At 70.1% G+C, this 57,671-nt stretch carries 46 protein-coding genes and 1 pseudogene (1 of these 47 running past the window's edge); 32 read left to right on the forward strand and 15 right to left on the reverse strand.

The window, feature by feature from the left end:
- The 5 genes from D9R02_RS01060 to holA all read left to right on the forward strand — a co-directional run.
- On the forward strand, positions 1 to 736 hold a 736-nt coding region (locus D9R02_RS01060; RefSeq protein WP_121566178.1), incomplete at its 5' end, for a DegV family protein.
- A 77-nt stretch (positions 737 to 813) separates the two neighbouring features.
- Entirely contained in the window at positions 814 to 2,139 is a 1,326-nt protein-coding gene (locus D9R02_RS12315) for a ComEA family DNA-binding protein (RefSeq protein WP_121566179.1), read from the forward strand.
- 401 nt (positions 2,140 to 2,540) lie between these two features.
- Positions 2,541 to 4,922 (forward strand): ComEC/Rec2 family competence protein, encoded by a 2,382-nt coding sequence (locus D9R02_RS01070; RefSeq protein ID WP_183085928.1) that lies wholly within the window; start codon positions 2,541 to 2,543, stop codon positions 4,920 to 4,922.
- Positions 4,923 to 5,074: 152 nt separating this feature from the next.
- Positions 5,075 to 6,172 (forward strand): NADH:flavin oxidoreductase/NADH oxidase, encoded by a 1,098-nt coding sequence (locus D9R02_RS01075; protein ID WP_121566181.1) that lies wholly within the window; start codon positions 5,075 to 5,077, stop codon positions 6,170 to 6,172.
- Positions 6,173 to 6,523: 351 nt separating this feature from the next.
- Positions 6,524 to 7,537: a DNA polymerase III subunit delta gene (gene holA / locus D9R02_RS01080; RefSeq protein WP_121240692.1), complete on the forward strand. Its 1,014-nt coding sequence runs from the start codon at positions 6,524 to 6,526 to the stop codon at positions 7,535 to 7,537.
- Between the two features lie 84 nt (positions 7,538 to 7,621).
- Here holA and rpsT read toward each other — a convergent pair whose 3' ends face one another.
- Both rpsT and D9R02_RS01090 read right to left on the reverse strand, forming a co-directional pair.
- Positions 7,622 to 7,891 (reverse strand): 30S ribosomal protein S20, encoded by a 270-nt coding sequence (gene rpsT / locus D9R02_RS01085; RefSeq protein ID WP_019309243.1) that lies wholly within the window; start codon positions 7,889 to 7,891, stop codon positions 7,622 to 7,624.
- 309 nt (positions 7,892 to 8,200) lie between these two features.
- Positions 8,201 to 8,800, reverse strand: a complete 600-nt coding sequence (locus D9R02_RS01090; protein ID WP_121240695.1) for a type II toxin-antitoxin system PemK/MazF family toxin — start codon at positions 8,798 to 8,800, stop codon at positions 8,201 to 8,203.
- 84 nt (positions 8,801 to 8,884) lie between these two features.
- On the opposite strand from D9R02_RS01090, the gene lepA reads away from it, so the two are divergent.
- Entirely contained in the window at positions 8,885 to 10,741 is a 1,857-nt protein-coding gene (lepA, locus tag D9R02_RS01095) for a translation elongation factor 4 (protein WP_121240697.1), read from the forward strand.
- A complete protein-coding gene (hemW, locus tag D9R02_RS01100; protein ID WP_121240699.1) occupies positions 10,741 to 11,985 on the forward strand; it encodes a radical SAM family heme chaperone HemW in 1,245 nt (414 codons plus the stop codon). Before lepA ends, hemW begins: the two co-directional genes overlap by 1 nt.
- A 70-nt stretch (positions 11,986 to 12,055) precedes the next feature.
- On the opposite strand, the gene D9R02_RS01105 is transcribed toward hemW, so the two are convergent.
- Complete coding sequence (locus D9R02_RS01105) at positions 12,056 to 12,493, reverse strand: DUF4870 domain-containing protein (protein WP_019309239.1); 438 nt, start codon at positions 12,491 to 12,493, stop codon at positions 12,056 to 12,058.
- Between the two features lie 147 nt (positions 12,494 to 12,640).
- Positions 12,641 to 13,519 carry a DUF3097 family protein gene (locus D9R02_RS01110; protein WP_239358065.1) on the reverse strand — a complete coding sequence of 293 codons (879 nt, stop codon included), beginning with the start codon at positions 13,517 to 13,519 and terminating at the stop codon, positions 12,641 to 12,643.
- Between the two features lie 173 nt (positions 13,520 to 13,692).
- Between D9R02_RS01110 and hrcA the strand changes: the two genes are divergently transcribed.
- The 3 genes from hrcA to D9R02_RS01125 all read left to right on the forward strand — a co-directional run bounded on the left by hrcA (position 13,693) and on the right by D9R02_RS01125 (position 16,665).
- Positions 13,693 to 14,703 carry a heat-inducible transcriptional repressor HrcA gene (gene hrcA, locus D9R02_RS01115; protein WP_102613304.1) on the forward strand — a complete coding sequence of 337 codons (1,011 nt, stop codon included), beginning with the start codon at positions 13,693 to 13,695 and terminating at the stop codon, positions 14,701 to 14,703.
- 61 nt (positions 14,704 to 14,764) lie between these two features.
- Positions 14,765 to 15,907: a molecular chaperone DnaJ gene (gene dnaJ / locus D9R02_RS01120; RefSeq protein ID WP_059281551.1), complete on the forward strand. Its 1,143-nt coding sequence runs from the start codon at positions 14,765 to 14,767 to the stop codon at positions 15,905 to 15,907.
- Positions 15,904 to 16,665 carry a 16S rRNA (uracil(1498)-N(3))-methyltransferase gene (locus D9R02_RS01125; protein ID WP_059281552.1) on the forward strand — a complete coding sequence of 254 codons (762 nt, stop codon included), beginning with the start codon at positions 15,904 to 15,906 and terminating at the stop codon, positions 16,663 to 16,665. The genes dnaJ and D9R02_RS01125 overlap by 4 nt, the downstream gene beginning before the upstream one ends.
- A gap of 22 nt (positions 16,666 to 16,687) precedes the next feature.
- Here D9R02_RS01125 and D9R02_RS01130 read toward each other — a convergent pair whose 3' ends face one another.
- A complete protein-coding gene (locus tag D9R02_RS01130) occupies positions 16,688 to 17,599 on the reverse strand; it encodes a GerMN domain-containing protein (protein ID WP_121240701.1) in 912 nt (303 codons plus the stop codon).
- 257 nt (positions 17,600 to 17,856) lie between these two features.
- Between D9R02_RS01130 and D9R02_RS01135 the strand changes: the two genes are divergently transcribed.
- From D9R02_RS01135 to D9R02_RS01170, 8 genes and pseudogenes are all read left to right on the forward strand, one after another.
- A complete protein-coding gene (locus D9R02_RS01135) occupies positions 17,857 to 18,972 on the forward strand; it encodes a PhoH family protein (protein ID WP_121566182.1) in 1,116 nt (371 codons plus the stop codon).
- Between the two features lie 47 nt (positions 18,973 to 19,019).
- Positions 19,020 to 19,469, forward strand: a pseudogene (ybeY, locus tag D9R02_RS01140) (rRNA maturation RNase YbeY); the annotation flags it as partial.
- A 55-nt stretch (positions 19,470 to 19,524) separates the two neighbouring features.
- Positions 19,525 to 20,574, forward strand: coding sequence for a GTPase Era (locus D9R02_RS01145; protein WP_121566183.1), 1,050 nt, complete (start codon positions 19,525 to 19,527; stop codon positions 20,572 to 20,574).
- A 90-nt stretch (positions 20,575 to 20,664) separates the two neighbouring features.
- Positions 20,665 to 22,269, forward strand: a complete 1,605-nt coding sequence (locus tag D9R02_RS01150) for an LCP family protein (RefSeq protein WP_039101163.1) — start codon at positions 20,665 to 20,667, stop codon at positions 22,267 to 22,269.
- Between the two features lie 170 nt (positions 22,270 to 22,439).
- On the forward strand, positions 22,440 to 24,191 hold the full coding sequence (gene leuA, locus D9R02_RS01155) for a 2-isopropylmalate synthase (protein WP_039101164.1): 1,752 nt from the start codon (positions 22,440 to 22,442) through the stop codon (positions 24,189 to 24,191).
- 273 nt (positions 24,192 to 24,464) lie between these two features.
- Positions 24,465 to 25,256: a DNA repair protein RecO gene (gene recO / locus D9R02_RS01160; protein ID WP_102613325.1), complete on the forward strand. Its 792-nt coding sequence runs from the start codon at positions 24,465 to 24,467 to the stop codon at positions 25,254 to 25,256.
- A 71-nt stretch (positions 25,257 to 25,327) separates the two neighbouring features.
- The gene (locus D9R02_RS01165; RefSeq protein WP_121566184.1) at positions 25,328 to 26,119 is read left to right on the forward strand and encodes an isoprenyl transferase; all 792 of its coding nucleotides are present in this window, start codon (positions 25,328 to 25,330) and stop codon (positions 26,117 to 26,119) included.
- Between the two features lie 164 nt (positions 26,120 to 26,283).
- Positions 26,284 to 27,378: a quinone-dependent dihydroorotate dehydrogenase gene (locus tag D9R02_RS01170; protein WP_121566185.1), complete on the forward strand. Its 1,095-nt coding sequence runs from the start codon at positions 26,284 to 26,286 to the stop codon at positions 27,376 to 27,378.
- Between the two features lie 75 nt (positions 27,379 to 27,453).
- Here D9R02_RS01170 and D9R02_RS01175 read toward each other — a convergent pair whose 3' ends face one another.
- Entirely contained in the window at positions 27,454 to 28,071 is a 618-nt protein-coding gene (locus D9R02_RS01175; RefSeq protein ID WP_235005062.1) for a DUF3043 domain-containing protein, read from the reverse strand.
- A gap of 80 nt (positions 28,072 to 28,151) precedes the next feature.
- Here D9R02_RS01175 and D9R02_RS01180 point away from each other — a divergent pair, with 80 nt between their 5' ends.
- The 5 genes from D9R02_RS01180 to D9R02_RS01200 all read left to right on the forward strand — a co-directional run bounded on the left by D9R02_RS01180 (position 28,152) and on the right by D9R02_RS01200 (position 33,352).
- Positions 28,152 to 29,564: a dipeptidase gene (locus D9R02_RS01180; protein ID WP_102613298.1), complete on the forward strand. Its 1,413-nt coding sequence runs from the start codon at positions 28,152 to 28,154 to the stop codon at positions 29,562 to 29,564.
- A gap of 84 nt (positions 29,565 to 29,648) precedes the next feature.
- Positions 29,649 to 30,017, forward strand: coding sequence for a HesB/IscA family protein (locus D9R02_RS01185; protein ID WP_019309223.1), 369 nt, complete (start codon positions 29,649 to 29,651; stop codon positions 30,015 to 30,017).
- 395 nt (positions 30,018 to 30,412) lie between these two features.
- A complete protein-coding gene (ctaC, locus tag D9R02_RS01190) occupies positions 30,413 to 31,219 on the forward strand; it encodes an aa3-type cytochrome oxidase subunit II (RefSeq protein WP_121566187.1) in 807 nt (268 codons plus the stop codon).
- A gap of 10 nt (positions 31,220 to 31,229) precedes the next feature.
- Positions 31,230 to 32,951, forward strand: a complete 1,722-nt coding sequence (gene ctaD, locus D9R02_RS01195; protein WP_121566188.1) for an aa3-type cytochrome oxidase subunit I — start codon at positions 31,230 to 31,232, stop codon at positions 32,949 to 32,951.
- Positions 32,948 to 33,352, forward strand: coding sequence for a cytochrome c oxidase subunit 4 (locus D9R02_RS01200; protein ID WP_121566189.1), 405 nt, complete (start codon positions 32,948 to 32,950; stop codon positions 33,350 to 33,352). The genes ctaD and D9R02_RS01200 overlap by 4 nt, the downstream gene beginning before the upstream one ends.
- A 1,490-nt stretch (positions 33,353 to 34,842) precedes the next feature.
- Here D9R02_RS01200 and qcrB read toward each other — a convergent pair.
- From qcrB to ctaE, 4 genes are all read right to left on the reverse strand, one after another.
- A complete protein-coding gene (qcrB, locus tag D9R02_RS01210) occupies positions 34,843 to 36,510 on the reverse strand; it encodes a cytochrome bc1 complex cytochrome b subunit (RefSeq protein ID WP_102613294.1) in 1,668 nt (555 codons plus the stop codon).
- Positions 36,510 to 37,604 (reverse strand): cytochrome bc1 complex Rieske iron-sulfur subunit, encoded by a 1,095-nt coding sequence (gene qcrA / locus D9R02_RS01215; RefSeq protein WP_039101167.1) that lies wholly within the window; start codon positions 37,602 to 37,604, stop codon positions 36,510 to 36,512. Before qcrA ends, qcrB begins: the two co-directional genes overlap by 1 nt.
- A gap of 70 nt (positions 37,605 to 37,674) precedes the next feature.
- Positions 37,675 to 38,466 carry a cytochrome bc1 complex diheme cytochrome c subunit gene (qcrC, locus tag D9R02_RS01220; RefSeq protein ID WP_039101168.1) on the reverse strand — a complete coding sequence of 264 codons (792 nt, stop codon included), beginning with the start codon at positions 38,464 to 38,466 and terminating at the stop codon, positions 37,675 to 37,677.
- 59 nt (positions 38,467 to 38,525) lie between these two features.
- Positions 38,526 to 39,164, reverse strand: a complete 639-nt coding sequence (ctaE, locus tag D9R02_RS01225) for an aa3-type cytochrome oxidase subunit III (RefSeq protein ID WP_019309216.1) — start codon at positions 39,162 to 39,164, stop codon at positions 38,526 to 38,528.
- A 236-nt stretch (positions 39,165 to 39,400) separates the two neighbouring features.
- Here ctaE and trpD point away from each other — a divergent pair, with 236 nt between their 5' ends.
- Entirely contained in the window at positions 39,401 to 40,402 is a 1,002-nt protein-coding gene (trpD, locus tag D9R02_RS01230; RefSeq protein ID WP_183085931.1) for an anthranilate phosphoribosyltransferase, read from the forward strand.
- 85 nt (positions 40,403 to 40,487) lie between these two features.
- Here the strand turns inward: trpD and D9R02_RS01235 are convergent, their stop codons facing one another.
- The 3 genes from D9R02_RS01235 to D9R02_RS01245 form a co-directional block, all read right to left on the reverse strand.
- Positions 40,488 to 40,769, reverse strand: coding sequence for an Lrp/AsnC family transcriptional regulator (locus D9R02_RS01235; protein ID WP_029603117.1), 282 nt, complete (start codon positions 40,767 to 40,769; stop codon positions 40,488 to 40,490).
- A gap of 102 nt (positions 40,770 to 40,871) precedes the next feature.
- Positions 40,872 to 41,312: a DUF3054 domain-containing protein gene (locus D9R02_RS01240; protein ID WP_019309213.1), complete on the reverse strand. Its 441-nt coding sequence runs from the start codon at positions 41,310 to 41,312 to the stop codon at positions 40,872 to 40,874.
- A gap of 968 nt (positions 41,313 to 42,280) precedes the next feature.
- Positions 42,281 to 43,411 (reverse strand): YhgE/Pip domain-containing protein, encoded by a 1,131-nt coding sequence (locus D9R02_RS01245; RefSeq protein WP_019309212.1) that lies wholly within the window; start codon positions 43,409 to 43,411, stop codon positions 42,281 to 42,283.
- Positions 43,412 to 43,499: 88 nt separating this feature from the next.
- On the opposite strand from D9R02_RS01245, the gene D9R02_RS01250 reads away from it, so the two are divergent.
- Positions 43,500 to 44,147, forward strand: coding sequence for a TetR/AcrR family transcriptional regulator (locus tag D9R02_RS01250; protein WP_223246076.1), 648 nt, complete (start codon positions 43,500 to 43,502; stop codon positions 44,145 to 44,147).
- A 201-nt stretch (positions 44,148 to 44,348) separates the two neighbouring features.
- On the opposite strand, the gene glgA is transcribed toward D9R02_RS01250, so the two are convergent.
- The gene (gene glgA / locus D9R02_RS01255) at positions 44,349 to 45,542 is read right to left on the reverse strand and encodes a glycogen synthase (RefSeq protein ID WP_029603115.1); all 1,194 of its coding nucleotides are present in this window, start codon (positions 45,540 to 45,542) and stop codon (positions 44,349 to 44,351) included.
- Positions 45,543 to 46,015: 473 nt separating this feature from the next.
- Between glgA and glgC the strand changes: the two genes are divergently transcribed.
- The 4 genes from glgC to D9R02_RS01275 all read left to right on the forward strand — a co-directional run bounded on the left by glgC (position 46,016) and on the right by D9R02_RS01275 (position 53,193).
- A complete protein-coding gene (glgC, locus tag D9R02_RS01260; protein WP_121566190.1) occupies positions 46,016 to 47,260 on the forward strand; it encodes a glucose-1-phosphate adenylyltransferase in 1,245 nt (414 codons plus the stop codon).
- A gap of 63 nt (positions 47,261 to 47,323) precedes the next feature.
- A complete protein-coding gene (gene pepN / locus D9R02_RS01265; protein WP_102613292.1) occupies positions 47,324 to 50,077 on the forward strand; it encodes an aminopeptidase N in 2,754 nt (917 codons plus the stop codon).
- 114 nt (positions 50,078 to 50,191) lie between these two features.
- Entirely contained in the window at positions 50,192 to 51,478 is a 1,287-nt protein-coding gene (locus D9R02_RS01270) for a hypothetical protein (RefSeq protein WP_019309207.1), read from the forward strand.
- Positions 51,479 to 51,495: 17 nt separating this feature from the next.
- On the forward strand, positions 51,496 to 53,193 hold the full coding sequence (locus D9R02_RS01275; RefSeq protein WP_019309206.1) for an ABC1 kinase family protein: 1,698 nt from the start codon (positions 51,496 to 51,498) through the stop codon (positions 53,191 to 53,193).
- A gap of 191 nt (positions 53,194 to 53,384) precedes the next feature.
- Here the strand turns inward: D9R02_RS01275 and D9R02_RS01280 are convergent, their stop codons facing one another.
- On the reverse strand, positions 53,385 to 54,152 hold the full coding sequence (locus tag D9R02_RS01280) for a hypothetical protein (RefSeq protein ID WP_019309205.1): 768 nt from the start codon (positions 54,150 to 54,152) through the stop codon (positions 53,385 to 53,387).
- A 337-nt stretch (positions 54,153 to 54,489) separates the two neighbouring features.
- Here D9R02_RS01280 and wecB point away from each other — a divergent pair, with 337 nt between their 5' ends.
- The 3 genes in view from wecB to D9R02_RS11980 are tightly spaced (at most 29 nt apart) and all read left to right on the forward strand, a layout consistent with a single transcriptional unit that may run on beyond the window.
- Positions 54,490 to 55,647: a non-hydrolyzing UDP-N-acetylglucosamine 2-epimerase gene (gene wecB / locus D9R02_RS01285; RefSeq protein ID WP_059281222.1), complete on the forward strand. Its 1,158-nt coding sequence runs from the start codon at positions 54,490 to 54,492 to the stop codon at positions 55,645 to 55,647.
- 29 nt (positions 55,648 to 55,676) lie between these two features.
- The gene (locus D9R02_RS01290; RefSeq protein WP_102613290.1) at positions 55,677 to 57,023 is read left to right on the forward strand and encodes a UDP-glucose dehydrogenase family protein; all 1,347 of its coding nucleotides are present in this window, start codon (positions 55,677 to 55,679) and stop codon (positions 57,021 to 57,023) included.
- A 28-nt stretch (positions 57,024 to 57,051) separates the two neighbouring features.
- Positions 57,052 to 57,671 carry the 5' portion of an alpha/beta hydrolase gene (locus tag D9R02_RS11980; protein WP_147435316.1) on the forward strand. The gene runs 226 nt beyond the window's last position, so 620 of the gene's 846 nt are visible here — the first part of the coding sequence; the start codon lies at positions 57,052 to 57,054; its stop codon lies off the right edge, out of view.

Here is a 57,671-nt window from a genome sequence, read left to right on the forward strand (position 1 = left end):
GGGCCGCCCGGTCACCACCTCCCGCCCCGCCCCGGGGCGGCTGCGCGCGGCCTATCGGAGCTTCGAGGAGGCAGGCTTCGAGGCCGTCGTGTCCGTGCACCTCTCGGGTGAGCTCTCCGGCACGGTGGGGGCGGCGAGGATCGCGCGGCAGGACATCGGGATCCCGGTGCGCATCGTGGACACCCGCAGCGCCGGTCTGGCGCAGGGACTGGGCGTGCGCGCGGCCCTGGGGGCGGCGGCGTCGGGAGCGGGGATCGAGGACGTCGCCCGCGCGGCCACCGAGGCGGCCGAACGGGCGCAGGTGCTGATCCAGGTGCGCTCCCTGGACACCCTGCGCCGCGGCGGGCGGGTGAACCCGACCACGGCGATGGTGGGCACCATGCTGCAGATCAAGCCGCTGCTGAGCCTGGCCGAGGGGAAGATCGTGACCGTGGAGCGCCCGGTGTCCCTGCCGCGGGCGAAGCAGCGGTTCATGACGCTCGTGGGGGAGGCGCTGGAGCACTCCGAGGCGCAGCACCCGGTGCTGTGCGTGCACCACGTGGCGGATCCGCACCGGGCGCGGGAGATCGGGGAGGTGCTCGTGGACCGCTACCGCCCGGACGCGGAGCTCGTGGTCAGCGAGCTGCCCCCGGTGCTGAGCGCGCACGTGGGGCTGGGGACGAAGGCGGCGATCGTGGAGGGGCCCACCTCCAGCCCGGTCGCGCACGGTGTGAGGGCTCCCCAGCCGGGCGTCTGACTCCCGCGTGCCGCACCGGGTCCACATCGGCGCGGTGACGCCCCTGGTGGGGGAGCGCGGCGCGGTGGAGTGGGGGCATGAGTGGCATCGAGTTCAGAGGGCGGCGCAGATTCCGTGACAGTGACGCGACCGAGCGGCTGAGCGCGCTGCTGCGCGAGGAGCGCACGGGCGGGGGATCCCACGCGGCCACCGGGCGTCCCGTGAGCGGGCCCGCGCAGAACGGGTCCGGAGTGCGGGGCGCGGCGGTGTTTCCGGGCGGCCGGGTGACCGACGGGCACGAGGAACGGGCCGATTCCGAGTTCGGCCGCTCGGATCTGCGTGCTGCGGACCTCTACGCCCCGGATTCGCACGCCTCGGACTCGTACGTCTCCGATCCGCCCGGCGACGTTCCGGGCGTCCCTGTTCCGGGCGTCCCCCATGCGGGCGCGCCCGAGGCGAGCATCCCGGCCATCCCGGAGACCGGGTCCGTGGACGATCCTGCGCTCTGGCCGGAACCGGGCGGCTCGCGGCACCGTGAGGACGTGACCGTGCGCCGTCGGCTGAGTCGCCCCGCGCTCGTGCTGCTGTGCGTCGTGCTGCTGGTGGCCCTCGGAGCGGGGTGCGTAAGTCTGCTGAACGGCGCGCCCGAGGACGACGAGGTCGTGACCACGGCCGGGGCGTCCCCGGACGGTGGATCCTCCGGGGACGGCTCACTGGACGGCGAGGGACGCCTTCGCCCGGCGGGGGCCGGAGCGTCACCCCGTGCCTCCTCGGAACCGTCGGGACGGCCGGGTTCCGGGCCGGGCGGTGCTTCCGGCGCCGCGGGGGCCGCCTCGGGCGCGCCCGGTGGTGTGGTGACCGTCCACGTGGTGGGAGAGGTCAAAGACCCCTCGGTGGTCACCCTGTCTCCCGGAGCCCGGGTCATGGACGCGGTCCAGGCCGCCGGAGGGTTTGCGCCCGGGGCCGTGAAGGACCGGATCAACCTGGCAGAGCCCGTGGTGGACGGCGCCCAGATCGTGATTCCCAACCGGTCCAACGTGGACGAGGTGCTCGCCGCCGGTGCCGCGCCGGGTGCCGGGGCACGGTCTGCCGGGCCCACTGCCGGTGGATCCGCCGCGGGCGGGACCTCTCCGGGCGGGTCCGCGGGGGCCGGAGCGCCCGGGCAAGGTGGGTCGGCCTCGGAACGGACATCCGGTACAGGGGATCAGCGCGCACCGGGCACCGGCTCCGGGGCCCTGGTGGACCTTAACACCGCCAGCCAGGCCGAGCTGGAGGAGCTGCCCAAGGTGGGGCCCGTGCTCGCGCAGCGCATCGTGGAGTTCCGCACCCAGCACGGTCCCTTCACTGCCCCGCAGCAGCTGGACGACGTCAGCGGAGTGGGCCCCGCCATGCTGGAGGCACTGCTGCCGCTGGTCACGGTGTGAGCGTGACGTGGGACCTGCGGCTGCTGCCCGTGGCGCTCGCGGTGTGGGCCTCGGCCGCCGCGACCATGGCCGCCGGGTGGGCCGGGGGCGCGGCGTGCGCGCTGATCGCCACGGTGCTGGTCCCGGTGGTGGACCGGGTGCCACAGTGGGCCCGGATGACGCGGGGGTGGGCACAGGGCGTGCGCCGGGTCGGTACCCCCGGGATCCTCGGCCGCGCGATCCGCGGCGGGACTGCACCGAGCCGTGCTCGTCGGCCCCACCGCAGCGATCGGTCCCACCTCAATGCTCAGCCCCCTCACACCGTGCGGTCCCCGCGTTCTGTTCTGTCCCGGGGGAGTGGTGGGGCGTCACGACGCGCTCACCCCGCCCCGAACGGACGTCCCACGCCTCCACGTCCCGTCATGGCCGCCCTCGTGCTCCTCGCGGGGGCGGCGGCAGTCGTGAGCGCGCTCGCCGCCACGGCACCGGCCCGGGCGTTTCTGGACGAGCACCCGCAGGGCTCGGTCGTGCGGGTGGAGGCGAGCGTGTCCGGGACACCGTCCCCCTACACGTCCCGCTCGCTGCACGGGGAGCAGGAGGCCTCCCACGGGGTCGCGGTCACCCTGGACGTGGCAACGGCGGACGGCGCTGCCACAGCCACCGGGCTCACCGTGTTCGCAACCCACCCCGGCTGGGAGGCCCTGGACGACGGGCAGCGCGTGAGCGCCGTCGTGACCGTGGCGAGCACCGCGACCCCCGCCCGGCTGCTTGCCCGGGCCACGTCCCCGCCCGTGACGGACGCACAGGCCGGACCCGAGCCCGGGCCGGTGGAGGCCGTCCGCGCGGACCTCACCCGCATCGCCGGGGGCTTCGGCGCCGTAAGTGCGGGCCTGGTGCCCGGCATGACCGTGGGGGACACCTCCCAGCTGCCGGACGCACTCGCCCAGAGCATGAAGGATACCGGGCTCACCCACCTCATCGCGGTGTCCGGGTCCAACTGCGCCCTGGTGATGACCCTCAGCGGGTTCACCGCACTGTCCCTCGGGGCGGGCCGGCGCACGTGCGTGGGGGTGGGTCTCGTGGCTCTCGCGGGCTTCGTGGTGCTCGTGGGCCCGGACCCGTCCGTGCTGCGCGCCGGGGTCATGGGGGCCCTGGGCGGGCTCGCCATGCTCAGCGGGCGCGCCGGGGTGAGCCTCAACGCCCTGTGCGCGGCGGTGACCGGACTGGTGCTCGCGCGCCCGGACCTGGCCACGGACATGGGCTTCGTGCTCTCCGTGCTGGCCACCGCGGGCATCGTGGTCAGCGCCCGACCCGTCACCCGTGTGCTCAGCACCCGCCTGCCCACAGTGCTCGCCGTGTGCATCGCGGTGCCGCTCGTGGCCCAGCTGTGGTGCGGGCCCGCACTGCTGCTGCTCAACCCCGACCTGCCGCTGTACTCCCTGCCCGCGAACATGGTCGCCGCACCCCTGGTGCCGGTGGTCACCGTGGCCGGACTGCTCGCGGTGTGCGTCCTGCTGACCGGGCTCCTGCTGAACCCCGTGCTGTCCTGGGCGCTGCCGGGTGCGGCGGACCCCGCCTCGTTCGCGGGCTGGGACCGCGCCGCGAGCCTGCCCGTGGGCATCGCCTCCTACCCGGCGCGCACCATCGGGTGGATCGCCGACACCTTCGCCTCCCTGCCCGGCGCGCACGTCCCCTGGCCACCCGATGTGCCGGGGTTCCTGCTGCTCACGGTCCTGACCGTCCTCGCGCTCGCCGTGCTGCACACGGTGGACGCGCGCATGCGCTGGCCGCAACCAACCGCCGGAACCGCGGATCCCACATCCGCCGAACGCCCGGTGCCGGACGCCGTGTGGCGCGCCCGCGCACACCGCCTCCGGGCACGACGCCGCCTGCTCGCCGCCACGGCATCCCTCGCCCTGGTCATGCTCCTGGTCACCGCCGTGATGTGGTGGTTTCGCCCGCCCCCGGAGTGGGAGTCGGTGGTGTGCGACGTGGGGCAGGGGGACGCCGTGCTGCACCGCACGGGGGAGCACAGTGCCGTACTCGTGGACGGTGGCCCCGACCCCCGCGCACTGACCCGGTGTCTCCGGGACGCCGACGTCACCCGCCTGGACGCGGTGATCGCCACCCACGACCACGCCGACCATGTCGCCGGGCTCGAGGGGCTCGCCGAGATCGTGGACGTGGACCGCGTCTGGTACTCCGCCGCCGGGGACACCCTGCCGGACGAGCTCACCCAGTGGGCGGACATCGCCACACGCCCCGCTCCCGGTGAGCAGCTGCACGTGGGGCCGCTCACCGTGGAGGTTCTCGCTCCCGCACCTCCGCCCACCACCCCCGATGGCACCCCGACGGCAGGCACGGCGCCGTCCGGCTCCAGTGGCAGCACGTCACCACGCCCCGCGCACCGCAAGGTCACCTCCGAGGACGAGAACAACGCCTCCCTCGTCCTGCTCCTGACCCTCGACGGCCCTGACGGCACCACCACCTGGCTCAGTGCAGGAGACCTCGAAGCGGACGGCTACCGCCGCGACCTGCGCACGTTCCCCGGAGCGCACCCACCCACCGTGGACGTCCTCAAGGTCTCCCACCACGGCGCCCGCAACGGCGGCACCGACATCATCCACGACACCCACCCGGCGCTCGCGGTGATCTCCGTGGGGGAGGACAACAGCTACGGCCACCCGCACCCCCAGACGGTTGCCGCGCTGCAGGAGGTGGGCGCGGCAGTGGCCCGCACGGACCAGAACGGCGCCCTGTGGGTGCACCGCGAAGGAGAGCGCATGGTCGTGTCCCGACGCTGAGCGGGGCAGCACCAGCAGAAATATCGCGGGGGGAAGATCTGTTGTGCACCACGAAACACCGGGCATCCGCGCCGGTCACCCCGGGGCCGTACGTCGTCAGGACACCGCTCCGGTGCGGCACGTGCGTGGCGCCCCTCGACGGAAGGACTCCCATGCGCTCCACCCTGTTCGAACCCATCACCCTCCGCGGCCTCACGGTCCGCAACCGGCTGTGGATCCCGCCCATGTGCCAGTACTCCGCGTTCGGGGAGGACGGCGTGCCCACCGACTGGCACCTCGTGCACTACGGATCGCTCACCGCCGGTGGGGCGGGGGCCGTGATGGTGGAGGCGAGCGCCGTCGTGCCCGAGGGCCGCATCAGCCACCGGGACCTGGGACTGTGGAACGACGAGCAGCGGGACGCCCTCGTGCGGATCGTGGACTTCGCCCACCAGCAGGGCGCGGCCATTGGCGTGCAGCTCGCCCACGCGGGACGCAAGGCCAGCACGGAGGCCGCCTGGGGCTCCGAGAACCCCGGCCGGTCCATCGCGCCGCAGGACGGGGGCTGGCAGACCGTGGGCCCCTCCGCTGTCGCCTTCCCTGGCCTCGCCGAGCCCGTCGCACTGGACGAGCAGGGCATCGACGACGTCGTGGCCGCGTTCGCCGCCTCGGCCCGCCGTGCCGTGGAGGCCGGCATGGACTTCGTGGAGCTCCACGGCGCCCACGGGTACCTCCTCCACGAGTTCCTCTCCCCGCTGAGCAACGAGCGCACGGACGAATACGGCGGCACCCTGGAGAACCGCGCCCGGCTGCTGCTGCGCGTCACCGACGCCGTCCGCGACGTGATCCCCAAGGACATGCCCCTGCTCGTGCGCCTCTCCGCCACCGACTGGACCGAGGGCGGGCTCACCGTCGCCGACACCTCCCGCGTCTCCGGGTGGCTCGCCGAGCACGGTGCAGACCTCATCGACGTCTCCTCCGCCGCCAACGTGCCCGCCGAGATCCCCGTGGGACCCGGCTACCAGGTGCCCCTCGCCACCGAGATCAAGACCACCGCCGGGGTGCCCGTGGCCGCGGTCGGCATGATCGACACCGCCTGGCAGGCCGAGCAGATCGTCGCCACCGGACTCGCGGACGTGGTGCTCATGGGCCGCGAAGCGCTGCGTGACCCCCACGTGGCGCTCACCGCCGCCCGTGCCCTGGGCGTGCAGGAGTTCCCGGTCCCGGGCCAGTACGAACGCGCCTACCGCCGCCCGCCCCGCACCCGCTGAGCCCGGGCGCTCGCCGGACAGCGACTTGAGCGTGATTCGGCGGTGGCCGCCGAGCACGAGAGCCAGGGCGCTCGAGGGACACGACCGGATCCGGGATGCGGAGTTGAGCGAGGAGTCCGGGGGATGCGACGTTCGAAGGACGACGGCGCGCTGCCGGGCCCCGTCCGCACCGTCCCGCGGTGTCCCGGCGTCGCCCGCCCTGCACAGGCTCTCCGGGGTGTCTGCGCCCACGGTTAGCATGGGGAGGCAGCGTCGGCGTCCCGACCCCGCACATGCCGGTGCAACGGCGCGCACGTACCCGGCCCCGGGCGGCGACGTCACCCGAGCAGTCGGCCACGATCGAGGAGCACCATGACCCCGGCACGCACGTCTTCCCGCCGCCAGGCGCCCTCGGCCCCGCAGACCTCGTGGCGTGAGGCCACACCTCAACCCCTTGTGCTGGCCTCCGGCTCGGACGAGTACATCCTGCAGCGCATCAAGGAGACGCTCCGGGACACCATCCGCGTGGACCGGGGTGCGTGCGAGGTCACGGACATCGCGGCCGGGGACTACGAGCCGGGCCAGCTCGCCGTGGTCACCAGCCCGTCCCTCTTCGACGACCCCAAGCTCGTGTGCGTCCAAGAACTTGCGGGCATGAACGAGCACCTGCTGGCGGACGCCCTGGCCTACGTGGCCAACCCGGACCCGGACGTCACCGTGCTGTGGCAGCACTCCGGGGGCACCCGCGGCAAGAAGCTGCTGGACGCCCTCAAGGAGAAGGCTCTCGTCCTGGACTGCACCCCGCCCAAGACCGACCGGGACAAGTCCTCGTTCGTCCTCGCGGAGTTCCGCGCGCAGAACAAGCGCATCGAGCCCGACGCCGCCCGCGCTCTCGCCGCTGCCGTCGGCACCTCCACCGCCGAAATGGCCGCCGCGTGCTCCCAGCTGATCGCGGACGGTCCCGTGACCGTGGATCTCGAACTTGTGGAGAAGTACTACGGCGGCCGCGTGGAGGTCACCGCGTTCCGCGTGGCAGACGCCGCCGTGGCGGGCAACGCCGAGCAGGCCCTGAAACTGTGGCGCCAGGCAGTGGACGTGGGGGTGGACCCCGTTCCCATGGTGGCCACGCTGGGCTCGAAGATGCGGCTGATCGCGCTCACGGCCGGTTCCCGCGGGGGAGCGGGGCAGATCGCCCGGGACGTCGGCGCCGCGCCGTGGCAGGTGGAGCGCGCCCAGAACGAGGCGCGCCGGTTCACCGCCCAGGACGTCACCCGGGCGCTGCAGGCCATCGCCGAGGCGGATGCCCAGGTCAAGGGGGCGTCCCGGTCCCCGTACTTCGCGGTGGAGCGCGCCATCACGGTGATCGCCACGTCCGGCCACCGCTGAGCGAGCGGCAGCACACCGCACACGACAACGGGCCCGGCACTCGCGAGGAGTGCCGGGCCCGTGTGCTCCGTCAGTGAGACGGTGTCAGCCGATTCCGATCTTGGCGACCTTCTTGGCCAGACCGGACTTCTTGTTGGCCGCGGTGTTCTTGTGCAGAACGCCCTTGGACACGGCCTTGTCGAGCTTGCGGGACGCGGTGCGCAGGGTCTCCGCAGCGGCGTCCTTGTTGCCGGACTCCACAGCGGCATCCACCTTGCGGATGAGCGTCTTGAGCTCGGACTTGTACGAGTTGTTGCGCAGGCGAGCCTTCTCGTTGGTGAGGATGCGCTTCTTCTGCGACTTGATGTTGGCCACGTGTAACTCCTAGAACGATTGCGGAAGTAGGTCAGTGAGGGCTCACGGATGGTCATCGACTGAGTTGTGAGAGTGGGGATGCTCGGTGGCAACCATCCGCTGTGCCCGACGACCAGCGCGGACACACAGCGGTCTACTTTAGCAGACTGCCGCCACGGATGCCCGGCGCGGCACGTCGGTACCGGGGAGCGCCGCCCGGTCCGTGCTGAGGTGACGTGAGGCCGTGGCGTTCTGGGTCGTGGTTGATGGCGCGCCGGTCCGAGGGCGGGCACCGGGTGCTGTCTCGGTGCTGCGAGGACGCTGGCGGGTTCAGCGCCGCCGCGTCAGCTCCGCCGCCACGGCGTCGAACCGCGACCGGTCCAGCACCGCACCCTCACGCCGCACGTCCTCCGGCCGCACCGGGATGATCCGGTCGATCCGCGCCTCCGAGGGACGCCCGGAACGGTCCCAGCCGCCCACTCCCACGTCCACGTACGAGGGGTCGTCGTGGCGGGCGGTGTCGTGGTCCTTGGAGGTCAGCATGACGCACAGCAGGTGCTCGCCGGCGCGGTCCACGATCAGCACGGGCCGGTCCTTCCCGCGCGAGTGGTCCTCCTGGTAGGGCACCCAGGTCCACACGACCTCCCCGGGATCGGGCCGCCCGTCCGGCTTCGCGGCCCACCGCGGGTTCACGGGCCCCGTCCAGTCCCCGGGGTACGGCGAAGAGGTGCCGGGGGCGCGGGTGCCGGAGGGCGACGTCGCCGTGCCCGGCCGGGTGCTCGAGGTGCCGTTCTCGTGGGCCACGGTGGGCGGCGGCGTCGTGCTCCCGGAGCGTGACGAACGGGAGGCGGGACCGCGGGAACCCGCGTAGCGCTGGTACATGCGGACGAGGCGCAGCCCCTGGTTCAGGAGTCGAGTGATGTCGGCCATGGGGACATCGTAGGGGGACCGGTTCGCCCCCGGCCCGGGATCATGGGAAACTGGGGAGTCATCCTGAGAACGAAAGGACCGCCCGTGTCACCGTTGGCCGTCAATCCACCGGCACCTGCCTCGACCGACCCCTCGGTGATCAGGAACTTCTGCATCATCGCCCACATCGACCACGGCAAGTCCACGCTGGCGGACCGGATGCTGCAGGCCACGGGCGTGGTGACACCCCGGCAGATGAAGGCCCAGTACCTGGACCGCATGGACATCGAGCGCGAGCGCGGGATCACCATCAAGTCCCAGGCGGTGCGCATGCCGTGGAACGTGGACGGCACGGACTACGCGCTGAACATGATCGACACGCCCGGGCACGTGGACTTCACGTACGAGGTCTCCCGCTCCCTGGCCGCGTGCGAGGCCACCATCCTGCTGGTGGACGCCGCCCAGGGCATCGAGGCGCAGACGCTCGCCAACCTGTACCTGGCCATCGAGAACGACCTCACGATCATCCCGGTGCTCAACAAGATCGATCTGCCGGCCGCCCAGCCTGAGAAGTACGCGGCGGAGCTCGCCAACCTGATCGGCGTGGAGCCGGAGGAGGTCCTGAGGGTCTCCGGCAAGACCGGCGAGGGCGTGGAGGAGTTGCTGGACCGCATCGTGCGGGACGTGCCCCCGCCCCAGGGCGTGAAGGACGCGCCGTCGCGCGCCATGATCTTCGACTCCGTGTACGACACCTACCGCGGCGTGGTCACCTACGTGCGCGTGGTGGACGGCACCCTGGTGCCGCGCGAGCGGATCCAGATGATGTCCACGGGTGCCACCCACGAGATGCTCGAGATCGGCGTGATCTCCCCGGAGCCCATCCCGTCCAAGGGGCTGAGCGTGGGGGAGGTGGGCTACCTCATCACGGGTGTGAAGGACGTCCGCCAGTCCCGCGTGGGCGACACCGTGACCAACCAGCAGAAGCCCGCGCAGGAGTCCCTGGGAGGGTACGAGGACCCCAAGCCCATGGTGTTCTCGGGCCTGTTCCCCGTGGAGGGCTCCGACTACCCTGTGCTGCGCGACGCCCTGGAGAAGCTGCAGCTCAACGACGCCGCCCTGGTCTACGACCCCGAGACCTCCGCGGCACTGGGCTTCGGCTTCCGCTGCGGCTTCCTGGGTCTGCTGCACCTGGAGATCACCCGGGACCGCCTGGAGCGCGAGTTCAACCTGGACCTGATCTCCACCGCGCCCTCGGTGTCCTACAACGTGACGCTCGAGGACCACTCCGAGGTGGAGGTCACCAACCCCTCCGAGTTCCCCGAGGGTCGGATCCTGGAGATCCGCGAGCCCATGGTCTCGGCCACCATCCTGGTGCCCTCCGAGTTCATCGGCGCGGTCATGGAGCTCTCCCAGTCCAAGCGCGGCGAGATGAAGGGCATGGACTACCTCTCGGAGGACCGCGTGGAGCTGCGCTACCGGCTGCCGCTCGCGGAGATCGTGTTCGACTTCTTCGACCAGCTCAAGTCCAAGACCCGGGGCTACGCGTCCCTGGACTGGAAGGCGGACGGCGAGCAGGCCGCAGACCTGGTCAAGGTGGACATCCTGCTGCAGGGCGAGCAGGTGGACGCGTTCAGCGCGATCACCCACAAGGACAAGGCCTACTCCTACGGCGTGCTGATGACGGGCAAGCTGCAGAAGCTCATCCCGCGCCAGCAGTACGAGGTCCCCATCCAGGCGGCGATCGGCTCGCGCATCATCGCGCGTGAGAACATCCGCGCGATCCGCAAGGACGTGCTCTCCAAGTGCTACGGCGGCGATATCTCCCGCAAGCGCAAGCTGCTCGAGAAGCAGAAGGAGGGCAAGAAGCGCATGAAGATGGTGGGCCGCGTGGAGGTCCCCCAGGAGGCCTTCGTGGCCGCGCTGTCCTCGGACGAGGACAATGGCAAGGACAAGAAGAAGTAGTGCCCGCACAACCGGAGGGTGATCCGGCTCCGGAGGACGGTGCGCTGCCCGCCGGCTCGGTGGCCCGCGCCTCGGAGCGCACCCTGAGCCTGTACGTGCACGTCCCGTTCTGCGCTGTGCGCTGCGGGTACTGCGACTTCAACACGTACACCATGGAGCAGCTCGGGGACGGCGTCTCCCGCGCGGACTACCACGCCGACGCCGCCGCGGAGGTCCGCTTCGCACGCTCGGTGCTCGACGCCGCCGGGTCACCGCCCCGGGCCCTGCACAGCGTGTTCTTCGGTGGCGGCACCCCCACGCTGCTGCCCGCGCGAGAACTTGGCGCCATGCTGCACCAGGCGCGGGAGAGCTTCGGGCTGGCGCCGGGCGCGGAGGTCACGGTCGAGGCGAATCCGGACTCCGTCACGCAGGAGACCTTCGACGTCCTCGCCGCGGCCGGGGTGACCCGCGTGTCCTTCGGGATGCAGTCCGCGGTCCCGCACGTGCTGGCGGTGCTGGAACGCACGCACACCCCCGCGAACGTGCCGCGCGCCGTGGGCTGGGCCAAGGAGCGCGGGCTGGGCACCAGCGTGGACCTGATCCACGGCACGCCGGGGGAGAGCCTGCGGGACTGGGAGGTCTCCGTGGAGGCGGCCCTGGCCATGGAACCGGACCACGTCTCGGCGTACTCGCTCATCATCGAGGACGGCACCAAGCTGGCCGCCCAGATCCGCCGCGGGGAGGTGCCCGAGCCGGACCCGGACGACCAGGCGGACAAGTACACGCTCGCGGACCGGATGCTGCGGGACGCGGGCTTCGCCTGGTACGAGGTGTCCAACTGGTCGCGGGACGCGCACGGTCGCACGGCGGAGCAGAACCGCAGCGCGCACAACATCGCCTACTGGCGCAACCAGGACTGGTGGGGCATCGGCCCCGGGGCCCACTCCCACGTGGACGGGGTGCGCTGGTGGAACCTCAAGCACCCGCTGCCCTACACGAACAAGGTGCGCGCGGGGGTGTCACCCGCGGCGGGGCGCGAAACGCTGGATGGGCAGACCCAGTACGTGGAGCACGTGATGCTCGGCATCCGGATCAGCGAGGGCATCCCCGTGGCCTCGCTGCGGTCAGAGGGACGCCGCGCCGTGGCGGGGCTCATCGCGGACGGCTGGCTGGACGGCCCCGCCGCACTGGCGGGCACGGCGGTGCTCACCGATGCGGGCCGTCTCATGGCCGACGCCGTGACGCGGCGGCTGCTCGACTGGTGACGTGGGCGGCAGAGTTGCCACGCGGCGCCGGGCACTCGTCGTGCCCACCGCAGCCGGAACGGGCCCCGAGTCAGCCGCGGTGGCCGGTGAAGCGGTCGTAGAGGTGCGTGTTGGCGCGGTACTGGTGGGGCTCACCACGGTTGACCTTGATGCCGGCGCGCACCGACGTCACCGCCAGGAGCACCCAGGTGACGGCCGCGACCACGGAGAACACGCCGCCGACCACGGGGATCAGGGACAGCAGGATGCCGCCAAGCACGATGATGCTGGGGAGCATGGTGTAGTTGGCCGCCTCGCGGGACTCCTGCGCGGTGAACGGCCCGCGGTCCTTGAACACGCGGTGGATCACGTAGCTGGGGATCACACCCACCACGCCGCCGAGGTGGGCCAGGGTGGCCCACTGGCGGTCCTGGTTGACGTCCAGGGGCTGGGCCACCGGGTGCACGGACTCGAACGGCGCGGCGGAGTCCTGGGCGGAGGCAGAGGGCGTGGAGGCAACGTCAGTCACGAGTGGGTGTCCCTTTCAGGGGCGGTAGCCGGACCAGACGGGAGAGCGGGGGTCTGGTTCCCCCGATGATACCGGGGTCGTCTGAGAGCCTGCCACGGTGTGCGTCACACCGCAGGCCCCCTGCAGCCGCCCGAACCCGGGGACGGCTCACCGGGTGGCCGCCTCGTCCGCGGTGAGGAAGTCGATGAGCTCCTCCACGCGGCCCAGCAGCGCAGGCTCAAGATCTGCGTAGGTGTTCACCCGGGTGAGGATCTGCTGCCAGGCCCGTCCCACGTCCTGCGGGGTGCGGTGGGGCAGTCCGAGTGCCTTGGCCATGCCGGTCTTCCAGTCCACGCCGCGCGGGATCACGGGCCACGCGGGGATGCCCAGTGCCGAAGGCTTCACGGCCTGCCAGATGTCCACGTAGGGGTGCCCCAGGATCAGCACGTTGTCCGCGGCACCCGGCACCCGCAGGGCCTGCTCGGCGATGCGGGACTCCTTGGATCCGGCCACCAGGTGGTCCACCAGGATCCCGAGACGTCGTTGCGGGCCCGGGCGGAAGTCGCGGATGGCGGCGGACAGGTCGTCGATGCCGTGCAGGGGCTCCACCACGATGCCCTCCACCGCGAGGTCGTGCCCCCAGACCTTGGCCACGAGCTCGGCGTCGTGGTAGCCCTCGACCCACACGCGGGACTCCTTGGCCACGGACGCCCTGAGGCCCTCCACCGCCACGGAGCCGGAGCGCGTGATGCGCTTGCCGGCGGGGGCGGTCCGCGGTGCCGGGGGTGTGAGCCGCACCGGTTCGCCGTCGAGCAGGAAGCCCGGCCCCAGCGGAAAGGTCTTGACCCGGCCGTGCCGGTCCTCGAGCCCCACCACGCGCATCCCGCCGATCACCTCCACGCTGACGACGGCGCCCACCCACCCGGTCTCGACGTCCTCCAGCACCATGTCACGCGCCACGGCGACCTCGCGCGCACTCGGCCGGGTGCGGGAGACCTCGGGGCTGTCCAGGTCCTGGGGACCCCAGCCCCAGCCGGGTGCGTTCACGGGTTCCTCCTCGGTGCGGCGGGCAGATCAGCCGCGAGCGTACCAAAGCGGCCCCGGGACGCCCGCGCCCTACACTGGGGGATTAGCACTGTGACTCGATGAGTGCCAAAATTGGTGCTCGGCCACGACGGGCGCACGGCCCGTTGCTCGACACGCCACGGGAGGTGAGGACCATGGACCATCCGCGCAGGGTGCAGATCCTGCGGGCCATCGTGGAGGACTACGTCCACTCCCGCGAACCCGTGGGCTCCAAGGCGCTCGTGGAGCGCCACCGGCTTCCCGTGTCCTCGGCAACGGTGCGCAACGACATGGCGGCCCTCGAGGACGCCGGACTCATCGTGGCACCGCACACCAGCTCCGGGCGGATCCCCACCGACCAGGGCTACCGCGTGTTCGTGGACCAGATCGCCGCGGTCCAGCCGCTGAGCCCGGCCCAGCGCCGCGCCATCCAGGTGTTCCTGGAGGACGCGCAGGACATCGACGACGTCATGGAGCGCACGGTGCGCCTGCTCGCGCAGCTGACCCACCAGGCGGCGGTGATCCAGTACCCCGTGCGCACGGGCACCACCGTGCGCCACGTCGAGCTCGTGGACGTGGGCGCGGCAGTGCTGGTCATCCTCATCCCCACCTCGGGCCGCGTGGCGCAGCGGGCCGTGGAGCTGCGCACCGCGCTGGACGAGCCCCAGCTGCTGGAGCTGCGTGCCCGCGTGCTCGCCCGGGTACTGGGACAGGCGCTGGATGCCGTGCCGAGCGCCGTCGCCGGACTGGGGGAAACGCTGCCCGCGGAGCTGCGCGAGGCCGGGGACGCCGTCGGGGAGACCCTCTCCCTGCTCGCCTCGGCCACGGACGAGCACCGCCTGGTGATGGCCGGCACGGCCAACCTCGCGAGGTTCAGCGGCGACTTCCCGCAGAGCATCTCCCCGGTGCTGGAGGCACTGGAGGAACAAGTGACCATGCTGCGGTTGTTGTCCGAGATGCAGCAGGACGAGCGCGGGGTGGCCGTGCGGATCGGCTCCGAGGAGTGCGACGACCCGCTGGCAGAAGCCTCCGTGGTGGCCACCGGCTACGGACCGCGCGCCGCCTCCAAGGTGGGCGTGGTGGGACCCACCCGCATGGACTACCCGACCACCATGGCCTCCGTGCGCGCGGTGGCCCGATACCTCTCCAGGAACCTGGGGGACTGAGCGCCGCGCCGGCGCCGCCCCGACCGACCACAGACCCGACGAAAGCAGAAGCGACGACATCGTGAGCGACCACTACGAAACCCTCGGCGTGAGCCGTGACGCCAGCGCCGAAGAGATCAAGCGCGCCTACCGCAAGAAGGCGCGCAAGCTGCACCCGGACGTCAACCCGTCACCGGAGGCCGCGGAGGAGTTCAAGCGCGTCTCGCACGCCAACGACGTCCTCTCGGACCCCGACAAGCGCCGGGTCTACGACGCCACGGGCAACGAGAACGGCACGGACACCGGCTTCGGCGGTGGCTTCCCGGGCTCCGGGTTCGGCTTCTCCGACATCTTCGAGACGTTCTTCCAGGGTGCGGGGGCGGGCGGCCAGCGCGGCCCGCAGTCCCGCACCCGGCAGGGCCAGGACGCACTGATCAACGTACGCATCTCCCTCAAGGACGCCGTGTTCGGGGTGGAGAAGGACATCACCGTGGACACCGCCGTGGTGTGCCCCGCGTGCGAGGGCTCCTGCTGCCAGCCCGGCACCAGCCCCACCACGTGCAGCATGTGCCGCGGCTCGGGGCACATGCAGTACCAGCGCCAGTCCATCCTGGGCATGGTCACCACTCAGGGCCCGTGCTCGCAGTGCAACGGCTTCGGCACCGTGATCGAGAGCCCGTGCCACGAGTGCTACGGCGAGGGCCGGGTGCGTGACCGTCGCCCGCTCACTGTGAAGATCCCCGCCGGCATCCAGTCCGGCAACCGCATCCGCCTGGGCGGCCAGGGCGAGGCCGGCACCGCCGGTGGGCCCAACGGCGACCTCTTCGTGGAGCTCAAGGTGGACCCGGACCCCACGTTCCACCGCGAGGGGGACGACCTCCACGTCCGGCTGCGCATCCCCATGACCGCGGCCGCCCTGGGCACCACCGTGACCCTGGAGACCTTCGACGGCACCCGCAGCGTGGCCGTGGAGCCCGGAACCCAGTCAGGTGCCACCGTGACCCTCGACGGGCTCGGCGTGACGCACCTGCGCGGCAAGGGACGCGGAAACCTGCAAGTCCACTTCGAGGTGGAGACCCCCCGCAACCTCACGGGCGAGCAGCGTGAGCTCGTGCAGCGGCTGGCGCAGCTGCGGGACGAGGAGGCCCACGACGGCACCACGGTCAACGCCACCGGCTCGGGCGGATTCTTCTCCCGGCTGCGCGGGCGGTTCAACGACCAGTGACCAACCCCGTCTTCCACCACCCCGGTGAGGGGCTCTCCCGGGCCCGTCCGGGGGAGCTCCTCGACGTGCACGGGCCCGAGGCGCGCCACGCGGTGACCGTGCGCCGGCTTCGCGCCGGCGAGCTCCTCGACCTCGTGGACGGCCACGGCACCCGCGCCACGTGCACCTTCAGGGACGGTGAGAAGGACCGGATGACCGTGGCCGTGAAGTCAGTCGCGCGTGAACCGCAGCCGCGGCCTCTGCTGAGCCTGGTGCAGGCACTGGCCAAGGGGGACCGGGACCTTCAGGCCGTCGAGTCGGCGACCGAGCTCGGGGTCTCCCGGGTGGTGCCCTGGCAGGCAGAGCGCAGCATCGTACGCCTGCGGGCCGAGCGGGCCGCCAAGACCATGGGCAAGTGGGAGTCGCTGCTGGCCACCGCGGCCAAGCAGTCCCGCAGGGCCACGTGGCCGGAACTGGCACCGTGGGTGGACACGGCCGGGCTGGCAGAGCTGATCCGTTCCGAGCCGGGCACGCTGTGGCTCGTGCTCCACGAGAGCGCGAACGTCCCGTGGTCGTCCCGCGAGGTGGCCGCCTGGGGCGAGCAGGAGCACGTGGCGGTGGTCGTGGGTCCCGAGGGCGGGATCAGCGAGCGGGAGCTCGAAGCACTGTGCGCGGCCGGCGCCCGGCCCGTGCGCCTGGGCGCCACGGTGATGCGCTCCTCCACGGCCGGTCCAGCGGCACTCGCGGCGCTGAGCGCGGTGCTGGGGCTGTGGGACTGAGGAGGACGGTTCCGGACCGTGCTCAGTCCGCGGGGGACACCGTGATCTCGTGGTCGTCCGCGATCGTGTGGCCCTGCTCGTCCGTGCCGCTCACCCGGATGGTGTAGGTCCCCGGTTCCAGGTCCACGACGGTGCGCAGCTCCGTTCCTGTGGTGGGATCGGTGCCGGGCGTGGGTCCGTCCACGGTGTCGCCCTTGACGCGCCGCTCGCCCGAGGTGATCTCCCACCGGACGTTGTGCACGGAGGGCAGGATGCGGGCGAAGATCGTGAGCGGGCTGCCGGGATCCGTGCCCGTCTGGGGGTCGATGAGCCAGATGGGCGCCGCGAGCGCGGGGTCCCGCGTGAGCGGGTCGTCCAGGGTCACCGCGCCGAAGGCTCGGTACCCCGTGCGCCCGTCCACGAGGATGCGGACCTCCTTGGCGGTGGAGGAGTCCAGCAGGCCCGCGGTGACCGCGGCGGCGGAGACGGTGTAGACCATCTGCTGCAGCGCCATCCGGGCGTCCTGCTCGGAGAGCTGCGCGGTGAACGCCGCAGCCGGCAGGTCCACCGTGACGGTGCCGTCCGGGGTGACGCTGGTTCCCACGGTGTCGACCGCGGACCACAGTGTGCGGTAGTCGGGGTCGGAGGGCGCGGCCGCGGTGACGGTGAGGGCCGCGCGTGCCACGGGATCTGCGATGTCGCTCGTCACGGGGGTGCGGAACTCCCGGAGGAGGTAGTCCGACTCCTCGCCGGTGCCCACCCAGTACACGGGGGCCTGCTCCGTGGCCACACCGTCCACGGAGTCGTTGGTGCTGCCGGGCGCGGCGCCGATGCCCGGCGCGGCCGCGGACTTGTTGTCCGGGCGGTCTGCCGCATTGCCGCACGAGGAGACGCCGACGGCGAGCACGCCCGCCACCGCGAGCGCGGTGACGCGGTGCAGGATGCGGGTCGTCATGGGTTCCTCTCCGTCGCCTGGGTGCCTGTCGCAGTGGTCGTGACGGGCGGTACGACGCCGCGGGTGGCGTTGTGGACCGAGGAGACGGTGGCTGCCGTCCCCGGCCCGGCGGTGGTCGTGGTGGCGGGCGTCCCGCCGACGACACAACCTACCGGGGGAGAAACGTGCGGTGCCACCGTTGCGCGCGTGCGCACGGGACCGTTACCGGATTGCAACCCGCGGCCCCGGCCGGGCTGTGAGCGGATAGGCTGGGGGCGATGACCGAAGCACTCGAGGGCAACAACACCCTGACCACCGCATCCCGTCCCAGCCGTGAGACCACCCGTGTGAGCGTCCACATGCCGGACCGGGACACCGCCGTCCGCTGCCTGGGCCAGGCGGACACCACTCTGCGCCTGCTGGAGCAGCAGTTCCCGGCCGTGCGGATGACCGTGCGGGACCTGGACGTGGTGCTCGAGGGGCCCGTGACGGACACCCGCCTGGCGGCGTCGCTGCTCGAGGAGCTGCTGGCCATGGCACTGCGCGGCACGGAGATCACCGAGCGCACCGTGATGCGCGTGGCCCGCATGATGCGTGACGCGCAGGACCTGCGGCCCTCGAGCGCGCTGTCCACGAGCATCCTGTCCACGCGCGGGCGCACCATCCGCCCCAAGACGGTGAACCAGAAGACCTACGTGGACGCGATCGACGAGCACACCGTGGTGTTCGGCATCGGCCCCGCGGGCACCGGCAAGACCTACCTGGCCATGGCCAAGGCCGTGCGCGCGCTGCAGGCCAAGGAGGTCAACCGGATCATCCTCACGCGGCCAGCGGTCGAGGCGGGGGGGCGGCTGGGGTTCCTGCCCGGATCGCTCAACGACAAGATCGACCCTTACCTGCGCCCGCTCTACGACGCGCTGCACGACATGATGGACCCCGAGTCCATTCCGCGGCTCATGGAGGCCGGCAGCATCGAGGTGGCACCGCTCGCCTACATGCGAGGGCGCACGCTCAACGACGCCTTCGTGATCCTGGACGAGGCCCAGAACACCACGCCCGAGCAGATGAAGATGTTCCTCACCCGACTGGGTTTCGGCTCCCGGATCGTGGTGACCGGTGACGTCACCCAGGTGGACCTCCCCGGCGCCACCAAGTCCGGGCTGCGCCAGGTCCAGCACGTGCTGGGCGGGATTGACGACATCGCGTTCTGCGAGCTGACCTCCGCGGACGTGGTGCGCCACGAGCTCGTGGGGGAGATCGTGGCCGCGTACGACCAGTTCGACACGACCAACAGGCACCGCGTGGAGCGCGCGCGGCGCAAGGAGGACCGGCGTGCCGCCCGCCCCGCCCACGGGACTGCGGAGGCCGGTCCGGGACAGGGGTCCGCGCGGTGAGCGTCGCGTTCGACCTGCCGTGGGAGACCCCCGAGGACCAGGCCGTCCTGGCGCCGTGCTGGCGCGCGGTGGACACGGCCCAGTTGAGCGCGCTCGTGGAGCTCGCCTTCCGGCGCTGGCACCTGCACCCGGACACCGAGGTCTCGATCGCCGTGGTGGACGAGGAGCAGATGGCCCAGCTGCACGAGCAGTGGCTGGAGCTGCCTGGCGCCACGGACGTGATGTCCTTCCCCATGGACGAGCTGCGGGAGGGCACCCCGGAGGAGCCCTCCCTGGGAGTGCTCGGGGACGTCGTGCTGTGCCCTCCGGTGGCGCAGCGCCAGGCGGAGGCCGCGGGGCACAGCACCGAGGACGAGTTGTGCCTGCTCACCGCCCACTCCCTGCTGCACCTGCTCGGCCACGACCACGCGGAGGAGGACGAGCGCGAGCGCATGTTCCGCGCGCAGCGCGCACTGCTCGAGGAGTTCCTCGGCCGCGACGCGCCCGTGGAGACGATGTCATGCCCCCCCACCCGCCGCACCGCACCACGCACCGATCTTCCGAGGACGTCGCATGAGCCAGGACAGCACCCCCGCCGAGCAGGACTTCCGCGCCGGATTCGCGGTGTTCGTGGGCCGCCCGAACGTGGGCAAGTCCACGCTCACCAACGCCCTGGTGGGACGGAAGGTGGCCATCACCTCCAACCGCCCGCAGACCACCCGGCACACGATCCGCGGCATCGTCCACCGCCAGGACGGACAGCTGGTCCTCGTGGACACCCCCGGCCTGCACCGGCCCCGCACCCTGCTGGGTCAGCGGCTCAACGACGTGGTCGCGGAGACCCTCGGCGAGGTGGACGTGATCGGCTTCTGCGTTCCCGCCGACCAGAAGGTGGGTCCCGGGGACCGCTACATCGCGCAGCAGGTGGTTGCCGCCGTGGGGCGCACACCGGTCGTCGCGATCGTGACCAAGGCCGACCTCGTGCCGCAGGACCGGCTCATGGAGCAGCTGCTCGCGGTGAGCGAGCTGGGCCGCGAGGTCGTCACCGCGGAGCGCGCCCAGCGTGAGGCCCGCCAACGACGCCGCGACGCCGCGTCGTCGGGACGGCCCCCCTCCGCGCCGAGCCGGGATGCGGCGTCGGACGAGGACGCCGGCTGGGCCCACGTGATCCCCGTGAGCGCCGCGCACGGCTACCAGGTGGACGAGCTGGGCGAGCTGCTCGTGTCCCTCATGCCGGTTCCCCCGCCGCTGTACCCGGAGGGTGACCTCACGGACGAGCCGGAGATCACCATGATGGGCGAGCTCATCCGCGAGGCCGCCCTGGAGGGCGTGCGGGACGAGCTGCCGCACTCCCTGGCCGTGGTGGTGGACGAGGTCTCCGAGCGCGAGGGGCGCTCGCCCGAGAACCCCATGCTGGACGTGCACGCGAGCCTCTACGTGGAGCGTCCGTCCCAGAAGGCGATCGTGATCGGCAAGCGGGGGGCGCGGCTGCGCGAGATCGGCACGCGCTCCCGTGAGCAGATCGAGGCGCTGCTCGGCACCCGCATCTACCTGGACCTCCACGTCAAGGTGGCCAAGGAGTGGCAGCGGGACCCCAGGCAGCTGTCCAAGCTGGGGTTCTGACCCGGTCCGCGCCGTCCCCCGCGGGGCGCACCGCGCCGGAGCGATCGTCGGCGCCGCGACCCCGCGAGACCAACTTCCCAGGAGTCACCGGTGGAACCCAGTCCCAGTCACCGCAGCCGCCGTGATCCCGGTGCGGCGGCGCCGTGGGCCTCCCAGCCCGCGCAGAGCGCCGCGCCGGCGGAGGAGCCGTTCGAGCTCCGTCAGACGGGACGCCACCACCGGGCCCGGGAGCACCGCTCCTCGACCCGCAGGATCGCCGTGATCCTCGTGGTCCTGGCGCTGATCAGCGTGATCGGACTGGGCGGGGTGGCGGCGCTACGGCTCACGAGCAACCTGACGTCCAGCCCGCTGGACCTCTCGGAGGATTCCGGGGCGGTGGAGGGTGGCCCGCTGGACATCCTGGTGATGGGCTCGGACACGCGCAGCGGCAAGGGCAACAGCGAGTACGGCAGCGCCGAGGACTCCGAGGGACGCACGGACGTGATGATGCTCGTGCACGTCACCGAGGCCCGGGACGCCGTGACCGTGGTGTCCTTCCCACGGGACCTCGTGGTGGACATCCCGCAGTGCACCGACCCCGAGTCCGGGAAGGTCTACCCGGCCGGGACGGACATGCTCAACAGCGCGGTGGAGCGCGGCGGCCCCGGGTGCACGGTCGCGGCCATCAACAAGCTCACCGGTGTGGACGTGGACCACTTCATGCTGGCGGACTTCAACGCCGTCACCGAGCTCTCCACCGCCGTGGGCGGCGTGGAGGTGTGCGTCAACGAGGCCGTGGACGACCCCAAGTCCGGGCTGAAGCTGCCCGCCGGCATCTCCACCGTGGAGGGGGAGCAGGCCCTCGCGTTCCTGCGCTCCCGCGCCGCGTTCGGCAACGGCGGGGACGAGGCCAGAATCCGCTCCCAGCAGGCCTTCCTGGCGTCCCTGACACGCAAGATCCAGGCGGACGGGACGCTCACCAACCTGCCGCAGCTCTACCACATCGCCGAGGTCATGACGCAGAACCTGCACGTGGACCAGGGGCTCACCTCCATTCCCGCGCTCGTGGAGATCGGGGGCACCTTCAACGGCATCGACCCGGGCAGCATCGCATTCGTCACGGCCCCCACGCACCCGCACCCGGAGGACCCCAACCGGCTGCAGCTCGAGGAGCAGCCGGCCCAGAAGCTGTTCGCCACCCTCCAGCAGGACGTCGGGGTCACGGGCGGCACGCAGGGCTCTTCTTCCCCGTCCGCGCCGTCGCCCGCCACACCGGACGACGCCGCACCGGCGGCACCCGGTGCCGCCGCGCCGTCGAGCGCCACGCCCTCCGCGAGCGCCCCCGCGGTGGCCCCGGCCCTGGTGCCCGTGACCGTGATCAACCGCTCGGACGCGGGAGGGCGGGACGCGCAGCTCGTGTCCGTGCTGAAGAAGGCCGGCTACGAGCAGACCCGCAGCGGCCGCTCGGGCGCCCAGCTGTCAGCCACGCAGATCTTCTACCACCCGGACTGGGCGGTGGCCGCGGACGACGTCGCGCGGCTGCTCAACGTCTCCGACAGTCAGCTGGTGGCGTCCTACGAGGTCGAGGGCGTGGAGGTGGCCGTGGGGCAGGACTTCACGAGCGGGGACCGGATGACCCGGGACCAGCAGCTGCCGGACGGGCTCGACGGCCAGACGGCGGAGCAGTTCACGTGCCAGGCCACAGCGGACGGCTGACGTTGTGGTGATGCCCACCCCGGGTGGTACGTTGGATCACATGCGGACCAACGTGCAGCGACTCCTGCTTACGTGCCGCAGCGGGGCCTGACACAACGATCGACGGCCGAGCACCCGCTGCGGAGTCGCCCGGTGCCGGCCACCACGTCACAGCTCGAAAGGCCCCTCCCGTGAAGAACCTGCAGCGCCCCTCCGGCATGCCCGCCCACAAGTACACCCCGTACCAGCAGAACTTCCCGTTCGACATGTCCGACCGCACGTGGCCGGACAAGGTGGCCACCACGGCGCCGCGCTGGTGCGCCGTGGACCTGCGGGACGGCAACCAGGCCCTGATCGACCCCATGGACTCCCACCGCAAACTGAGGATGTTCCAGCTGCTCGTGCGCATGGGCTTCAAGGAGATCGAGGTGGGCTTCCCGTCCGCGTCCCAGACCGACTTCGACTTCGTGCGCACTCTGGTGGAGGGCGGTCACATCCCGGACGACGTCTCGATCCAGGTGCTGACCCAGTCCCGGGAGCACCTGATCGAACGCACCTACGAGGCCATCGACGGCGCCAAGAACGCGATCGTGCACCTCTACAACTCCACCTCCACCCTGCAGAGGCGCGTGGTGTTCCAGCAGGACATGGACGGGATCGTGGACATCGCCCTGACCGGGGCCCGCCTGTGCCGCAAGTACGAGGAGCAGCTCAGCGGCACGAACGTCGTCTACGAGTACTCCCCGGAGTCCTACACCGGCACCGAGCTGGAGTTCGCGGCCCGGATCTGCAACGAGGTGGCCGAGACCTTCGAGATCGGCGACGGACGGCAGATGATCGTCAACCTGCCCGCCACCGTGGAGATGGCCACCCCCAACGTGTACGCGGACACCATCGAGTGGATGGGCCGTCACCTGTACCACCGGGAGGACATCATCCTGTCCCTGCACCCCCACAACGACCGCGGCACGGGTGTGGCCGCCGCGGAGCTGGGCTACCTGGCCGGGGCGGACCGGATCGAGGGGTGCCTGTTCGGCAACGGCGAGCGCACCGGCAACGTGGACCTGGTGACCCTGGGTCTGAACCTGCTGACCCAGGGAGTTGACCCGCAGATCGACTTCTCGGACATCGAGGAGATCCGCCGCACCGTGGAGCACTGCAACCAGCTGCCCGTCCCCGAGCGCAGCCCGTACGGCGGGGACCTGGTGTTCACGGCGTTCTCGGGCTCGCACCAGGACGCCATCAAGAAGGGCTTCGAGGCCATGCAGCGCGACGCCGAGCAGCAGGGCGTGGGCGTGGACGACCTCGAGTGGGCGGTGCCGTACCTGCCCATCGACCCCAAGGACGTGGGGCGCAGCTACGAGGCCGTGATCCGCGTGAACTCGCAGTCCGGCAAGGGTGGTGTGGCCTACCTGCTCAAGAGCGAGTACGGGATCGACCTGCCCCGCCGCGCCCAGATCGAGTTCTCGGGTGCCGTGCAGAAGTACACGGAGACGTCCGGTTCCGAGGTCTCGGCGCAGCAGCTGTGGAAGATCTTCTCGGACGAGTACCTGCCCACCACGGACGGCACCTCCCGGTGGGGCCACTACCGCATCACCTCCATCTCCACCCACGCGGAGGACGAGGGCGGCACCGTGCTGGAGATCGGTCTGGACGTGGGCGGTGAGCACCGCGAGCGCACCGCGCAGGGCACCGGTCCCATCGACGCCCTGATCAACCTGTTCAACCAGGAGGGTGTGGACGTGCGCCTGCTCGACTACACCGAGCACACCCTGTCCGCCTCCTCGAACGCCCAGGCGGCCAGCTACGTGGAGCTGGCGGTGGGGGACCGGGTGCTGTGGGGCGCCGGCATGGACAGCAACACCACCCGTGCATCGCTCAAGGCCGTGATCTCGGCCGTCAACCGCGCGGTGAGGGACGCCCAGGGCGCTGAGCAGGACTGAGCCCGACGTCCCCGTCCGGGCTCGCGGGGGCTGCGGTTCCGCCCCCGTCGGGGCCCCGGCCAGCACGGCCGGGCCCCGACGGTGCACCGCAGGGATCGTCGGACCCCGGTGGCTCCGGACCGCGGCGCAGCCACCGGCCCGGCACCGTGCGGTCCCCGGCGGGGCACGGACCGCACCGCCGCGGTCCCGCAGACCGAGGGGCGGCGTCGTCCGTGCGGACCGCGCTCCGGGACCAGCGCGCAGGGCACCGCGCGGGGTGGCACAATGGCGCGCGTGGCCCGTTCAACCTTCGCCTCGCGCAGCTACCGCGACGACGCCGTGGTGCTGCGCACCTACAAGCTGGGTGAGGCGGACCGCATCGTGATCCTGCTGAGCGCCGAGCACGGGCAGGTGCGGGCCGTGGCCAAGGGCGTGCGCCGCACCACGTCCCGTTTCGGGGCCCGCCTCGAACCGTTCAACGTGGCCGAGGTGCAGCTGGTCCACGGGCGGACCCTGGACATCGTGGCCCAGGCCATCGGCAAGCGGTCCTACGGGGAGCGGATCGCCTCCGACTACGAGAGCTACACCGCGGCCGCGGCCATGGCGGAGACGGCAGAGAAACTCACCGCCGACGACCACGACACCTCCTCTCAGCACTACCGGCTGCTCGTCGGAGCGCTCTCGGCGGTGGCCCGGGGGCTGCACGAACCCGGGCGGATCCTCGACTCCTACCTGCTGCGGGCCGTCTCCCTGGCGGGGTGGACGCCGAGTTTCGTGGACTGCGCCCGCTGCGGTGCTCCCGGGCCCCACCGGTCCTTTTCCGCCGCACTCGGCGGGGCCGTGTGCCCGCAGTGCCGTCCCCCGGGCTCGGCCGCACCGAGCGACGCCACGTTCCAGCTGCTGGACGGTCTGCTGCGCGGTCACTGGCCCACCATCGACGCCGCCGATCCCCGGACGGCGCGTGCGGCGGCCGGGTTCGTGGCCACCTACGTCCAGTGGCACATGGAGCGCACCGTGCGAGCCCTGGCTCTCGTGGAGCGAGCGGGAGCCTGGGACGCAGCACCGGAGGCCCCCGCGGACCGCTGACCCGCACGGGGTGGGCCGTGCCAGGTCCTAGGGTGGGGGAGTACCGACCGTCGCTCCGAGAGGACCACCGAGTGAACAGCTTCAGCCCCCCGCCGCCGCACTCCAGCGGGGAGACCGCGCCCGACATCAACCCCGCCCTTCTTCCCCAGCACGTGGCGCTCGTGATGGACGGCAACGGCAGGTGGGCCAATCAGCGGGGACTCCCGCGCACGGAGGGCCACCGGGCCGGGGAACGGGCTCTGATGGACGTGGTGGCCGGTGCCATCGAGCTGGGCATCCCCAACGTCTCCGCATATGCCTTCTCCACGGAGAACTGGAAGCGCTCACCGTCCGAGGTGGCCTTCCTCATGAACTTCACGGGGGACGTGATGTCCCGCCAGCTGCCCACGTTCCAGGAGTGGGGGATCAGGGTCCGCTGGGCCGGGCGACGCCCGCGGCTGTGGAGCTCGGTGATCAAGCGGCTGGAGACCGCCGAGCGCGAAACGGAGGGCAACGACGTCATCACGCTGACCATGTGCGTGAACTACGGCGGCCGGGCGGAGATTGCAGACGCCGCCGCAGCCATGGCCCGTGACGCCCGTGAGGGTCTGCTCAAGCCGGGGTCCATCACGGAGGACACCGTGCAACGGTACCTGGACGAGCCGCAGCTGCCGGACGTGGACATGTTCCTCCGGTCCTCCGGGGAGCAGCGGCTGTCCAACTTCATGCTCTGGCAGTCCGCCTACGCCGAGCTGGTGTTCCTGGACGTGCTCTGGCCGGACATGGACCGGCGGGTGCTGTGGCGAGCAGTCCAGGACTACGTGGAGCGGGACCGGCGGTACGGGGGAGCGGTGGATCAGGCCGTGAATCCGAAGGGATCCTGACGGGCTCAATGCTGGAAGTCTTCATCAAAACTTGAGCGCCAACCAGTGACAGTCACCTGAAACTTGAAGCACTAGGGCACCGATCACGCCACCCAGTGGCTCCCGCGGCTCCCCGTCCGACGCAGACCGATCTCGGCCCGGAGCCCGTGTGGGAAACTGGACCCATGCGCGTGTATCCCGCCTTCTTCAAGGCCGCCTTCTCCTGGATGGATCCCGAACTTGCCCACACCCTGGGTTTCGCCGGCATCTCGCTGACCCGTCGTTGCGGACTGGGCCGCGTGCTCTCGCGGTTCACTGCCCCGGATGCCGGGAACGAGGTGACCGTGATGGGCCTGACCTTCCCCTCGCCCTTCGGGCTGGCCGCCGGCTTCGACAAGGGGGCCACGAGAGTCCACGCCCTCACCGACCTGGGCTTCGGCCACGTGGAGGTCGGCACGGTCACGGGGCACGCTCAGCCCGGCAACCCGCGCCCCCGCCTGTTCCGGCTCGTGCGGGACCGCGCCGTGGTCAACCGGATGGGCTTCAACAACGACGGAGCCCAGGCGGTGGCCCCCCGCGTGGCGGCTGCGCTGCAGAGCCTGGCGCAGGAGGCGGCCCGGACCGGGCGGCGTCGTCCCGTGGTGGGGGTGAACATCGGCAAGACCAAGGCGGTGGAGCTGGAGCACGCCACCGAGGACTACGTGCGCAGCACGCGCTTCCTGGCCCCCTACGCGGACTACCTGGTGGTCAACGTCTCCTCGCCCAACACCCCCGGGCTGCGTCAGCTCCAGGAGCTGGACTCCCTCCGGCCGTTGCTGCGTGCCGTGCGCGCCGAGGCGGACCGTGTCACCTCCCGGCGGGTGCCGCTGCTGGTGAAGATCGCCCCGGACCTGGCGGACGAGGACGTGCTCGCCGTGGCGGACCTGGCCATGGACCTCGGGCTGGACGGCATCGTGGCCACCAACACCACGATCGCCCGTGACGGGCTGGGACTGACCACGGAGCAGGACGAGGTCGTGCGCTGCGGTGCCGGTGGCCTGTCGGGTGCCCCGCTGCGTCGGCGCTCCCTCGAGGTGCTCCGGCTGCTGAAGTCGCACGTGGGGGACCGTCTGGTGCTCGTCTCGGTGGGCGGTGTCACCACGGCGGAGGACGTCGTGGAGCGCCTGGATGCTGGTGCCTCCCTCGTGCAGGGGTACACCGCGTTCCTCTACGAGGGGCCGTTCTGGGCCGCACGGATCAACAAGGGCCTGCGGCGCGCGGCCCGGCGCACCACCCGCTGATCGTCGCCGCCCCGGCGAAGGACAGGGGCCCGGACCACCACCGTGGTCCGGGCCCCTGTCCTTCGAGGTCGGGCGTCACTCGGGACGTTCGCCCCGCCGCACCTGCGGCTTGGGAAGGCGCAGCCGGCGGATCGTGAACGCTCGCATGGACGCGTACCAGCGCGTGCCCCGCTGCACGGTGCCGAACTTGCGCTGCATGGCCTTGTGCATGCGCTGGGACATGATCACGGCGTCGATGATGCTCAGCGCCACGTACCCGTACACGACCCAGATCAGGGTCATGGCCAGGGACTGCACCGGCAGGAAGAGGATGAGGAACACGAGCAGCAGGAAGATCAGCACGTACTCGCCCACGTTGAACCGCGAGTCCACCCAGTCACGCGCGAAACGGCGCTGGGGGCCCGCGTCCCTCGGACCCAGGTAGCGCTCGTCACCGGCGGCCATCCCGGCCTGGGCCTGCGCGCGGCGCTGGCGCTCGGCCTGCTTGGACTCCGCCTTGGCGGCCTTGCGGTCCTCGGGGACCAGGGGGCGGCGACGGGCGGCCTCCTGCTCCTTTCGGGTGGGAGTGGGGCGGCCCTTGCGGCCGTCGGCGGGCTGCCCGCCGCGGTCCGGGGTCTCGGCGGGCTCGGTCACGGCCGTGGCGCGCACGGCGGTGGAACCCGTGGATTCTTCTGTCTTCCTGCGTCCAAACACCCGACCAGCCTAACGGAGTCCGGGGTGGGCTCCGCGCGTGCGACCTGCCACCTCGCAGCGGGCGCCGTTAGGCTGGCCCCATGAGCACAGACTTCACACGTCCCAGTTCCGACACCGTCGAGGCCCTCCGGGCGAGCGTGGAGAGCTCCCGCGCCACGCTGCTCGGCGAGCTCGGTGAACTCGTCGCGATTCCCGGCATCGCCTGGGACTCGTTCGACGCCGCCGACCTGGACCGCAGCGCCGAGGCCGTCGCAGCCCTCCTGCGCGGTCTGCCGTTCGACAGCGTGGAGGTGCTGCGCGTGCCGTCGCCGGACGACGCGGGCCACCCGGCCGTCGTCGCGCGCCGGGCCGCGGCTCCGGGGCACCCCACGATCCTGCTGTACGCCCACCACGACGTGCAGCCCCCGGGCAGGCGGGAGCTGTGGAACACCGAGCCCTTCGAGGCCGTGGAGAAGGACGGACGTCTGTGGGGTCGCGGCGCGGCCGACGACAAGGCCGGAGTGATGGCCCACGTCGGAGCGCTCCGGGCGTTCTTCGAGCACCACGGCGAAGAGCCCGGACTGGGTATCACCGTGTTCGTCGAGGGTGAGGAGGAGGCCGGCTCGCCCGGTTTCGAGGCCTTCCTGGCGGCCCACAAGGACAAGCTCGCCGCGGACGTCATCGTGATCGCGGACTCCGCCAACTGGGAGGTCGGCGTCCCCGCCCTGACCACCACGCTGCGCGGCGTGGTGGGCGGGATCGTGGAGATCAGCGCGCTGGACCACGCGGTGCACTCCGGCATGTTCGGCGGTCCCGTCCTGGATGCGCCCACGCTGCTGTCCCGACTGATCGCCACGCTGCACGACGACGACGGTGCCGTGGCCGTGGCCGGGCTGCTGAGCGAGGACGCCACGGACGTGGACTACGACGAGGCCCGCTTCCGCGCGGACGCCGGCGTGCTCGACGGCGTGCAGCTGGCCGGGCGCGGCTCCATCTCCTCCCGGATCTGGACCCAGCCAGCCATCTCCGTGACCGGCATCGACGTCACGGACGTGGACCACGCCTCCAACACCATCGCCGCCAGCGCCCGAGCCAAGCTCAGCCTGCGCGTGGCCCCCGGGCAGGACCCCAAGGAGGCCGCCGAGGCGCTGCGCACGCATGTGCTGGAGCACGCCCCGCTCGGTGCGCACGTGACGTTCGAGGTCGAGGAGGCCGGGCCGTCGTTCCGCGCGGACGACACCGCCGTGAGCTCGCAGATCGCGCTGTGGGCCTTCGAGCAGGCCTGGGGACGTCCGGCCGTGACCGCCGGGATGGGCGGGTCGATCCCGTTCACCGCCACGCTCACGGAGGCCTACCCGGACGCGCAGATCCTGATCACCGGCATCGAGGACCCGGACACGCGCGCCCACAGCGCCAACGAGTCCCTGCACATCGGGGACTTCCTGCACGCCGTGACGGCCGAGGCCCTGGTCCTCACCGCCCTCGCCGAACAGGGGCGTGGCGCCGCGGAATGATTCCGCGCACCACCGCGTTCCACCCGCAGAACCGTTGAACCGCACTCAGGGGCTGGCCCCCGGGTCGCACAGAAAGCGAGCACCATGAGCGTCACCACGGACAACGAGACCACCCAGGACCTGCCCGCCCACGAGGTCCTGCTCACCGACAACGCCGCCCAGAAGGTCCGGGACCTCCTCGAGCAGGAGGGTCGCACGGATCTGCGCCTGCGCGTCGCGGTGCAGCCCGGCGGCTGCTCCGGGCTGATCTACCAGCTGTACTTCGACGAGCGGGTCCTGGACGGGGACCACGTCCGCGACTTCGGCGGCGTGGAGGTCATCGTGGACAAGATGAGCGTCCCGTACCTCAGCGGCTCCACCGTGGACTTCGAGGACACCATCTCCAAGCAGGGCTTCTCGATCGACAACCCCAACGCGCAGGGTTCCTGCGCGTGCGGGGACAGCTTCCACTAGGACCACGCCGTCGCGAAGGGGTGCGCAGGGCCTGACGGGCCCGGCGCACCCCTTTTCCATGCCCGCACACCTCGGCCACGGCACCCCGTGACGCCCCCGCGCCGGCTCCACCGGGCGAGCGGACCCCTGCCCCCGCACGCGCACGACGACGCCGCGTGGCCCGGGGGAGCGGGACACCGCCCCGTGGGCGGGCACGACACGGCGCGCTGACACAGTGTCAGCACATCGAGGGGGTGAGGGGTAAGCTTCCCAGGGAGAACCATTAACGGGCAACGTGTCCTCTGTGCCCACGCGCAGGACCGACGCCGAGCCCACGTACAGAAGAGGAAGGGCCGTCTGTGAGTTCGCAAACTCGAACCGGCAGCCGCCGCGGTCGGAAGCTGAAGCTCTCGGCAGTGGCAGTCCTGGCGACGATCTCGCTCACCGCGTGCTCGGAGCAGGTCGAGGTGGGCTTCCTGCCCACCGAACGTGGCACCACCGACAACGCCGATCTGATCATGGACCTGTGGATCGGCTCGTGGGTCGCGGCCCTCGCCGTCGGTCTCCTGGTGTGGGGCCTCATGCTCTGGTGCATGGTGGCCTACCGCCGGCGCAAGAACGAGACGGGCTACCCTCGCCAGCTCGCGTACAACGCACCGCTGGAGATCTTCTACACCATCGTCCCGATCGCCATGATCGTGACGCTGTTCTTCTTCTCCTTCCGCGCCCAGACCGAGATCACGGACCGCTTCGAGAACCCGGACGCCAAGATCCAGGTCTACGGCAAGCAGTGGGCGTGGGACTTCAACTACGTGGACGACGACGTCCACTACCAGGGCGTCCAGGCACACCTCACCGGTGAGCCGGGCGTCGAGGAGACGCTGCCCACCCTGTACCTCCCCGCCAACAGCGAGGTGGAGCTGGAGATCACGTCCCGTGACGTCATCCACTCGTTCTGGGTTCCGGCATTCCTGGAGAAGATCGACATGATCCCGGGCCGCACCAACTACATGAGCTTCACCACTGGTCGCGAAGGCACCTTCGCCGGCAAGTGCGCGGAGCTGTGCGGTGAGTACCACTCGGAGATGCTCTTCAACGTGGCCGTCGTGAGCCAGGAGGAGTACGACGCCCAGATGCAGAAGCTGCGCGACGAGGGCAACACCGGCCTCGTGGGCGACGAGTACAACCGCAATCCCAATCAGAACGCAACCTCCAACAACTAGGGGATAGGCAATGTCTACGCTCGAATATTCGCGGGACGACGCGGCAGCAGCCGCACCCCGCGTTGTCCCACGCTCCAAGGGCCGGGTGATCGTCAACTGGCTCACCTCCACGGACCACAAGACGATCGGGTACATGTACCTGATCTCCTCGTTCATCTTCTTCTGCGCGGGCGGCGTCATGGCGCTGCTCATCCGCGCCGAGCTCTTCCAGCCCGGCATGCAGATCCTGGAGACCAAGGAACAGTACAACCAGCTGTTCACCATGCACGGCACGATCATGCTGCTGATGTTCGGCACCCCGCTGTTCATCGGCTTCGCCAACGTCATCGTGCCCCTGCAGCTGGGCGCACCGGACGTGGCGTTCCCGCGACTGAACGCGCTGTCGTTCTGGTTCTTCCTGTTCGGCTCGCTGATCGCGGTGTCGGGCTTCCTCTCCCCGCAGGGCGCCGCCTCCTTCGGCTGGTTCGCCTACGCGCCCCTGAACAGCACCACGTTCAGTCCGGGCGTCGGTGGTGACCTCTGGGTCTTCGGCCTCGGTCTGCAGGGCTTCGGCACCATCCTCGGTGCGGTCAACTTCATCACCACCATCGTGTGCATGCGCGCGCCCGGCATGACCATGTGGCGCATGTCCGTGTTCACCTGGACCACGCTGATCACCTCCATGCTGGTCATCATGGTCTTCCCGCCGCTGGCCTCCGCGCTGTTCGCGCTGGGCATGGACCGTCGCCTGGGTGGTCACATCTTCGACCCGGAGAACGGTGGCGCCATCCTGTGGCAGCACCTCTTCTGGTTCTTCGGCCACCCCGAGGTCTACGTGCTCGCCCTGCCGTTCTTCGGCATCGTCTCGGAGATCATTCCGGTGTTCTCCCGCAAGCCGATCTTCGGGTACAAGGGCCTGGTCTTCGCGTCCATCGCCATCGCGGCTCTGTCCGTGACCGTGTGGGCGCACCACATGTACGTCACCGGTGCTGTGGCCCTCGGCTTCTTCTCCTTCATGACCATGATGATCGCGGTCCCCACCGGGGTGAAGTTCTTCAACTGGATCGGCACCATGTGGCAGGGCTCGCTCACTTTCGAGACTCCCATCCTGTGGGTGCTGGGCTTCCTGTTCACGTTCCTGTTCGGTGGTCTGACCGGCATCATCCTGGCCACCCCGCCGCTGGACTTCCACGTGTCGGACACCTACTTCGTGGTCGCGCACTTCCACTACGTGATCTTCGGAACCATCGTGTTCGGCATGTTCGCCGGCTTCTACTTCTGGTGGCCCAAGTTCACCGGCAAGATGCTCAACGAGCGAATCGGCAAGATCCACTTCTGGCTGCTGTTCGTGGGCTTCCACATGACCTTCCTGATCCAGCACTGGCTGGGCGTGGACGGCATGCCCCGCCGGTACGCGGACTACCTGCCCGAGGACGGGTTCACCTGGATGAACCAGTTCTCCACCATTGGCTCCATGCTGCTGGGCGTGTCCATGATCCCGTTCTTCTGGAACGTGTACACCACCCACCGCAACGCCAAGATGGTGGAGGTGGACGATCCCTGGGGCTTCGGCGGTTCTCTCGAGTGGGCGACCTCCTGCCCGCCCCCGCGCCACAACTTCACCTCCCTGCCTCGGATCCGTTCCGAGCGCCCCGCGCTGGATCTCCACCACCCGGAGCTCTCCGCGTTCTCGAGCCAGCAGTTTGATGCCGAGACCCCCCTGGTCGGCGGCAGCGGAAGGAACGGGCGATGAGCACCACTATCAAGACCTTCCTGATGCTCGGTGTCTTCTGCACCGTGGTCGGGTTCGTGTACGGCTACCTCACGGACTTCCAGGAGCTCGCGGGCTTCCCGGCTCTGCTGGCGGTCGCGGCCATGAGCTTCATGCTCGTGGTGTACCTCTGGCTCGTCCAGCGCTCCACCGGGGGCACCCTCCCGGAGGACCGCGAGGACGGCGAGATCGTGGAGATGTCGGGCGAGTACGGCGCCTTCTCCCCGTGGAGCTGGTGGCCGCTGCTTCTCGGTCTCGGCTGCGCGCTGTTCGTGACTGCTCTGGCCATCGGCTGGTGGATCGTGGGGCTCGCTGTTCCCGTGGCGCTGCTCGGTCTGCTCGGCCTCGTGTTCGAGCACAGCCGTGGAGATCACGCCCACTGACGTCACGCGTCTGAGGTTCACTCAAGGAGCCCGCACTGTCCCCGGACGGTGCGGGCTCTTTGATGTCCAGCGGCGGCATCCGAACTTTCGCATCCGAGATGTTTGCAGCCTGATCTCAGGGGCAGGCCCCGTGATGTCAGGACCAGCACCGAGTACGGGCGAGGCGCACCGGTACCGGCACCGACACCGAGCCATCCTCCAAGCCCCACCCGGGGACGAGGCCGTGTGAGCCCCCTGCGCCTGTAACGGGGCCCCGGATGGCAGGGCCCTCACAGAGAAGACCCGTACAGCGGCCGCGTGCCCGGGTGGAACCTCAGCGGGTCCCCGGGCCTGCACCGGGTGTCCTGCTACGGCCGGCGGTGCTCCGTGGGCCCCAGCCCGCGACGGCGGGCGGTGGTCCCGTCGATAGCCTCCCTGAATCCACGTTCGTAGAAGGTCGGTGCGCCCCGCAACCGCGGGCCCCAGATAGCCCGTCGGGCGGTGCACCATCTCCCTCGGCAGGCTCGGCAGGCTCGGCAGGCCCGGCAAGCCCGGCAAGCCCGGCAGGCTTAGCGGACTTAGCAGAATTGGTAGGCCCGGCAGGCCCGGAATACGGGTAACTAGGTATTCCGGCAGACCAGTAGTGACGGATCTGTTCCCTCCGGCATTCAGCGGGGGTGGGCCTGGCACTCTACCGGCTTCCGCTGCCCCTGTAGCTCGCTGAAAACGCTGCGCTCCGTCCGCGACCGGTGGTTCTGTGCGACGGCGTGCAGACGACCAAATAACCGCGGAGCAGGAACTTCCACGACCTGCGGCGCCGAGCGGGGGAGGCGCGTCAGCACACGACCGGTGGTGGAACTGCTACGGGAGGCCATGTCCCGGGTGTTCGCGTGTGCCCTCCGCCGACCCCTGAGTGCGTCTGTGGACCCCTGAGGCACGTGAACTCTGCCCGACTGGCGGGGGTGGATCGCCAGGAGCGCGGAGGGAAAGAGGCCGTTGTTGTGCGGGACCGGCCCTGTGGCCGGCAGGTGCAACGTCACGACGTGAGGGCCAGCTGCGGTGAACGGGAATGCCCGCTGTCCTCCTCAACGACGCGAGGGTCAGTAGTAAAGATGCATGGAGGATGCCTGTCATGTGCGCCTTCATACGACAGTACCGCGTGTGCGAGGCATGGCATCGGTGCTGGGGGGCCTTGTTGTGTCCGAGCTGGGTCGGCCGGTTGTGTCGCGAACGGGGCGCGTGGTGGTGTCCGGGCAGGGGCGCGTAGTGGTTTACAGCCCCGGACGCGGTGTCAGAGCGAGGGAAGATGGCACCTGATGATGCCCCCCGCGCTCCGCGGCCCCGGGTTCTTCTGGCCGCGGCAGGAGGCCTCGCCGGCGGACATCCTCGTTGACCAGACCAGCGCCTGGCCTCCGCGGGGCCATCTCAAGGAGTGCAGATGAAAAGTGGGCCCGTGGGGATCCGAAGATCTCCACGGGCCCACGGCCGAACGGCTGCTAACCCGTGCGCGGCTACTTCTCGATCTGCGCCGAGTGCGACCCGGCGCCCACGGCGACAGGCTCCGCACCGTGGTGACCGTGCGCGGCTTCCAGCTCCGCCGGGGTCACGGGGGCCACACGGTCCTCGAAGAAGAACTGGCTCAGTCGGCCGCGCATCTTCTCGGAGGACGTGATCTTGCCCTTGGCGTTCGCCCGAGCGGGCTGCACCTGTCGGTCCTCGAAGTCCACCAGCTTGTAGCGGCGGTACTCGTCAAGCGGCTCGTGGACCTCCACGAATTCACCGTGGGGCAGCGCCTGGATTCGTCCGGACTCGCGGCCGTGCAGGACGATCTCGCGGTCCTTGCGCTGCAACGACAGGCAGAATCGGCGGACGATGATGAACGCCAGGATGGGGCCCAGGAAGTACAGCGCGCGCAACCAGTAGATGACGTCGTTCACGGCCACGTGGAAGTGGGTCGCGATGAGGTCGCCGGAAGCGGCGATCATCTGAACGGCGTAGAAGGTCACGCCAGCGGCGCCCACGGCCGTACGGAACGGCGCGTTGCGGGGGCGGTCCAGAACGTTGTGCACGCGGTCGTCGCGGGTCACCCAACGCTCGATCCAGGGCCAGGCGAACATGGCACCGAACATCGCGGCCATGGGGATCAGCGGCAGCAGGATGGCCAGGGGGAGGACGATCCCGAAGATGTTCACCTCCCACGAGAAGGGCCACGAGCCGGGCATGAGCCGCAGGCCGCCGTCCGAGAAGCCCATGTACCAGTCGGGCTGAGAGCCCGCCTGCACGGGGGATGGATCGTAGGGACCGTAGTTCCAGATCGCGTTGATCGTGGTGGTGCCGGCCATCAGCGCCAGGATGCCGAAGACGATGAAGAAGAACCCACCGGCCTTGGCTGCGTACACGGGGCCCACGGGGAAGCCGACCACGTTGTCCTCGGTGCGGCCCGGGCCAGGGAACTGGGTGTGCTTGTGCACGACCACCATGAAGAGGTGGACCACGATCATCATGAGGATCAGCGCGGGGATGATCAGCACGTGGACGATGTACAGGCGACCGATGATCGCGTCACCCGGGAACTCGCCGCCGAACATGAACATCGAGATGTAGGTGCCCACCACGGGGATGGACTTCGCGATGGCGTCCGCAATGCGCAGGCCGTTGCCGGAGAGCACGTCGTCCGGGAGGGAGTAGCCGGAGAAGCCGGCCACGATCGCCAGGATGAAGAGCACGCAGCCCACGACCCAGTTGAGCTCACGGGGGCGGCGGAACGCGCCGGTGAAGAACACGCGGAGCATGTGCACGGACAGCGCCATCACGAAGAGCAGCGCGGACCAGTGGTGCAGCTGACGCAGGAAGAGCCCACCGCGGATGTCGAAGGAGATGTCCAGGGTGGAGGCGTACGCGCCGGACATCTCCACGCCCTGCATGGGCACGTAGCTTCCGGTGTACTCCGTGGAGGTCATGGTCGGGTCGAACCACAGGGCCAGGAAGGTGCCGGACAGCAGCAGGATCACAAAGCTGTACAGCGCCACCTCGCCGAACATGAAGGACCAGTGGTCGGGGAAAACCTTGCGCCCGAACTCCTTCACGATGGAGGACCCGCCCACGCGAGTGTCCACGAAGTTGGCAATGCGTCCGGTGCGAGTGGTGGGCCGGTATTCGAAGTCGGTAGATGTGGACATCAGTTCGCCTCATCCTGCATGTCTTGGACGGCGAAACCACGCTGGGAGTAGGTGGGTCCCACGGGCTCGTGGAAGTCGCTACGGGCAACGAGGTAGCCGTCGGAATCAACGGAAATGGGCAGCTGCGGCAGGGGGCGGGATGCCGGGCCGAAGATAACCTCACACTCGTTCGTGAGGTCGAACGTGGACTGGTGGCACGGGCACAGCAGGTGGTGCGTGTGCTGCTCGTACAGGGCGATGGGGCAGCCCACGTGCGTGCAGACCTTGGAGTAGGCGAAGATGCCGTCCACGTTCCAGTCCTTGCGGTCCTCGGACACGTTGACCTGGTCCGGGTCCAGACGCATGAGGAGCACCACGGCCTTGGCCTTCTCGTCGAGGTAGCCCTCTTCGTGGCCGAGGCTCGTGAGGTTCTCGGGGATCACGTGGAACGCGGAGCCCAGGGTGACGTCCGAGGCCTTGATGGGGGTCCCGGAGGGGTCACGCACCAGGCGGACGCCCTCGTCCCACATGGTGTGGCGCAGCACCTTGAGGTCGGTCGGGCCGAGGTCCTTGAGCAGCCCCACGAAGGGGAGGGGCATCAGGACGGCGGCACCGATCAGGGTGTTGCGCAGCAGCGGACGACGCTTCACGCCGGACTCGTCGTAGATTGTGTTGAGGATGCTCTGCGCGTCCGCGCGCTGCTCCTCGGTGCGGATGTCGTGACGCATCTCCACGATCTCGTGGTCAGGCATCAGGGTGCGGGCCCAGTGGACCACGCCGATGCCGATACCGAACATTCCGAGCGCGATGCCCAGGCCCAGCAGGAGGTTCTGCAGGCGCAGCTGGGAAGTGGGCTCCGTGTTGACCGCATCGTAGAGCGGGCCGTCCACGCGGACGCCGAAGTACCCCACGAAGAAGATCACGGATCCGATGATGGAGAGCAGGAACAGCAACACCACCTGGTGCTCTGCCCGCTTGGCCGCCTTGGGGTCGACGTCCGTCACCCGCGGACGGTGCGGCGGAAGCCCCGGGTTGTGAAAGCGGTCCTGGTCCGCGCCGTCCGAGGTGACTACCGCCCCGCTGTCGTGGGGAGTGCCATCACGATGGTCGCCCATGTGGTCCCTCATTCTTCTCTTGGTGCTGTGAATAGTGTCTTGGGTGCCGGCCGGTGGCCGACGGGTGCTCTCAGGCGGAGCGGGAGGTCAGCCAGACGGTGAAGCCGATCACCACGACCAGGCCAATGGTCCAGATGAAGAGGCCCTCGGAGACGGGGCCCAGCGAGCCGAGGCTGAAGCCGCCCACCGTGGTGTTGTTGTCGAGGGTCTTGAGGTACGTGATGACGTCCTGCTTCTCCTCGGGGGTGATGTTGGCGTCGTTGAACACGGGCATGTTCTGCGGGCCGGTCTGCATGGCCTCGTAGATGTGCTTCTCGCTGACGCCCATGAGGGAGGGAGCGTACTTGCCGCGCGTCAGCGCGCCGCCTTGGCCCGCCGCGTTGTGGCACATGGCGCAGTTGGCGAGGAACACCTTGGCCCCGTTGGCGGAGTCGCCCTCGGCGATGTCGAGGTACTCCTCCTCGGGAACCGTGGGGCCCGCACCGAGGGACGCGACGTACGCCGCAAGCTGGTCGGTCTGCTCCTGGCTGAACTGCTCGGGCTTGACCGGGGCCTGGGGGCCCTGCATCTGCATGGGCATGCGCCCGGTGCCCACCTGGAAGTCGACGGCGGCGGCGCCGACGCCGATCAGGGACGGGCCGGTGTCGCTGCCCTGGGCCTGCATGCCGTGGCACGTGGAGCAGTTGGCCTGGAAGAGCTTCTCGCCCTCCTGGACGTCCTGAGCCGAGTAGCTGGTGGTCTCGGCCTTGGCTTCATTGGTGGTAGTGGCAACTGCGTAGAGTCCACCGGTCAGAAGCAAAGCCATGACCAGCAGCGCGAGGGCTGCCAGAGGATGGCGGCGCTTTTGTGAGAGTGCCTTCACGTCAAACGTTCCTTTTACTCGGTTCTAGATCAGGGAGGGGCGGATGGTCCGGTGGTGGACTACTTGATGAAGTAGACCAGGAAGAAGAGGACGATCCAGACCACGTCGACGAAGTGCCAGTAGTAGGACACCACGATGGCCGAGGTGGCCTCGTAGTGGCCGAAGCGCTTGGCGACGAAGGCGCGGCCGATGATGAAGAGGAATGCAATCAGACCGCCGGTCACGTGGAGCGCGTGGAAGCCGGTGGTGATGTAGAAGGCAGAGCCGTAGGCGCTGGCCGAGATGGTGACGCCCTCGGCGACCAGGGAGGCGTACTCGTAGACCTGGACGGACACGAAGACGGCGCCCATGAGGAAGGTCAGCGCGAACCACTCGGTGAGTCCCCACTTGGAGAACTGGAACAGGCCGCCGGTGCGCCGGGGCTGGAGCCGCTCGGCAGCGAACACGCCGAACTGGCACGTCACGGAACTGAGCACGAGGATCAGGGTGTTGACCGACGCCATGGGGACGTTGAGCACTTCGGTGTTCTCCGCCCACACCTCGGGTGAGGTGGCGCGCAGCGTGAAGTACATGGCAAAGAGTCCGGCGAAGAACATCACTTCGGAGGACAACCACACGATGGTGCCCACGGAGGTGAGGTTGGGGCGAGTGATGCTCGCACCCACCGGTTTGGCTGGGGTATGAGTCGCAGTTGTCACAGAGACATTATGTCGCCAAAACTTCCGGCGGACCAACCATCTGGGCCTCGGGGCTCCACCGTGTCGCAGCTTCGGGCCGGCGGGGGAGGACGGTCGGGGGCCCGCGGCACCGCGCCACCGCACCGATTGCGGGTCCCATCCGGGCGGCGGAGCGCGGTCCGCAGAACGGTAGAGTCGAACGCGTGACTACCTCCAGCAGCACCGTGACACCCGCCCAGTGGCCCGATCTCCTCACCATGCTGTCCCAGGGCAGGGACCTCTCCTGGGACCAGGCCTACTGGGCCATGGACCGCATCATGGCGGGGGAGGTCCCCGACGCCGTGATCGCGGGCTTCCTCATGGCGCTGCGGACCAAGGGGGAGAGTGTCGCCGAGCTCAACGGATTGGCGGACGCCATGGTGGCTCGCGCCCACCCCATCTCGGTGCCGGGGCCGTCCCTGGACATCGTGGGAACGGGCGGGGACAGGCTCTCGAGCGTCAACATCTCCACGATGGCGGCCCTGGTGTGCGCCGGCGCGGGCGCGCGTGTGGTCAAGCACGGCAACCGGGCGTCGTCGTCCAAGTCCGGCTCCGCAGACGTCCTGGAGGTGCTGGGCGTGCAGCTGGACATGCCCGTGGACCGGGTGCGCCGCGCGGCCACCGAGGTGGGCATCACCTTCCTCTTCGCCCAGACCTTCCACCCCTCGATGCGCTTCGCGGCCACGGCCCGCAAGTCCCTGGGCGTGGCCACCGCCTTCAACTTCCTGGGCCCCCTCACGAACCCCGCGCGGGTGCGGGCGTCCGCGATCGGGGTGGCCGACGCCGCTCTGGCACCCCTGATGGCCGGCGTGTTCCGCAACCGTGGCGACCGTGCCCTGGTGTTCCGCGGAGGCGACGGGCTCGACGAGCTCACGGTCACCGCGCCGTCGGACGTGTGGGAGGTGCGCGACGGTGAGATCCAGGAGCACTCGCTGGACCCCCTGGACCTGGACATGCCCCGCGCCACCGTGGAGGACCTGCGGGGCCGGGACGCCATCTACAACGCCGGTGTGGTGCGCGATGTGCTGGACGGGGCCCCGGGACACGTGCGGCACGCCGTGCTGCTCAACGCGGCGGCAGGGCTCGTGGCCGCGGAGGAGTCGGCCGAGGGGTCGTTCATGGACCGGTTCGCGAGTGCGCTGCGCCGTGCAGAGGAGGCCGTGGACTCCGGCGCGGCCCGGGACGTCCTGGCGCGCTGGGTGGCGTTCGCCGCCGAGTGACCCGGCCCGGGGGAGTGCGCCGCCCCGGAACGACGACGCCGCCCACCCCTGACACGGGTGGGCGGCGTTTGCGTGCGGGTGAGTCTCAGTCGTCGATGCCGAGAGAGAATGCGGCGTCGAGGTCGTGCGTGCTGTAGGTGCGGAAGGCGATGTTGGTGCTGGTGGAGACCACGCCCGGCACCTTGGAGAGCTCGTCCGCGATGACGTCGGCCAGCTGCTCGTGGCGGTCCACCCGCACCATGGCGATGAGGTCCCACTCACCGGTCACGGAGTAGACCTCGGAGACCCCGCGGATGTCGGAGACCTCCTGCGCGACCTCGGGAATGCGGTCCGAGGAGGTCTTGATCAGGACGATGGCGGTGAACATGGGGTTCCTTTCCACGGGGTCGTCCCAGCCTAGCTGGGCCGTGCGGCCGACACGCGCCCGTGCGGGCACCGCGGATGCCGACGGGACGCATGGAGTGAGGTGTCAGCGGGAGCGCAGGTGGTGGAGCAGCGCCAGCACCAGCCGGTAGCCGATGAGGAGCACCGCCAGCGTCAGCAGGCTCACCACCACGAACGGCAGCGCCGTGCCCTGGCCGGTGAGGGTGCGCAGCACCATGCCGCCCACCTCGGCGCACAGCCACACCGAGAGGCCCGTGGGGATCACCGCAGCGGGGTGACGGGTTCCTCTGCAGGCCAGCCAGCCGAGGAGCGCGCCCACGAGGAACGGCCACGCGGTCACAAGGATTCCCGAGAGGCTCTCGCCGTGGCTCGTGCGGCCGATCCCGGCGAACACGATGACCAGCAGGAGGTCAGTGGCCAGGTACGCGGGCCACCGTTCGCCCGAGCGGTGCATCTCGGGACCGGAGGAGGTCGGGGACGTGGTGAGGGATCGGTCGGCGGTGCTGTGGGGCGAGTCGGTGTCCATGATGTCGATGCTATCGCCCGCTCACTGAGTCAAGTCTGCAGTGAAACTCAAATCAAAAGGTGCAAGGCTCACGTGAGACACGAAGAAATGGCGTGCCTGTGCAGGACGGGACATTGGGGGAGTCGCACCAACCGCCTAGCCCTCGAGGGCCCGGAGCTCCGCGCGCCGTCCGCACGGAGCAGACGCCTGTGCCGCACGCTGCGCGGTGTTGGGTGACGAGTAGACCGCATCGGCGGCCTGGGGGCCCTGGGCGTGGAAGACGGTGATCATGCAATGGGTCACAGTGGAAGCCTCTCAGCCGGTGTGCCGTGGTAATCGGTGTGCTGCGGGGCGGCGCGACGCCGCATCCACGAGACTGTGACGCCGGCCATGTGGTGGGACGCGCAGTGGGACGCAGGGTCCTGGATTCCTCGCCGAGATGCAGTGCCGACCACTGGGTCCATGGTGCGCCACGGTGGCGACTGACGGTTTGTACCAGTCCTGCGGTGATGGGGCACCGCGGGCGGTCGGCAGCGCGCGTGAGTGCGCCATCGCCTGTGGCTCGCAGGGCCGACGGGCGAAACCGGCGCACGGTTGCGGAATGCTGGGCCGGCGTGGTGCCGCATGCGACGGGCCTCACCACGGGGGCTCCAGGTGGCGTCCAATGGGTCGTCGTTCTGGGCTGTGACCCGAGATCTCACGCTGCACCCGTACAGCCGATAATATACATTATGTAAAGTACAGCGGAACGGACGAAGGGGAACCGTCGCCCGATGACTCCCCTTCGTCCTCTGCGTTCATCCTCTGTCCGCCCGATCACGTCCCGTCGGCCGCAGACCACCCGCTCTGGCCGCCCGCCTCGAAGCACAATGCTCAGCTGCAGGCTCCCGGTTGATCACCGTGGTCAGCGTGGTCAGCGTAGTCACCGACGGGCAGCCATTCGCGGCGGTCGCCCTCGGAGTGTTTCCCTGAGGGCGACCCAGTGCCTCTCAGGCCGCAGCCACCACCGGTTCCGACGCCCCATCCTTGCCCGTGAGCGACGACTCGTTCCTGTGGTGGCCCAGGAATGTCAGCACGATCCCCAGAGTCACCCAGGCAATCAGTGCCCACACCTGAGCGGCGATGTTCGCCTCCGGGAAGTACGAGAGATCCCGCAGCAGTGTTCCGGACAGGCCCGGCACCAGCCACTGCCCGATCTCCCCGAACGGCGCCAGGATGAACTCCTTGGGTGAGGTCAGCGCCGAGATCGGGTTGCCGATGAACATCGTGAGGATCGCACCCACGGCCAGCCCCGCTCGTCCGATGAGTGAGCTCAACCCCACGATCACCGAGGCGGTGGCGGTGATCCCCAGCCCGATGGCGGCCCAGTTGGCCAGGAAGTTGGCCTGCAGGATTCCGAACAGCCCCTGCAGGATGGCGGCCAGCACGAAACCTCCGATGACTCCGTACAGCCCCAGTGCCAGCAGGTGCTTGCGCACCCCGGTCACCAGCGTGGAGATCAGGATGCCGCCGATCATTCCGCCCATGGTCAGGGGCAGCCCTGCGATGGCCAGCCCACTCCCCTTCGGGTCGTCCTCGGACAGCGGGACCACGTCCGTGGTGGTCACCGTGGGCGGAGTGCCAGCCTGCTGTTGCGGGGCCTGCTGGCTCAGTGCCGCCATGCCCGCGGGCCCCTTGGTCGCGGCCTCCTTGACCTTCTCGAGCGCCTCCGTGGTTCCCTCGATGACCTGCTGGTCGATGCCGCGCTGCACGGTCGTGGCCATGCCGCTGAGCATCTGTGACGCCACGGGGCTCGCCGCGCTGGCCGTGAGGAACTCGGGCTGCTCCCCCAGCACGATCCCGCCGTACACCTCGCGGGTCCTGATCCCGTTGACGGCGTCCTCCCGGTGGGCCACCGGGTGCAGGTCCAGCATGTTCTCCGGCATCTTCTCGGTCACGGCGTCGATCTGCTCCTGCGTGCCGACGATCGCCACGGGCAGGTTCTCGGTGGTCGAGGTCATCGTGGGCCAGGCGAAGGCGAGCAGCACGACGGCCACCACGCCCGAGGCGATCAGGGCCGCTCTGACGCTCTTGAGCCAGTCGGGGCGCCGTCGCGGCTGCGGAGTCTGGACGTGGGACATGACCCACCCCTTTCAAAAAGAATGATTGTTCTTGGAAAGTGTGGACCCGCTCGGCTAGGCTGTCAAGAACGATCATTCGTTTTTGGAGGTGGACGTGCCCAAGGTCACGGAAGAGCACAAGGAGCAGATGCGGCGTCGGATTCAGGACGCCGCCCTGGTCTGCATCGGGCGCAAGGGCTTCTCGGCGGTGTCCATGGCGGACATCATCGCGGAGTCGGGCCTCTCGGCCGGCGCCGTGTACGTCTACTACCGGGGCAAGGACGACCTCTTCCTGGACGCGAGCCGCGGCGTGATGCGCGACCGGCTGGGGGCCCTGGACCGCCTGCACTCCCAGAGCCCGCTCCCCCACCCGGCGCGCGCCATGGCCATGGTGGTCACGGACCTGCCGGAGGGTGCCACGTTCCCCGGTCTGCCCCTGCAGGTGTGGGGCGAGTCGGTCCGCCGCCCCGAGCTGCAGGTGGCGGCGCGCGGCATCCTCGCGGAGGCGGGCAGCCACCTGCGCCGCTACCTGAGCGCGTGGCTGCGCAGCGAGCGCGGCCTGGTGGAGGACGACGCCGATCGGCTGGCCGACCGCCTCCGTCCCGCTTTCATCGGGCTGGTCCAGGGCTACATGGTGCAGGTGAGCCTCTCAGAGGATCCGAAGCAGACGCACGAGGCCTACGTGCAGGCGGTCGAGCACCTGTTGAGCGGTGTTCTGGCCCAGCCGGGTCAGGACTCCGCGCCCGCCATGGGCTGACGAGCCCGCGGGGCAGGACGTCCTGGCACGGCAGTCCCCACGCACCGAACCTGTCGCCGGGTGGAGAACCCCCCGAGCTGCCCGGTGGGCCCTGCGTCCCGGATATGAACGGACCCCGGCGCCCAGGGACCATGCGGTCCGAGGGTGCCGGGGTCCGAGCCGAGGGACGCGAGGTGCGGGTCTCCCGTGCCGGGGTGGGCGTCAGAGCACCGAGCGGTAGACCTCCAGGGTCTGCTGGGCGATGGACTCCCACGAGAAGTGCTCCTCCACGCGGCATCGCCCGGCCTGGCCCATGCGGCGAGCGCGCTCGGGGTCGGAGACCATGTCCGTGAGGGCGGCGGCGAAGTCGTCCACGAACTTCTGGGGGTCCAGGGGCGTTCCGGTGCCGTCGGTGACCTGCTCGATGGGGACCAGGGTTCCGGTCTCGCCGTCGGCGACGACCTCGGGGATGCCGCCCGTGGCGGAGGCGACCACGGCCGCGCCGCACGCCATGGCCTCGAGGTTGACGATGCCCAGGGGCTCGTACACGGAGGGGCATGCGAAGGCCGTGGCGTGGGAGAGGATCTGGATGACCTCGCGGCGCGGCAGCATCTTCTCGATGAGCACCACGCCGTCCCGTTCGCTCTTGAGTTGCTCGATCAGGGCGTTGACCTCGGCGCCGAGCTCGGGGGTGTCGGCGGCTCCGGCGCACAGCACGAGCTGCACCTCGGGCGGCAGCTGCAGGGCGGCGCGCAGCAGGTAGGGCACACCCTTCTGACGGGTCACGCGGCCCACGAACGCGACGGAGGGCCGGGCGGGGTCGATGCCGTACTCCTCGAGCACGTCCGTGGCCTCGTCCCTGTTCCACTGGGTGACGTCGATGCCGTTGTGCACGGTGCGCACGCGCTCGGGGTCCACGGCGGGGTAGGAGCGCAGGATGTCCTGGCGCATCCCCTCGGACACGGCGATGATCGCGGCGGCGGCCTCGTAGGAGGTCTTCTCCGCGAAGGAGGACACGCGGTAGCCACCGCCGAGCTGCTCGGCCTTCCACGGGCGCAGGGGCTCCAGGGAGTGGGCGGAGAGCACGTGCGGGATGTCGTACATCAGGGAGGAGAGGTGCCCGCCCATGTTGGCGTACCACGTGTGGGAGTGCACGAGGTCCGCGCCGGCGACGTCCTGGACCATGGTGAGGTCCACGCCCAGGGTCTGCACGGCGGCGTTCGCGTCACCGAGCTCAGCGGGCACCGGGTACGCCGTGACCCGTGCCCCGTGGAAGTCCGGCTCCCGGGGTTCACCGAAGCAGCGGACGTTGAGGTCCACGAGCGGTGCGAGCACGCGGGACAGCTCGGCCACGTGCACCCCCGCTCCCCCGTAGATGGCCGGCGGGAACTCTTTGCTCAGGATGTCTACTCGCACAGTGCGAGCGTACTGCACGGCTCCCGCGCACCACAGGTGTCCCTCGGGCGACGCCGCCGGTCGCCACGGTACGGAGCGTGCGCCGTCGCTGCGCCCCGGCCCGTGTGACGACGGTCCGCGTCGCGACGGTCCGGGTGACGGCGGTCTGCGTCGTCGGTCCCCGCCCCGTACGACGGCAGGAAGCACGCGGACCCGGCCCGCACGCCGGTCCGCAACCACGCGACCCCGGTCCTCACCCCCCCAAGGGTGGTGCGCGAGAGGGGGCCCGGGCGGCGTCGTCGTGCGACCCCGGGAGGCCGGTGCCGTGGAGACGGGCGACTGGTGCCCGGCGGGGGCGAAAAGTTGCCACGAGTTCGGGTCGGTGTTGTGTCAGCCCAGGTGGAGTGGGACACAATGACGGTGAAGACCAGATGACGTCGACGCCGCGTCGCGGCCCGCGGGCCCTGACCGTCTCGGGAAGTGGAGTGCTACGTATGTCACGACAGAAGAAGGTCCTGGCGATCGTGCTGGCCGGCGGTGAGGGCAAGCGCCTGATGCCGCTCACGGAGGACCGCGCCAAGCCCGCCGTGCCGTTCGCGGGAGGCTACCGGCTGATCGACTTCGCCCTGTCCAACCTGGTGAACTCGGGGTACCTGCAGATCGTGGTGCTCACGCAGTACAAGTCCCACTCCCTGGACCGCCACCTGTCCGAGACGTGGCGGCTGTCCACGCAGCTGGGCAACTACGTGACGTCCGTGCCGGCGCAGCAGCGCCGCGGCAAGGACTGGTTCCTGGGCTCGGCCAACGCCATCTACCAGTCCATGAACCTGATCGACGACGCCGATCCGGACATCGTGGTGGTGGTGGGCGCGGACCACGTGTACCGCATGGACTTCGCGGACATGGTGGAGAAGCACATCGAGTCCGGGGCCAAGGCCACGGTGGCCGCCGTGCGCCAGCCCATGGAGATGGTCAAGTCCTTCGGCGTGATCGAGACGGACCCGCACGATCCCGCGAAGATCGCACGCTTCGTGGAGAAGCCGGACACCACCGCTCCCCTGCCGGACGATCCCGACTCGTTCCTGGCCTCGATGGGCAACTACGTGTTCGACCGGGACGCCCTCGTGGAGGCGCTGCGCACGGACAACGAGAAGGCGGTCACCCACCACGACATGGGCGGGGACATCATGCCGTACTTCTCGCAGCGCGGGGAGGCCGTGGTCTACGACTTCACGCACAACGACGTCCCGGGCTCCACGGAGCGGGACCGGCAGTACTGGCGGGACGTGGGCACCCTGGACTCCTACTACGAGTCCCACATGGACCTGATCCGCCCGCTGCCGGTGTTCAACCTCTACAACTACGACTGGCCCATCTACACGCACCAGATCATGGCGCCTCCCGCCAGGACGGTGCGCGGACCCAACGGCCAGGCGGGCGTGGCGTTCGACTCCATCGTCTCCCCCGGCGTGCTGATCACCGGCGGCCACGTGGGCTCCTCCGTGCTCTCCCCCAAGGTCAAGGTGGAGCACGACGCCCGTGTCACCGAGTCCGTGCTGATGCAGAACGTGCAGATCGGTGCCGGTGCCACCGTGCACCGCTGCATCCTGGACAAGAACGTGGTGGTCCCCCCGGGGTTCACCGTGGGCCTGGACCGGGAGCAGGACCTCGCGCGCGGGCTCACGGTCACGGAGTCCGGTCTCACGATCGCTCCCAAGAACTACCGCTTCGAGAGGTAGGCGCACAGGGCGGGCGGTGTAGCCGTGTGACCGGCGACACCGCCCCGTGCCTACACTGGGGGCATGGGAGCCAGCCTGACCAGAGAAGAAGCAGCCACGCGTGCCGAGCAGATCCGGGTGGAGGACTACCGGGTCACGGTGGACCTCTCGGGGGCGCAGAACCCCGAGAGCACGACCTTCGGCTCGGAGGTCACGGTGCGGTTCACCGCCGAGGAGGGCGCGGAGACGTTCATCGACTTCATCCACGACACGGTCACGGAGGTGGAGCTCAACGGTGAGCTCCTGGACGTGGACGACGTGGTGGACGGTGACCGGATCCGGCTGCCCGAGCTGGGCCAGGCCAACGAGCTGCGCGTGGTCGGCCGCGCGCTCTACTCCCGCTCGGGCGAGGGTCTGCACCGCTACATCGACCCGCAGGACAGCGAGGTGTACATCTACACCCAGTACGAGCCCGCGGACTGCCGCCGGGTGTTCGCGGTGTTCGAGCAGCCGGACCTCAAGGCCGCCTTCACCTTCACGGTGCTCACCCCGCAGGACTGGATCGCCGCGTCCAACGGGGAGCTGGTGGCCTCCACGCCCACCGAGGACTGTGACGTCCCGGGCGCCGTGAGCCACGAGTTCGCGCCCACGCTGCGGATCTCCTCCTACATCACCACCATCCTGGCGGGGCCGTACGCCACGGTCACGGACGAGTGGCACGGCACCGATCCCCACGGCGAGCCCGTGACCGTTCCGCTCGCGCTGCACTGCCGGCGGGCGCTCGCCGAGCACATGGACGCCGAGGAGCTGTTCACGCTCACCAAGCAGGGCCTGGACTTCTTCCCGGAGCTGTTCGGCTTTGCGTACCCGTGGGGCAAGTACGAGCAGGCGTTCGTCCCTGAGTACAACCTGGGGGCCATGGAGAACCCGGGGATGGTCACGTTCACGGAGGACTACCTGTTCCCTTCCGGTGCCACGCGCGCCCAGCTCGCGGGGCGCGCCAACACCCTGATGCACGAGATGTCCCACATGTGGTTCGGGGACCTGGTCACCATGCAGTGGTGGGACGACCTGTGGCTGAAGGAGTCCTTCGCGGAGTTCATGGGCGCGTACGCGTGCGTGCACGCCACGCAGTACACGGACGCGTGGGTCACGTTCGCGCTGGCGCGCAAGGAGTGGGCGTACCGCCAGGACCAGCTGCGCACCACGCACCCGATCGTCGCGGACATCGTGGACCTGGAGGCCGCGCGGCAGAACTTCGACGGCATCACGTACGCCAAGGGCGCCTCGGTGCTCAAGCAGCTGGTGGCCTTCGTGGGCGAGGACACGTTCATGGACGCGTGCCGCGCCTACTTCCGCCGTTTCGCGTTCGGCAACACCAGCCTGGACGACTTCCTCGCGGTCCTGGACGAGGCGTGCGAGCACGACGTCCGCGCGTGGGCGGACCAGTGGCTGCGCACCACGGGTGTTCCGGTGCTCGCGGTCACCGCGCCAGACGACGCCGCCGCGGGCTCCCCCGCCACGCTCACCCAGCGCGCCGAGCCCCTGCGCCCCCACGTGCTGACCGTGGGGACCTACGCCCGCACCGCCGAGGGTGCGGTGGAGAACACCGCGCGCGCGGAGGTGCGCGTGCCCGCCGAGGACCGGCCCACCGAGCTCACCGGGGTGACCGGCCCGTGGGCCACCGATGCCGCGGCGGGCGACGCGGCAGCTGGCGACGCCCGTGCCAGTGGCGCTGCCGCCGAGTCCACGATGCCTGTCGGCACCGGTCCCACCGGCGAGCCTGCGGGTGGGACGACCGACGCCGTGCTGCTGGTCAACGACACCGACCTCACCTACTGCCTGGCCCACCCGGATCCGGCGTCCCTGGCCGGGCTGGTGGAGCTCGTGGGTGAGATCACCGATCCCCTGGCCCGCGCCGTGGCGCACTCGCAGCTGTGGGCCGCGGTGCGGGACGGGCGGCTGTGCCCGCGCGAGTACGTGCTCATGGTGGCCCGCCGCTGCACCACCGAGTCCCACGCCGCGATCCTCACCACGGTCCTGGACCACGCCCGCCAGGCCCTGGGCCAGTACGTGCCCGTCACGCACCGCACCGCCACGCGCCGGGCGCTGCTCGACGCCCTGGGCTCCTCCATGCTGGCCGCGGAGCCCGGCTCGGACGCGCAGCTGATCCTGGCGCGCTCCTTCGCCCGGGAGGCCGCACGGGACGGGAAGTACGCCCGGCCCATCCAGGAGTGGCTGGGCGGTGTGCACACCGTCCCCGGTCTGGAGCTCACCCCGCAGCTGCGCTGGAGCATGCTCACCGCGGTGACCGCCACCGGGCACAGCACCGTGTCCGAGCTGGAGTCCGAGCACGCCCAGGACCCCACGCGGGACGGTCACCTGGGATACCTCGAGGCGGTCGCGGCCATGCGCTCGGACCGTTCCAAGCAGCAGGCGTGGGAGCGGATCGTCTCCGGGACGCTGTCCAACGACGAGCTCAGCGCCACCATTGCCGGCTTCCAGCTCGCGGCGCCCACCGTGCTGCGCCGCTACGAGGACGTCTACTTCGAGCAGCTCACCGCGTGGTGGGCCGGGCACTCCATGGAGATCGCCACCCGCATGGTCCGCGGGCTGTTCCCGCGCGCGGTGGACGCCCAGGCGGCGTCGTCGGGCGCGGCGGGGACTTCCACAGGGGACCCGGCGGAGGCGGCCGCGCAGCATCCCGTGGTCCGCGCCGCCCGCACGTGGCTGGACGCGCACGACGACGCTCCCGCGGCCCTGCGGCGCATCGTCACCGAGCTGCTCGACGACGCCCAGCGCGCGGTGACCCTGCAGCTGATGTGCCTGTCCCGCTGAGCCGGGACCGGCCATGTCCACCGAGTGGATGAACATCGATGCACCTGGATCAACGGATAGCATGAGGGCAGATCCTGCGGCGGAGGATCTGCCAGTGCTACAGCGAGGGAGACCATGACCGATTACGCGCTCAACGACCGGGGGTCCTTGGACGTCGTCACCGAGAACTTCTACGACACCGAGATCATGAGGGTGTTCGGGGGTCTCTCCGCGGGTCGCGCGCAGACGTGGAACGGCATGGCCGCCCTCGTGCCGGAGCCGGACAACCCCTTCGACCCGCGCACCGTGTCCGTGCGCGTGGGCGAGAACAAGGTGGCCCACCTGTCCTCGGAGGACGCGCACCGCTACTGGCACCCGCTCTCCCGCGTGATCGCCTCCGGCTACACCCCCGTGGTTCCCCTGCACCTTGAGGCGGAGCTGCTGCGTCAGGACGGCGTGGCGGAGGTGGACGCGCGTGCGGTGATCGACATCGCTCCCCCGGACCTGCTGTTCCCCCTGAACACCGCCCCCGCCCAGGCGGCCGTGCTGCCCCAGGGCTCCTCGATCAAGGTGCTGGACGAGCAGGACTTCGCGGAGTACCTGCACTCGATCGTGCCCGCCTCCGGCGAGGGCCGCGTGATCCTCACGCTGGAGGTCAACAAGGTGCGCAACTCCCACGGCGTCACCGTGGACACCGTGGACGTGCTCTACGAGCGCAAGCAGGTGGGGCGGCTCTCCACGCAGATGTCCCAGCAGTTCATCCCGATCATCAACCACGCCTTCGACCACGACCTGCTCACCGCGGTGTGGGGCACCATCCGAGGGTCCTCGTTCGAGGTGTCCATGACCCTGCAGGCCGCGCGCGCCTCCGAGGTCCCGGCCCAGTGGTTCACGGAGCTGCCCAACGACGTTCCCGAGCTGCTGCCCGACGCCGAGGAGTACGAGGTCCCGCCGGCCTATGTGGCCGTGGAGTCCGACCACGGGCGCAACTCCAAGAAGTGGCGCCGGGGCTTCACCGCGGCCCACCCGGAGGCCGCGGGCTCCAGCTCCGCGGCCGCCGCGGCTCGCGGATTTGCCGCGCGTCTGCGCGGTGACGCCGGACGGGCCGAGGCCACGCGCGCGGCCACCACGACTGCCCCTGACGACGCCGCCCCCGTGCGCGCGGACGGCGGGCCCGCCGAGGTCTCCCCGTCCCCGGTGCGCACCGAGGACTCGCCACGCGCCCCCCGACCCGCCAGCGGTGCGGCGTCGCGGCTGGTGAGTGGACTGAAACCCGTGGTCACCGCGCTGCTCGTGCTCACCGCGGTCCTGGTTCTCCTGGGGATCTTCATGCTGGGTGTGGAACCATTGGTCACCACGCTCGTCCTGATCGTGGCCGTGGCCACCGGATTCATGGCCATGTACCTCCACAGAACGCTGTAAGGGGCTCGTCCACCCGTATGATTTCCCGCCGCGAACGGTTCCTCCAGATCATCGAGGTCCTCACCAAGCACGGCTTCGGCTTCGCCCTGGGCGGGCTCAAGCCCCAGTGGCGGGCTCCGCTCGCGCGGGTGAAGCTCATCGACCCGCAGACCGTCCACTCGCAGCCCGAGCACCTGCGCATGGCGCTGGAGGAGCTGGGGCCCACCTTCGTGAAGCTGGGCCAGCTGACCTCCACCCGCCCGGACCTGCTGCCGCCGGGCTACGCGGAGGAGCTGCTCAAGCTCCAGGACAACACCCCGCCCATCCCCGTGGAGCAGATCCGCGCCATGATCGAGGCCGAGCCGGACACCCAGGCGGAGGAGATCCTCACCCACATGGACCCGGACCCGGTGGCCACGGGATCCATCGGCCAGGCCCACGCGGCCACCTACCAGGGCCACCAGGTGATCGTGAAGGTGCGCCGCCCCGGGGTCACGGACGAGGTCAACCGGGACCTGGAGATCCTGCAGGACATGGCCAAGTGGGTCTCCCGCTACTGGACCGCGGCCCAGGACTACGACCTCGAGGGCATCGTGGAGGAGTTCAGCACGTCCCTGCGCGACGAGCTGGACTTCCTGCAGGAGGCCAAGAACTCCCAGCGCATGGCCGAGAACTTCACGGGCCACCCGCAGATCCACATCCCGGAGATCTTCTGGGAGGCCAGCACCTCCCGGGTGCTCACCATGGAGCGGATGTTCGGCGTCAAGATCAACGACTACGTCGCGCTCGAGGCCGAGGGCATCGACCGGCACCTGCTGGCCAAGGAGGCCACGGACGCCATCTGCAAGATGGTGTTCGAGGACGGCTTCTTCCACGCGGACCCGCACCCCGGGAACCTGTTCGTGGAGCCGGACGGCCGGATCGCGATCATCGACTTCGGCATGGTGGGCAACCTCACCGAGGAGTTCCGCGACCACCTGATCACCCTTCTGCTGGGCGTGGTGCAGGACAACCCGCGGCGCGCGGCCACCGGGCTGCTGGGACTCACGGACAGCGGCACCCACGACATCTCCAAACGGGAGATCGAGAAGGACGTGGCGGTCATGATGCGCCGCTACGCCAACAAGCCCCTGAAGGAGGTGCGGGTGGGGGCACTCATGGCGGACCTGATCTCCGTGCTGCGCCACCACAAGCTGCAGCTGCCGCGGCAGTCGGCGCTGCTGCTGCGCATGCTCGTGACCGCGGAGTCCATGGGCACGGGCCTGGACCCGGAGTTCGACCTGGTCTCCTCGGTGCAGCCGTACGCGGAGCGGTTCATCATGCACCGCCTCTCCCCCGAGATGCTGCTCAACCGGCTGCGCGCCACGGTGGAGGACGCCGTGCAGATGGGCGTGGACGTCCCCGAGTACGTGCGCCGGCTGATCGTGGTGCTCGAGCGCGGCGGGTTCGACGTGCACCTGCGCACCGACGAGCTGGAACCGCTGTTCAAGAACGGCACCAAGATCAGCCACCAGGTGGTGGCCGGTGGCGTGATCGCCGCAACCATCAACGGCACGGCGCACATCATCGCCTCGGACCCGGAACGGTGGAAGAAGTACCACACCCCCCTCATCGTGGGAGGCATGTCCACCGTGGGGGTGCTCAGCGGCTACCTGGCGGTGTCCTCCAACGTGGACCGGGTTCGCCACCTGGCCCGGCTGCTGCGCGGCAACCGCAAGAAGAGCACGGTGCGCTGAGCGCGGGGGGCGCCCGTCCGGCGTCGTCCATGCTCTGCGTGCGGTCCGAACAGAGATGGGGTGGCGGCCCACCGGCGTGGTGCCCCCGCTCCGCGAGGTGCGTGCCCGGCGTCGCCATCCCGGGCGCTGCGCGTCCGGCAGGGCTCCCGCCGGGCGCTGCGCGTCCGGCACGGCTCCCGCCGGGTCGTGGATCAGATGAGGTCCCAGACCGCGTAGGCGTTCTTGGACGAGGGCACGACCTCCCACTGCTCGGCGCGCGCGGGATCCACGCGGGCCCGGGCCCGCTCCAGGTCCTCCGCGGTCAGGTAGAACGGGCCGCCGTCCGCGAAGCGCCGGAGGTGGTCCGAGGACGGAATGACCACGCGCCGCATGTAGTCCACTCCGGCGATCCGCTTCTCCAGCGTGCAGTACGCCACCCCGGGCTGCTTCAGGTTGGCCAGGATGGCCCGAATGGCCTCCTGCAGAGGAAGCGTGGGGAGGATCTCCACGGCCCGGGCCTCCATGGCCCGCAGCACCTGCCCGGCCACCAGGAACTCGTAGTACTGCCCGGAATAACCGCTCACGTAGCGCACCTCGAGCTCCGGGTGGTTGGCGATGAAGCACGCCAGCTCCCCCATGCTGATCATCATGTCCGCGAGGCGCTCCAGGACGGCGGCCGTCCTGAGGTGGTTCTTGGCCGCGGTGCGGCCACGCATCCGGGTGGAGCGGGACACCGAGGCCCGGATCTCGATCTCGAAGGCGGAGGGGCCCATCTGCACGATGGTGAAATCGTGCTGGTAGCCCTCCAGGGCGATGGCCGATGGCTCGAACATCTGGTGGGACAGCATCTGCAGTCCCGTGAAGCTCTCCCGCATGGTGGCCTGGGGCAGCGGCAGCTGCAGTCCACCGGCGGTGCTGTAGGTGATGAGGACCGGGATCTGCGCATTGGGGGGTACTGATCCCGGAAGTGGTGGTGCCACTGATTCTCTCCTCGAACTCGCCTGTTCACGTAAAGTAGGTTTTGCGCAATCCAATTGCGCTCGTGGCATTCGGGTGAATGTGTCACGGGTGGCGTGGAGAAAAGTCGGGAATTACCACGTCGTACGAACCTGCATTCGTATGCACAAAAGTGTATTCCAGCGCGGCTTGCCCATCCCTCCTACCCGCGCGTACATCTGTACCCTCTAAGGGGGACACCTCCACCCAGATGTTGCCGGGGATGGTCGCCCTGCTCCCATAGACTGTCGGAACGTAGGGGAAGAACGGGCACCGGCGCCTCGCGGCGGGTCCCGTCTCGTCCACGGGATCCAGCAAAGGATGTATTGCGTGTTCACGATCATGCCGATCTACGGCACCCGCCCGGAGGCCATCAAGATGGCGCCGATCGTCAAGGCCCTGCAGGCCAGCCCGCAGTTCGAGTGCGTGGTCACCGTGACCGGTCAGCACCGCGAGATGCTGGACCAGGTCAACGAGATCTTCGACATCACCCCTGACCACGACCTGAACATCATCCAGCCGCGCCAAACCCTCAACGGCGTGCTGACCCGCACCGTGGAGGGCCTGGACGCGATCTTCGCGGAGAACGCCCCTGACGCCGTGGTGGTCCAGGGAGACACCACCACCTCCACCGCGGGTGCGATCGCCGCTTTCTACCGCGGCATTCCCGTGATCCACGCCGAGGCCGGGCTGCGGTCCTTCGACCTCTTCTCCCCCTTCCCGGAGGAGGCCAACCGCAAGATGACCTCCCAGATCACCTCCCTGCACCTGGCCCCCACCAGCACTTCCAAGGAGAACCTGCTGCGGGAGGCGCTGCCTGAGGAGGACATCGTGGTCACGGGCAACACCGTCATCGACGCGCTGCTGCACACCGTGGAGCAGAAGCTTCCGTTCTCGGACCCGCAGCTCGAGGAGATTGCCTCCTCCGGCCGGCGCGTGCTGCTGGTGACCACGCACCGTCGTGAGAACCAGGGCGAGGCGATGCGCGGCGTCGGGCGCGCACTGGCCAGGATCGCGCAGGCGGAGCCGGAGCTGACCATCGTGCTGCCCGTGCACCGCAATCCCGTGGTGCGCGAGGCCGTGCTGCCCGCCATCGAGGGGCTGCCCAACGTGGTGGTCACCGAACCGCTGGCCTACGGCGAGTTCACCCGCATGCTCTCCGTGGCCCACGTGGTCCTCACGGACTCCGGCGGGGTCCAGGAGGAGGCGCCGTCCCTGGGCAAGCCCGTGCTCGTGATGCGCGAGAACACCGAGCGCCCCGAGGCCGTGACCGCCGGGACCGTCACGCTCATCGGCACGGACGAGGAGCGGATCGTCACCGAGGTGGACCGGCTGCTCAACGACGACGCCGCCTACCGCGCGATGGCCAACGCCGTGAACCCCTACGGTGACGGCAGGGCCGCCGAGCGCACCCTGGCCGCGATCGAGCAGATGTTCGGCGTGGGGCAGCGGATCGCGGACTTCGACTCGCAGGCCTGAGCCGCCCCTCCCTCCGAAAGGACTGCTCCATGCGCATGACGGTGATCGGCACGGGCTACCTGGGCGCAACGCACGCGGTGGCCATGGCGGAGCTGGGCCACGAGGTGCTGGGCGTGGACGTGGACCGCGCCAAGATCGACAAGCTCGCGGCCGGTGAGGTCCCGTTCCACGAACCAGGTCTGCCAGAGCTGCTGAGGAAGCACGTGGCCACGGGCGCGGTGCGCTTCACCACCTCCTACGAGGAGGCCGGGGCGTTCGGGGACGTCCACTTCATCGGGGTGGGCACTCCGCAGAAGCGCACCGGTCACGCGGCGGACATGACCTACGTGGACGCCGCTGTGGAGCAGATCGCGCGGGCCGCGGACCACGACTGCGTGATCGCGGGCAAGTCCACCGTTCCGGTCGGATCGGCGGGGCGCCTGCAGGAGGCGGCCCGGGCGGCGTCGCGCTCCGGGGTGACGGTGGATCTCGCCTGGAACCCGGAGTTCCTGCGCGAGGGGCACGCGGTGGAGGACACTCTGCGCCCGGACCGCATGGTGCTGGGCGTGGAGCACGATGACGCCGGCCGGCCCACCCCGGGTGCCGAACGCGCCGAGACCGCTCTGCGCGAGGCCTACGCGCAGCAGCTGGCCGCGGACACACCGTTCATCGTGACCGACTACCAGACGGCGGAGCTCGTGAAGGTGGCGGCCAACAGCTTCCTGGCCACGAAGATCAGCTTCATCAACGCGCTGTCCGAGATCACGGAGACCGTGGGCGGGGACATCCGCACGCTGGCTGACGCCATCGGGCTGGACGACCGCATCGGACGCAAGTTCCTCAACGCCGGGGTGGGCTTCGGCGGTGGGTGCCTGCCCAAGGACATCCGCGCGCTGCGTGCCCGGGCCTCGGAGCTGGGGCTGGACCAGTCACTGCGGTTCCTGGCGGAGGTGGACGACATCAACCTGCGCCGCCGCGAGCACACCGTGCAGCTGGCCGTGCAGGAGTGCGGCGGATCGGTGCACGGCGCGCGGATCGCAGTGCTCGGAGCCGCTTTCAAACCCGAGTCCGACGACGTCCGGGACTCCCCCGCCCTGGACATCGCCGCCCGCCTGCACTCCATGGGTGCGGACGTGCGCCTCTACGACCCCCAGGCCAACGCCAACGCCGCCCAGCGCTACCCCCGCCTGGACTACGTGGAGTCGCTGGACGCTGCCGTCACCGGTGCGCAGGTGACGCTGCTGCTCACCGAGTGGCAGGAGTTCAGGGACATGGACCCCCGCCGTGTCTCCACCCTGGCGGACTCCCCCACGATCGTCGACGGCCGGAACGTGCTGGACCCGGATGCCTGGCGGGATGCCGGGTGGCGGTATCTGGCGCTGGGCCGGCGGAACTGACGCGCCCCCGAAGGGACTTCACGCCACAATGTCTGACCTCACAACCCGACCGGTTCGCACCGTCCCCCTCGACGAACTGCCTCTCGTGGCTCCAGAACTTCTCCTGCAGCACCAGCGGCTGAGAATTGATGTGCTCGCCAGCGAGCATGTACTGCCGTTCCTCGTCCACAGAAAGGAAGCCGCCGACGGCGTTGTCGTGTTCAGCAATGGGGCGGTCAACCATGACATTGCCCATGGCCAACCGGTGTTCCAACGATCCCGGTGGGTTGCGGGGCTGGCTCAGCACGCCATCTTTTCCTGTGATCCCGGAACGGTCGGACCGTCGAGGCTCTCATTGGCCTGGGGAAATGCGGGCCCGGATTATTGGGCTGTGTACGACATCGGGCGGGCCGTGCGTGTTCTCAGCGCAGCATTGGGTGTCAAGGACGCGGACCGGCGCCTGTACTACGGGTCGTCAGCGGGAGGTTTTCTTTCCCTGGCACTGCTTGGAGGCGACCGCGGTGCAAGTGCCATCGTCAACAACGCCCAATTCGACTGGACCCGGTGGATGCCGGGTGACGTCAACAGACTGAGAAAGGTGCACTTCAACAATCGGCTTCCCGCACACCTCCGGCGAACAAACCCGTTGCGCACGAACGTCTTCAATCT

The sequence above is a fragment of the Kocuria rhizophila genome, from assembly GCF_003667225.1.
Classification (GTDB): Bacteria; Actinomycetota; Actinomycetes; order Actinomycetales; family Micrococcaceae; genus Kocuria; species Kocuria rhizophila.

Excerpts from the sequence above, each read along its gene's own strand:
- trpD (WP_183085931.1), top strand. The coding sequence starts at position 39,401 with ATGCTGTCCCAGGGCAGGGACCTCTCCTGGGACCAGGCCTACTGGGCC.
- D9R02_RS01090 (WP_121240695.1), bottom strand. The coding sequence starts at position 8,800 with ATGGCCGACATCACTCGACTCCTGAACCAGGGGCTGCGCCTCGTCCGC.
- D9R02_RS01070 (WP_183085928.1), top strand. The coding sequence starts at position 2,541 with ATGGCCGCCCTCGTGCTCCTCGCGGGGGCGGCGGCAGTCGTGAGCGCG.
- D9R02_RS01235 (WP_029603117.1), bottom strand. The coding sequence starts at position 40,769 with ATGTTCACCGCCATCGTCCTGATCAAGACCTCCTCGGACCGCATTCCC.
- hrcA (WP_102613304.1), top strand. The coding sequence starts at position 13,693 with ATGGACCATCCGCGCAGGGTGCAGATCCTGCGGGCCATCGTGGAGGAC.
- qcrA (WP_039101167.1), bottom strand. The coding sequence starts at position 37,604 with ATGGGCGACCATCGTGATGGCACTCCCCACGACAGCGGGGCGGTAGTC.
- D9R02_RS01240 (WP_019309213.1), bottom strand. The coding sequence starts at position 41,312 with ATGGACACCGACTCGCCCCACAGCACCGCCGACCGATCCCTCACCACG.
- qcrB (WP_102613294.1), bottom strand. The coding sequence starts at position 36,510 with ATGTCCACATCTACCGACTTCGAATACCGGCCCACCACTCGCACCGGA.
- D9R02_RS01180 (WP_102613298.1), top strand. The coding sequence starts at position 28,152 with ATGAGCACAGACTTCACACGTCCCAGTTCCGACACCGTCGAGGCCCTC.
- D9R02_RS01170 (WP_121566185.1), top strand. The coding sequence starts at position 26,284 with ATGCGCGTGTATCCCGCCTTCTTCAAGGCCGCCTTCTCCTGGATGGAT.
- D9R02_RS01135 (WP_121566182.1), top strand. The coding sequence starts at position 17,857 with ATGACCGAAGCACTCGAGGGCAACAACACCCTGACCACCGCATCCCGT.
- D9R02_RS01275 (WP_019309206.1), top strand. The coding sequence starts at position 51,496 with ATGATTTCCCGCCGCGAACGGTTCCTCCAGATCATCGAGGTCCTCACC.
- D9R02_RS01200 (WP_121566189.1), top strand. The coding sequence starts at position 32,948 with ATGAGCACCACTATCAAGACCTTCCTGATGCTCGGTGTCTTCTGCACC.
- holA (WP_121240692.1), top strand. The coding sequence starts at position 6,524 with ATGACCCCGGCACGCACGTCTTCCCGCCGCCAGGCGCCCTCGGCCCCG.
- D9R02_RS01185 (WP_019309223.1), top strand. The coding sequence starts at position 29,649 with ATGAGCGTCACCACGGACAACGAGACCACCCAGGACCTGCCCGCCCAC.
- D9R02_RS01130 (WP_121240701.1), bottom strand. The coding sequence starts at position 17,599 with ATGACGACCCGCATCCTGCACCGCGTCACCGCGCTCGCGGTGGCGGGC.
- D9R02_RS01290 (WP_102613290.1), top strand. The coding sequence starts at position 55,677 with ATGCGCATGACGGTGATCGGCACGGGCTACCTGGGCGCAACGCACGCG.
- D9R02_RS01245 (WP_019309212.1), bottom strand. The coding sequence starts at position 43,411 with ATGTCCCACGTCCAGACTCCGCAGCCGCGACGGCGCCCCGACTGGCTC.
- D9R02_RS12315 (WP_121566179.1), top strand. The coding sequence starts at position 814 with ATGAGTGGCATCGAGTTCAGAGGGCGGCGCAGATTCCGTGACAGTGAC.
- glgC (WP_121566190.1), top strand. The coding sequence starts at position 46,016 with ATGTCACGACAGAAGAAGGTCCTGGCGATCGTGCTGGCCGGCGGTGAG.
- pepN (WP_102613292.1), top strand. The coding sequence starts at position 47,324 with ATGGGAGCCAGCCTGACCAGAGAAGAAGCAGCCACGCGTGCCGAGCAG.
- D9R02_RS01075 (WP_121566181.1), top strand. The coding sequence starts at position 5,075 with ATGCGCTCCACCCTGTTCGAACCCATCACCCTCCGCGGCCTCACGGTC.
- wecB (WP_059281222.1), top strand. The coding sequence starts at position 54,490 with ATGTATTGCGTGTTCACGATCATGCCGATCTACGGCACCCGCCCGGAG.
- ctaD (WP_121566188.1), top strand. The coding sequence starts at position 31,230 with ATGTCTACGCTCGAATATTCGCGGGACGACGCGGCAGCAGCCGCACCC.
- D9R02_RS01145 (WP_121566183.1), top strand. The coding sequence starts at position 19,525 with ATGAGCCAGGACAGCACCCCCGCCGAGCAGGACTTCCGCGCCGGATTC.
- D9R02_RS01270 (WP_019309207.1), top strand. The coding sequence starts at position 50,192 with ATGACCGATTACGCGCTCAACGACCGGGGGTCCTTGGACGTCGTCACC.